Origin of the sequence: Micromonospora sp. WMMD754 (assembly GCF_049315235.1) — a bacterium.
Lineage (GTDB): Bacteria > Actinomycetota > Actinomycetes > Mycobacteriales > Micromonosporaceae > Micromonospora > Micromonospora sediminicola.
The window spans coordinates 4,650,515-4,704,114 of record NZ_CP186058.1; the positions used below are offsets into that span (position 1 = coordinate 4,650,515).

Sequence of the window (53,600 nt, forward strand, 5' to 3'; positions counted from 1 at the left end):
GATGAACGCCGGCGTCCACGGCCGCAGCGCCGTCTCGGCGAGTCGGCGGTTGCGGGTGACCAGGTCGGTGGGCAGGACCTCGTGGCGCAGCAGCCACGCGCACTCGCCGTCGAGCTGCGCGGCCAAGTCGTCGTGGCCGCGTCCCGGCCACGGGGGCAGCGGCGCGTCGTGCAGCAGCCGCGCGGCCGCGCCGGCCGCCGCCCAGGCCGCCGGCGACGCCGTCGACGGTTCGCCGAGGCGGCCGAGCGCCGTCCCGGGCAGGGCGGCGAGCGCGAGTACGGGCGGCCGGCGCCACAGGATCTCGGGGGTGGGCAGCGGCACCAGCGCCATCGCCTCGACCTCGACGTCGGTACGCGCCCGGTCGGTGTCGATCTTCAGGAACACCTCGCCGACGCGCAGGGTCGCGCGCTCCGTATGGGCGACGACGACCTCGATCTGCTCCACGGCGACATTGTCACGGCGGTGGCCCTCGCCGGTCACCGGATTTTCGCGAGCACGGCCGGTGCTGATTCTGCGATCATGTGCGCCGTGGCCGGGTTCTGCTTCAAGACGACATGGCTGGCGGTCCGCGACCGTACCGTGCAGGAGGTCGCGGACGCCCTGGACCTGCGCGAGCGGGAGACGCTCGACTGGGCCATCGGCACCGACCGCGCCTACCGGCAGGGCGTGTACGTGGCGGAGCCCGTACCCGGTTGGGTCCTCGCCCACGGCCGGCTGGACCTGCCGCCCGGCCTCGACACGACGGAGCCGGAGTTCCGCGACTGGCTGCGGGAGCTGAGCCGGACGCTCGGCGAGGTGCAGTTCTTCGTCACCGAGCGGGTCCCCGAGTACCACCTGTGGGCGCGGGCGGTGGACGGTGAACTGCTGCGCGCCTACTGCTACATCGGCGAGCGGGGGGAGGTGCCGCTCGTCGTGGGCGACCCCACCGTCGACGAGATCGAGCGGAACGTCGGCGTCCGCCGCCGGGAGCCCGGTATGGAGCACTGGTCGGACGACGAGTGGGACCGGTGGCACGAGGCCATGCCCAACGAGTTCGACGTGATGGCGATCGCCGGCCGGTGGAGCGTCGACCCGAGCCGGATCGACGACGCCACGGTGACCGGCGACGGCATCTTCGGCCGGCCGCCGACCGGCCCGAAGGGTACGTGGAGACCGTGACCGCATCCGCGCTGCCCCCACTGCTTCGACCGCGAGCCCTGCGCCCCGGAGACCTCGTCGTGATCGCGTCCCTGTCCGGGCCGCTGCACGCCACCTACGAGCCCGACCTCGACCGGGCGGTGGCCGTCCTGGAAGGGATGGGATTCCGGGTGCGTCGGGCACCGCTGCTCGAGGCGGGGCGGCGCCACTGGTGGAGCGCGGGAACCGCGGCGGAGATCGCCGAGGAGTTCAACGCGCTGCTGCGCGACCCCGAGGTGCGCGCCGTCGTCGCGCACGACGGCGGTCAGACGGCGCTCGGCTACCTCGACCTGATCGACGTCGAGGCGATCGCCGCCGACCCCAAGCCGATCCTCGGCTACAGCGACATCTCGCTGCTGCACCTCGTGCTCCACGCGCGTACGGGCCTGGTCGGGTTCCACGCCGACCTGGCCACGCCGGGGCTCGGCGGGGCGTGGCAGCGGGTGACCGAGGCGCGCCGGGCGGAACTGGAGCGCCTCTACTCGACGCTGCTCACCGGCACGGAGGCGATCGGCGAGCTGCCCACCACCCCGTCGTGGGAGTGCTGGCGCGCCGGTCGGGTGGAGGGCCGGCTCATCGGCGGCGTGCTCAACCGCGTCATGCGCACCCAGGCGACCCGGTACGCGCTGCCACTCGACTGGTTCGACGGCGCGGTGCTGTTCTGGGAGGAGATGGGCGGCTTCGCGTCGTGGGTGTGGAGCGACCTGCAGGTGCTGCGGCACTGCGGCGTCCTCGACCGGATCGCCGGCATGGTCGTGGGCGTCCCGCACGCCATCGAGGGGTTGGGGTCGCCCGACCCGACCCTGGCCGAGATCGTCCTCGACGTGCTCGGCGACCGGGACATCCCGGTGCTGGGCAACGTCGAGTTCGGACACGCCGGCCCGAACCTGCCGATGCCGGTCGGCATCCGCGTCGGCCTCGACGCGGAGCGGCGGAGGCTGTCGCTGCTCGAACCGGCGGCGTGCGCGGATCCCGGACACACGTCCGGTCAGGGTGTGGCGATGCGAAAGGCGGTGTCCCGGGGTGACCGCCGTGGTTGACGCGGACGACGTCCGGCGGGTGGCGTCGGCGCTGCCCCACGTGGTCGAGATCGACAGCGACGGCTTCGACTTCCGGGTCGCCGACAAGGGCTTCGTCTGGTCCTATCCCGAGCGCACGCCCGGCAGGCCGCGGCGTATCCGCACCGACATCGCGGTGCTCTACGTGGGTGACGAGGCGGAGAAGCAGGCGTTGCTGCTCGGCGAGCCCGACCTCTTCTTCACCACTCCCGCGTACGACGGTTTTCCGCTGGTCATGCTGCGGTTGGCGCACGTCGACGTCGAGCGCCTGACGGAACTGGTCACCGACGCGTGGCGGATGCGCGCCCCCGACTCGCTCGCCGGCGACCTCGACGCGGCGGGGAGCTGACGGGCGACGTCACATCTGTGTTCTCGCCTGCTCGATGTGCCGCACCGTGGCGTGGGCGCCGTGCGGACGGGCGATGGCGTACGCCTCGTCGAGCGTGGCGAGTGCTTCCGCCCGGCGGCCCTGAGCCGCGGCGATGTAGGCCAGCCCGACCATGTTGGACGCCACGCCCGGGAGGTTCCCGATCTCCCGGCGCAGCCGGGACGACTCCTCGAGCTGCTCACGCGCCTCGTCCCACCTGCCGGCGGCATGCGCCGCGATGCCCAGGTGCCGCAGCGCCTCGGCCCGGGTCCGGTGGTCACCGGTCTCGGCCGCCAGTCGACACGACCGTTCCAGGTGCGGTAGCGCGGCCTCGTCGTCGCGCCGGACGAACTGGTGGAGACAGCCGATCCAGAACAGCGCCTCGGCCTCGCCGCGGGTGTCGCCCAGTGCGCGGTACAACCGGAGTGCGCGCTCGAACAGCGGAAGTTCGGCGGGGTCCTCGGCGGCCGACGAGCCGGCGGCGGCCTGATACCGGGCGTGCAGGATCTTTCCGCGCGCCAACGCCACGTCGGCCTCGACCGCGTCCAAAGCTCGCTCGGCCTCGGTCAACGCGCCGGTGTCACCGCTGTACACCGCCTGTTCACAGGCTTCTCTGACTCGTTCGATCCGGTCTTCAGCGCTCATGGCCGCCCCCGCTGGCACCGCTCCGACATGCGTGTGCGGCAGTTTACCCATCCGGACCGAGCGCGGATCGCCGTCACGACCGGAGGTGTCCGCGTCGATCGGTGTGTTCAGTCGCGGCCGGGGCGAGGCTGCGGATGTACGTGTGCTGAGGGTCGGGCCCTATCTCTGTGTGCGGCTCACGGCAGACCAAGGCACGGACTGATCGGTGGGACGATTGGACGGTGGAGGATAGCCGTATTCCGGTCCGGATTCGTGGCCTTGTCGTTCCGCGGCTGCTGCTGTCGCTGGTGAGGGAAGGTCGATGGCGGCATCCCGGCACCACCGTCCTTGCCCGGACGATGCCGTGGTTCGAGGACCCGCTGGACTTCCTTACCAGCATCGAGGCGATGGCGCGAGAGTCGCGATCACTGGACTCGCTCAGTGAGGACGACGCGACGGCCCAGGTGTTCAGGCTGGCGCGGGGCAGCGAGCAGCCCGGGCCCGTCGACCTGCCGTGGCTGGACATCGACAAGGCGTTCCTCGTGGCGGTGAACGAGCGAGCCGGCGATGACGTGGTCGTCGCCCTGGACTACCGCACGGATCCCACCGACCCTCGCGTCCTCGCCAGTGACTTCTGGACCCAGCCGGGGCCGTGTTCGTGGCGCGAGGTGGCACCGACATTCTCGGCCCTCGTCGCCGCGTTCGATCTGTGACCAAGGACCGCAGGAACGTGTTGCAGCGGACTCGGCGGTCCGCCGGCTGGTCGCGTCGCGCATTCGTTGTCGGGCCCGCCCGCTAGCATCACCGCGATCGTCAATGGGAGGAGGGACGCCGTGACCGAGGGCGACGTGAGGACTTTCGAGGACAAGGACCTGCGAGGCGCGCGGTTCACCAGGTCGACGCTGGCCGGCGCGGTGATGCGCGGTGTCGACGTGCGCGGGCTCGATATCGATGCGCCCTGGCTGGCGGACGGCGCACTGCTGGTCAACGGAGTCGACGTGGCGCCGCTCGTCGAGGCCGAGCTGAACCGGCGCTTTCCCGGGCGCGAGCTGAAGAACGCCACGGATCTCGACGGCCTGCGCGCGGCGTGGGCGGCGCTCGAGAGGGCCTGGGCAGCCGCGGTGGACCGGGTCGAGTCCATGCCCGAGGGCGCCGCCGACGTCTCGATCGACGGCGAGTGGTCGTTCGCGCAGACGCTGCGCCACCTCGCGTTCGCCACCGACGCATGGCTCGGCAAGGCGATTCTGCGACTGCCGCAGCCCTTCCACCCGCTCGGGCAGCCGCACGCCGAGTACGAGACGGACGGCTACGACATGTCCATCTTCGCGGCAACGCCGCCGAGTCTCGCCGAGACACTGGACCTGCGGGCCGAACGGCAGGCCATGGTGCGGGACTTCCTCGCGAACGCCACGCCGGCCCTGCTCGCCGAGCCGCGGCCGACAGCGTGGTCACCCGATCACGAGGAGCCGGTCGTGCACTGCCTCCATGTGATCCTCGACGAAGAGTGGGAACACCTCCGTTACGCCCTGCGCGACCTCGACGCGCAGGAATAGGGCTGGGCTCGATCGAGGTCAGGCGTCGCAGGTCCAGGGTCGTCCCGGGGCCGCGCGTACCGCGCTGCGCCCGGGCGGCAGGTCAAGGACGTCGATCAGGCTGGGATCCTCGTCGACGGCATGGTGCAGGTGCCCGAGCCTGCCGTTGCTGCCGTCCGCGTCACTGGTCCCGATGAGCTGCCAGATCCCGTCGTCCGCGTCGTGACTGATCCGCAGCACGGGCTCGTGGCGTTCGAAGACCTGAGCGGTCTGGATGCAGGTGGTGCCCAGGAGCCAGTGCTGCATCCACCGGGCGCGCCGATCGTGTTCCATGACGTGGTCGGTCACCCACCACACGAACGGCAGGTCCTCGTGGGCACGTGACTGGTCCGCCGTCAGGTCCGGACCGCCCTGCGGGACCCGCTCGAAGGGATCGTCGACGAGCGAGAACGCATGGCCTTCCTCGTTGGCGAAGATGACGGCGTGGAAGGTGCCGCCGCCGGGATTGCCGGCGCCGATCCCCACGGACAGTCGAGCGACGTGCGGGTCCGAGCCGGTGACCCAGCCGAACGCGTACGACGCCAACTCGCCACCCGGGCCGACGAACTCGCCGAACGCACGCCGGTCCATGCCCGTCATGCCCGGTGTCGGCACCTCGACGAGCGTGCCCTCCAGCACCTGGATCTCCACGCCGGCAAGATATCCGATCGAGAGCCTCGCCCCGCAGGCGCACGCCCGGCGGCTGACCGTCCGACTCTCAGGGGGCGTCGAACCACGGCTTGCCGGCCGCCCAGTGCCGTATCCATCCCAGAAACCAGCACGATGCCGTGTCCCGCTTGCGCGTTGACAGCACGCGTCCTCGGAACGCACCTCCGCGGGGCCCTGGCACGCGGAGTCGGCTCGTAGGGTCTGCGCCATGGAGTGGGAGGACTTCTGGCGGATCGTGGAACGCGCCCGAGCGGAGGGGGGCGCCGACACGGAACGCGTCGCCCGGGTGCTCCGCCGCCGCCTGCGCGCGTTGACCCCGGACGAGATCGAATGGTTCGATGACCTGTGGCTGCAGGTGCAGGACAGCCTGTACCGCTGGTCGATCCGGGACGCCGCGACACTGCTTCTGGGCAGCGTGGACGACGACGACTTCTCCGCCGTGCAGGACTGGATCCTGTCGCATGGACGGCCTGTCGTCCGGCTCGTGCAGAACGACCCTGACAGCCTTGTCGAGTTGGCGTCCGACCGGCACAACGCGCGAATCGACTGGTTCTGCGGTCTTCCCCTCGATGCGCACATAGCCGCGACCGGGGCTCCGTTCGCCATCGACGGCCCGTCCGGACCCGAGACACCGGTGGGAGCGCCGGGCGACCTGACCGACGAGACCCGCACCCGGCAGCGGTTTCCCAGGCTCACGGCCTACCTCGACAGCAATCCGTGGATCGAGCGTCCGTGGGAACGCGGGACCGACTGACGGACGCGAGCCCGGCGTATCCCTGTACTCCGATCCCGTCACGCAGGGATCGGCTGACCTGATCCGACACCACTGGCTCCCGAGGACGTTCGGTATCCCTCGCGCCTGTCGGTCGACCGTCCCCGCAACTTTCTCTCGGGATGCCGTCGCACCCGGGCCCCGTCGATCGTGGAACAGGCGGAGGGTGGAGACGCCCGGCCGGATCCTGATGACAGACGTGACGGTCGGTCAGCGGGCAGATCAAGGTGACACCGCGGGTGCGCCGGAAGGTAGAGGCATGGCAAAGCTGATCTACGTGAACAACGTGTCGCTCGACGGCTACATGGAGGACGAGGGGGGAGTCTTCGCCTGGTTCCCGCCCGACGACGAGGTGTTCGCGTTCACCACCGATCTCCTGCGGTCGGCGGGCACGTTCCTCTACGGGCGGCGCCTGTACGAGATGATGGCCGTCTGGGAGACCGACGCCTCGCTGGCCGCGCAGTCCGAACTCATGGCCGAGTTCGCGCGCGTCTGGAAGGCGGCGGACAAGGTCGTCTACTCGACGACTTTCAGCGAGGTGCCGACGGCTGCCACCCGGGTGGAGCGCCACTTCGACCCCGCCGCCGTACGCCAGCTGAAGGCCGCGGCGGACAGGGACATCACCATCGGCGGTGCCGACCTGGCCGCGCAGGCCATCCGGGCCGGCCTGGTCGACGAGTGCCAGTTGCTCGTCTGGCCCACGTCCGTCGGAGGCGGCAAATCGGGACTACCCACGGGTGGACGCACCGACTACACGCTCCTCGGCGAGCGCCGGTTCGGCAACGGCGTCGTTCACCTGCGCTACCGCCCGCTCGTCCGCTGACCGGGGCACGGCCCTGTTCCCGAGGCGCCGCGGCCGGTGCGCGTTCGACGCGGGTCAGTCGTGGCGGTGACGGACGATGTGGTCGATGGAGCGGACCGTGTCCGCGCGGTCGTCCTCGCTGATCAGGTCCCACAGGTCGGCCAACCAGTAGAGCGAGCCCGACAGCATCCAGGCCCACCCGCGTACCCAGGTCGCCTCGTCGAAACCGAGCGCCTCCCGGTAGGCGGCCCGGGCGCGGGCATCGAACAGGCTCCAGCCCGGCCGAACCTCGACCGCCGGATCGCCGCGGCCGAGAGCACCGAAGTCGATGACGCCGGTGAGCCTGCCCCGGTCGACCAGCAGGTTGCCTCCGAGCAGGTCACCGTGCAGCCACGCGGGTGGTCCGGGCCACTCGTCCGCCGCCATCGCCTCGTCCCACGCGGCGGTCACCGCCCGCCGGTCGATCCGGTCGCCCAGCGCCGCGATCGACCGGCGGGTCAGCTCGTCCCGCTGCGCCAGGGGTACGCCGCGTTGAATCCCCTCCTTGACCGGCCCGTCCATCGGGTCGATCGCGATCATCGCGCGGACGAAGCCGGCGAGGTCGACGGCGAGGTCGACGAGGTCCTGCCCGGCTTGCGGGTTGTGCCCGTCCAGCCACGGGACGACCGTCCACGGCCACGGATAGTCCCCGCCCGGCCGGCCGAGGCCGATCGGCACCGGCACCGGCACCGGCAGGTGCGGCGCGAGCCGCGGCAGCCAGGTCGCGTCGGTCGCCACCTGGTCGACCGCCCACGGCGCCCGCGGCAGCCGTGCCGTCAGCGAGTCGCCGAGCCGGAACAGCGCGTTGTCGGTGCCGGTCAACGGCTGCGCGACGATCAGCAGACCCGACCACTGCGGGAACTGCTCGTCGATCAGGGCGCGAACCTGCTCGGCAGTGACGACGATCTCTCCGGGGCGGCGCACCACGCGACCGTAGGGCCACTCGATCGTCCTGTCGATCGAATTCGGACCGCCGGCATCGCGGCCCGGCGGCGAATCCGCCGGGGCCGCCGTCGGTCGGCGTCCCGCCGGAGGTACGTCTCCGTAGGCTGCTCGGGTGAACGACAGGACGGCCGTCGAGACCGTGCGTCTGTTCAAGATCAAGCGCCCGGGCGGTGTCTTCTGGTTCGACCTGCGGTGCGTCGGGCAGGACCGCGACGGCACGTGGCTGCGCGGGCCGGTCGGTTCGGCCTGGGGCGCCCCGCACGACCGCGGCACCCTGTCCGTACCGGTGGTGGTGTTGCTGGCGACCGGTAGGCCGTGGGCGGCGTGGTGGGTGGGCGATCCCGCCGACCGACGACTGGAGATCGACGTGTGCCGCCCACCGGAGGTCACCGAGGGCGGCTGGCGGTACGTCGACCTCGAACTCGATCCGGTCCGGCACGAGGTCGACGGGCGGGTCGAGATCGAGGACTGGGACGAGTACGACGACGCCTGCCGCGACGGCTGGATGAACCCGGACGACGCCGAGCTGGCCCGGGCCACGGCACAGCACTGCGCGGATCTGCTCCGCCAGGGGACGGAACCGTGGCTGCGCCGCGGCTGGCAGCTGCTCGACCAGCCGATGTGAGTCTGGATCCCCGGTCAGGGGATCGACCGGAGCCGCGGGGCCTTCGTCGTGATCCCGGGCGGTTGGAGCAGGGGCGGCGGCTCGGGGCCGGGGTCGTCGGTGACGACGACGCCGGCGCCGACGTGGTCGAAGTCGGCAGGCCACCGGGTGAGATCGCTGGCGAGAGCGCCGTCCAACCGCGCCCCGGTGAGGGTGGCGGCGCCGAGATCGGCGCCGCGCAGGTCGGCCAGACGCAGATCGGCGCGGCGGAAGACGGCGCCGGTGGCGTCGGTCTTGCGCAGGTTCGCCTCGCGGAGGTCCGCCTCGCCGAAGTCGGCGTCGCGCAGGTCTGTCTCCACCAGCCGGGCCCCGCGCAGGTCGGCCCCGACGCACCGGGCGCGGCGCAGGACGGCCGTCTTGAGGTCGGCGTGTCGCAGGTTCGTCGACACCAGGGACGACTGGGTGAGGTTGGCGTGGAAGAGGCCCGCCGACTCCATGCAGGCCCGGTCGAGATTGACCTCCGGCAGCCAGAGCCCGTCGCAGTCCGCCCGACGGAGATCCGTGTCGCTGAGGTTGACCCAGCGCTGTTCCCGGTGGTGCTGGCACAGCACACCCAGCCCGGTCAGCGCGACCTGGGCGTCGGCGACACGCGTCTCCAGCGGCGCGACGTCGTTGATGTCGACGTCCGCCGCGGGCGCTCCCGTGCCGTGCGGCGGCCAGGGCAGGTGCGTACGCAGGAAGGCGGCCTGGATCGAGATGACCGCCTCCCGGTCGCGGGGGGCGTGTTCCGCGATCCGCCACAGCGCGTGCAGGCCGCCGATGCGCACGTCCAGCTTGTCGCTGCCGAGCTGGTCGACCGCTCGACTGAAGCGGTCGGTCAGGTTGCTCTCCTGGGTGGCACGCAGGCTGTCCTGACTGACCCGGAGCTGCCGCCACGTGGCGTAGGCGCCGAAGAACAGCACGACGCCGGCGAGCGCCTGGAGCATCGTCTTGCGGACCTCGCCCACCGCGGTCAGCCGATCCGGCGCGGAGACGCTCGCTCCGGCCAGGTCGTGCCCGACCACCAGGCCCGGCAGCACCACGAACGCCGTGGCGAGAACGGCCAGTCCGATCGCCGCACCCACGACGGCCGCCACCGCGCGCCGACCTACCGGCAGATCGCGCCCGCGTCGCCGTCCGCCACCCGGCTCGTTCGGTCCCACAGGCCCGCGGTCAGTCGTCGATCGACTGGTAGACGGCCGTCCAGAGGTCGTGCCACATCGGCAGCCTCTGGTCGCCCGCGTGCGCCCGCTGCATCATGACGATTGCCGTCATGTCCTCGGCGGGGTCGTTGTACCAGGCGGTGCCGTAGAGGCCGGGCCACCCGTAGCTGCCGACCGAGGGCCCGAGGTGCGTGCGGCGGGTGCGGACCGACATCCCGAATCCCCAGCCGATGGCGTCGAAGTATCCGGGCCAGAAGCCGGACACCGCCTTCTGCTCCGGGGTCAGGTGGTCGCTGGTCATCAGTGTGACCGCCGGCCGGGAGAGCACCCGCTCGCCGTGGTGGACGCCGCCGGCGAGCAGGGCGGAGGCGAGAGCGAGAAAGTCGTCGGCGGTGGAGACGAGCCCGCCGCCGCCGGACTCGAACGCCCGGGGCCGGCTGAACCGCCCGTCGGGGCCGTCCTCGACGACCGGCTCGCCGGTGGGGGCGTCGTCCTGCGCGTACGCCGTCGCCAGCCGGTCGGTGTTTCCGGCGGCCACGCTGAACGCGGTGTCCCGCATGCCGAGCGGGTCGCAGACCCGCTCGCGGATGGCGTCGTTGAAGGACATGCCGGTGGCCCGGGCGACGAGCACGCCGGTGACGTTGGCGGCGACGTCGTACATCCAGCGCTCGCCGGGCTGGTGAACCAGCGGGAGCGCGCCGAGCTGGCGGATCCACCCGTCCGGTGACGCGTAGTCGAGCGCGTCCAGGGCGTCGGCGATCGGGACGGTGCCCGGCTCGGCGGGGACCATGCCGGTGCCGAGGGTGCCGACCAGCAGGTCCCGCAGCGTGATCGGGCGCTGCGCGGCGACGGTGGCGTCCAGGGGCCCGTGCGGGTCGGCGAGCACGGTCATGTCCGCCAGCTCGGGCAGGAGGTCGTCGACCGGGTCGTCGAGGCGGAGCGTGCCGTCCTCGACCAGCGTCATCACACACGCGGAGACGACCGGCTTCGTCATCGAACCCAGGCGGCAGATCGTGTCGGCCGCCATCGGCGTGCCCGACCCCGCGCCCTCGAACGCGAGCCGGCCCACCGCTTCGACGTGCACGTGGCCGTGGCGGGCGAGGACGGTGACCACTCCCGGGACGAAGCCCGTGTCCACGTGCCGGTTGAGCAGGTCGCGCAGCCGCACCAGCCGCTTCGACGAGAGGCCGCCACCGGTCATCGCTCTCCTCCTCGTCCCGCCCGTTCGCACGGTACCCGGCGCGCGACGATCGCACGTGCCCCCGCGCGTCAGCCGGCGACGACCTGTTCCCGGAGGATGTCCGCGTGCCCGCAGTGCTGGGCCAGCTCACGCAGCACGTGGAGGTAGACCCACCGCAGCGGGAGCGGCCCGCGCCGGTGCCCGGTGAGGACGTCGTCCAGGCCCAGCGACGACGTCGCCTGGCGGGACGCCTCGCAGGCCGCGCGGTGTGCCTGCCGGATGCCGGCGACGGTGTCCCCGTCGTCGAGCAGGAACGAGTCCTCCGACCGCTCCGGGATGCCGATCTCGGCGCGCGACCGGCCCGTGACCGCCTCGTCGAACCAGACCTTCTCCACGAAGGTCGCGTGCTTCACCAGACCCAGCAGGGTGGTTCGGGAGGCCACCAACGACCGGCGCGCCTGTTCCTCGGTCAGCCCGTCGAGGCAGCGGTCGAGCGCGTCGCGGTGCTCGTCGAGGAACGCCTCGAACTGGGCCCGGGCGGGCTGCGCGACGACCTCGGCGGCGAAGGTGGGCGGGAAGGACGGCATGGACGAAGCATTCCAGACCGGCGGCCGGCGTTAACTCGTTCGTGGCGTCGTACCCCGGCTGTTAGCGTCGCGGCATGTTCGCCACCGACCGGGTCCGGCTGCGCCCGCCCACGCCCGACGACGCGCCGAACCTGTTCCGCCTCCACGGCGACCCCGAACTGCACCTGCTCAGCGACGACGGCCCGTTCGTGCCGCACCACGTCGGCCAGGTCCGGGCCCGGCTGGAAAAGCGGATCAGCGACCCGGCCGAGGTCGACGACGGGGTGTCGCTGCTCGCCGAGACCGTGGCGGACGGCACGTTCCTCGGCGGCAGCTCGCTGTGGGGGCTCAACACTTTCAACGGATACGCCCACCTCGGCATCTCGCTGCTGCCCGAGGCGCGCGGCCAGGGGTACGGGACCGACGTGGTCCGGCTGCTCTGCCGGTACGGCTTCCGCAACCGCAACCTGCGCCGCCTGGAGCTGGAGACCCTGGCCAGCAACACCGCCATGCGGCGGACCGCGGAGAAGTGCGGCTTCACGCACGAGGGCACCCAGCGGGAGCGCGAGTACGACGGCGACGGCTTCGCCGACATGGTGATCTACGGCCTGCTCCGGCGCGACTGGACGCCTTAGCGCGACCGGCCGGCCCTTCCGCCAGCCGGTGGGCAGGTCAGCGGCTGAGCGTGATCCAGTAGCGGCGCACCCGGACCTGCCCGGTGTCGAGGATTCCCTGGAACACGCCGCCCTGGCTCTCGATGGTGCGCGCCGAGGCGAGGTTGTCCTCCAGGCAGGGAATGAGCACCCGGTGCAGACCCAGCACGGTGCGGGCCTCGCGGAGCATCTCGCCCAGGGCCCAGCTCGCCAGGCCGCGGCGGCGCGCGGAGGGACGGACGCCGTAGCCGATCTGGCCCAGGTCGTCGTCCTGCCAGTGCCGCATCGCGATCCCCCCGAGCACCTGCCCGTCCTCGACGATCCACCGGCAGGAGGCGTGCCGCTCGTCGGGGCATGGCGCTCCGGCCCCGTGGTCGAGCCGGACACGTCGCCGCACCCAGTCGGCGAAGCCGTCGGGCGAGTCCAGGTCGTCTTCGGGGCCGATGCCGAAGCCGTCCTCGTGCAGACCGGGTCCCCAGTCTTCGCGGCAGTCCTGGAAGGCGGCATACAGGCTGGTGGTGGGCGATATCAGAGTTGGCATGCGAGCCACCGTAGCCACCGTCCGGGCCTCCGGCGATCCCCGCGGATCCCCTGTGGATCATCTCCACAGGCCGTTTCTGCCGTCGGCGGGGCCGTTTGGTTTGGGGGAGTACGTGTGTGCTCGCCCGGGCGGTCTCCGGGGGTTTCAGGGTGGGTGAGTGGCTACTTGCGAGGCAGTGCACCCCGGCGCGCGAGGGCTGAGCATGAGCGAGGCGAGTGATCTGCATCACAATGTGGTTGCGGCGCCGTCGGCGGTGCCGCAACCACTGCCTCCACGCCTACTGCCGGTCGCTCTGGCCGGACCGGCGGCGCGGGACGTCACGGCCGGGCGTACCGCGGCACGTACTCCTGGCCGGACAGCTCGGCCACGGCGGCCATGACGGCGTCGGTCGCGATCCGCCGGGACCGCGCGTCGCCGGGATCGCCGCCGAGCACACGGAGGTCGACCGGCTTGCCGAACGCCACCCGGACCCGCGCCGGGCGGGGGAGTGCCCGTCCGGGCGGTAGCACCCGGTCGGTGCCGGACATGGCCACCGGGACGACCGGTGCGCCGGAGCTGAGCGCCAGCCAGGCCACCCCGGTGCGGCCCCGATGGAGGCGGCCGTCCGGGGACCGGGTGCCCTCCGGATAGATGCAGAGGATCCCGCCTTCCGTCAGCACCCGCAGGCAGGTCTCCAGGGACGCCACCGCGGCGCGCCGGTCGTCCCGGTCGACCGGGACCTGACCGCCGGCGGTCATGAACCGGGCCGTGAGTCGCCCCAGGACGGTCCGTCCGGTGAAGTACTCGGCCTTGGCCATGAAGGTCACCGGCCGGGGTACGGCGAGCGGCAGGAACGTCGAGTCCGTGACGGACAGGTGGTTGGAGGCGAGCAGGATCGGCCCGCTCAGCGGAATGTTCTCCACCCCCTCAACCCGCAACCGGACCGCCGCGCGCAGCATCGGGCCGAGGGTCGCCCGGAGGGCGGCGTGGCCGCGCCCGTGGCCGCTCATGCGCGCCCCACGATGGCCGAACGCCGGGCGAGGACCGCCGCGACGACCGCGTCCGGCGCGGTCGCCGGATCGCCGGCCCGGTAGGGCGGCTGCGGCTGGTACTCGTGGGCGAGTTGGATGCCCTGCGCGACCGTGTCACCGGCGATCCGGCCGGCCAGGGCGAAGGCGAGGTCCAGCCCGGCGGAGACGCCGGCGGCGGTGCCGTACTTGCCGTCGAAGACGACCCGCTCGGGCGACGCGACGACGCCGAGCGCGACCAGGTCGTCGCGCAGCAGCCAGTGCGTGGTGGCGCGACGGCCGGCGAGCAGGCCGGCGGCGGCGAGCAGGAGCGAGCCGCTGCAGACCGAGGTGGTCCACGTGCTGTGCGGGTCGACGGCGCGCAGCCAGCGCAGGACCGGGCCGTCGTGCATGTGCGCGTTCTGGCCGGGGCCGCCCGGAACGACGATCACCTCCGGGCGGGTCACGTCGGCGAGCGCCGCGTCGGCGTACAGGTGGAGGCTGCCGACGTCGTTGCGAACCGGGCCGGGACGTTCGGCGACGAGGGTGACCCGCGCGCCGGGCAGGTGACTGAGCACGTCGTAGGGGCCGACGACGTCCAGTGCGGTGAAACGGTCGAAGAGCAGGAACGCGATCTGCAAGGAACCCTCCCCGGGTCAGAAGCGGCGTCGGTACTCGGAGGGCGGAACGCCCAGTGCGCGGACGAAGGCGCGCCGCATGGCCTCGCTCGTGCCGTAGCCGGACCGTCCGGCGATCCGGTCGACGCCGTCGTCGCCCTCCTCCAGCAGGCGGCGCGCGGTCTCCAGGCGTACCCGGTCGACGTAGCGGCCCGGTGTCTCACCGACCTCGGTGGTGAACGCCCGGGCGAACTGCCGCGGTGACAGGTTGGCCCGTCGCGCCAGCGTCGGGACCCGCAGGTCGGCGTGCGGGTTGTCGGCGATCCACCGCTGCACCTCGCGTAGGCCGGAACGGCTGGCGACCTGGGCGGACAGCTGGGCGCTGAACTGGGTCTGGTTGCCGGGGCGGCGCAGGAACATCACCAGGTGCCGGGCGATGGCCAGCGCCACGTCGCGGCCGAGGTCCTCCTCGACCAGGGCGAGCGCGAGATCGATGCCGGCGGTCACGCCGGCCGAGGTGGCGATCGGCCCGTCCCGGACGAAGATCGGCTCCGGATCGACCAGGACGTCGGGATACCGCCGTGCCAGCGTGCCGCAGACCCGCCAGTGGGTGGTGGCCCGGCGGCCGGCCAGCAGACCGGCCTCGGCCAGGACCAACGCCCCGCTGCACACCGAGACGACGCGTCGCGCCCCCGAGGCGTGCGCCCGGAGCCACCGGACGATCGCCGGATCGGTGTCGCGGGTGCCCTCGCCGCCGGGCACGATCACCGTGTCCGGCGCCGGCACGGCCGACAGGTCCGCGTCGGGCACCAGGGTCAGGCCGCTCGACGTGCGGACCGGCCTGCCACCGGAACTGGCGGTCACCACCCGGTAGGCCGGGCCGGCGCCCGCGAAGACCTCCAACGGGCCGGTCACGTCGAGGCTCTGCACACCCGCGAACAGCAGGATCAGCACGGTACGGCCGGACATGCGACCAGCCTGCGGCCTGGTGTCAACGGCAGCAACGTCGTGGATCCCACCTTCTCTGCCACGGCGTCGCGGTCACTGTCGCTGACGCGTGCCGCCGGGACAACGACACCTGCTCAGTCGATCGGGATGCGGTAGACGAGGTCGTAGCGACCACCGGGCAACACGATGTCGGCGGTCTCCACCGGCGTGCCGCCAGCGGTGTAGGTCCGTTCGATGGTGTGCACGAAGGTACGCGCCGGCAGGTCGAGCGCGTCGACCTCCTCGGCCGTCGCCGCCCGCAAACTCACCCGCTCCACCACCTCGTCCACGCGGACACCGATGGCGTCCATGCGGGCGACGACACCCACGGCGGCGCCCTCTTCCGGCCACTCCACCGGAGTGCCGGCGGTGAGGGGGAGCGGCTCGTACGAGGTGGAGAGCTGTATCGGTTCGTCGTCCGCGAGGAAGCGGTAGGTCGTCCGCATCACCGGTGACCCCGGTTCGACAGCGAGGCGAGCCGCGATGCGTTCATCTGCTTTCGAGTGGCGGCTGTCGTGCTCCCAGGTGCCATGCTGTCCCGCGCGAGCCGCGTCGCGGGCGAACGGCGAGGTCGCGTCGTCGCCGGTGCGCAGATCCCGGGCTCCTGCGTGGCGAACCAGCCGCGCGGTTTCCCTGACGTAGACCCCGGAGCCGGCCCGACCCTCCACGATGCCCTCACCCTTGAGCACCGCGACGGCCCACTTCACGACGGTTCGGCTGACGTCGTACTGGCGCATCAGGCCCGATTCCGACGGGTGTGCGGCATGTCGGTGATCCGGGTTTCCTGGGTGTCGTGCAGGACGCACAGCATCGACACCCGGCCCGGGTCCGCGCCCTCCATGGCCGCGAGCACCATGCCGATGAGCGCCGTGCGGAACGAGTGTTCGGCAATCGACTCCGGGTGCTTCACACCGGCGAACCACCAGCCGGTCCGGGCCGCGCGCTTGAGCACTCCCGCCTCGAAGATGAAGCTCATCGCTCCGGTCACGTCATGATCGCTGTTCATCCTGACCGCCCTCCCTGGAGGTGTCCGCACGAGCGGCCGAGGCTAGCGAGTGTGCGGACCGTCGACCGCATGTCGCACCGCGCGCAGGCGGTGTACCGTCCGAAAGGCGGCATGCCGGCGCTGCTGATCAGTGCCGGATCCCAGTCATCGTCCCGGGAGGCAGGCGGACATGACCAGGAAGACCGACACCATCGGCGCCCGGATCCGATACTGGCGGATGCGCCGAGGTGGGATGAGTCAGGCCGTCCTCGCCGGACTCGCCGGGCTCAGCCAGTCCTACGTGTCGCAGGTCGAGTCCGGACGCAAGACGATCGATCGCCGCTCGACCCTGGTCGCGGTCGCCGCCGCGTTGCAGGTCACGGTCGCGGACCTGCTCGGTCAGGGCACGGAGACCGGCGATCCGGCCCGCGAGCACGCCGCCGAGTGCGTGCCGGCGATCTGGTCGGCGCTCATCGAGATCGAGGACGGGGAGCGCCGTCGGTCGACCCGTGGAGCGGCGCAACTGACCGCCGACATCGCGCGCAGCGAGCAGCTTCGGCACCGCTCGAACTTCCCCGCCATGGCCCAGATGCTGCCGGGCCTGCTGCTGGAGGCGGCCGCCGTGGGCGGGACGGCCCTCGCGCAGGTCGCCTACCAGGCCTCGGCGTGCCTGCGGCACCTCGGATACCGGCACCTGGCGTTGAACGCAGCGCGGGTGGCGGTGGCAGCCGCCGAAGCGGTGGAGGAGCCGGCGTGGCTGGGCGCGTCCCGGTTCGCGTACGCACAGAGCCTGCCCATCGAGGCGGCGCCGCTGGCGGCGCGGGCGGCCGACCGGTCCCTGGCCGAGCTGCAGTCCGCCGCGACGGACGAGCGGGTACGGCAGATGCTCGGTCAGTTGCACCTGTCCGCCGCGCTTGCCTCGACGGTCGGCGGTCGTGCGGACATCGCGCGCGATCACCTGGACGAGGCAGCCAGGGAGGCGGCGACCCTCGGCGATCCGGCGGACGGCATGGGCTTCAACGGCTGCGGTTTCGGGCCGACCAATGTGGCGCTGTGGGAGATGTCCATCGCGGGGGAGTCCGGTGAACCGGGCCGGGTCATCGAGCTGTCCCGCACGGTACGACCACAGGTTCTCGCGGCATCGATCCGGCAGATGTCCTATTGGCTCGACCTCGGGCGCGCGCTGGCCGACTCGGGCCGTCGGGACACCGAGGCGCTCGCCGCGTTCGTGCACGCCGAGCGAGCCGCTCCGGTGCCGTTCTCGCTCAACCCGCTCGCCCAGGACGCCGTCGTCGCGATGGCCCAGCGGGCCAGGCGGCGCGCCGTGCCCCACGAGCTTCGCCTGCTGGCCGGACGTCTGGGGATCAGCCTGGTGCCATAACCAGCGGTAATTCTGCCACTACCACCTGTCCCTAGTGTCCGTTTCGGACGAGGAAAGACGCCTCGTCCGTTGGTCGAGTGCAGTGTCGGCTCCCGTCCGGGCGGTCCGTCGCACTCGGAGGACGGAGGTGAACAGTGGGTGGAGGACGACGCGGTTCGGCCAGCCGCCGCACGGGGGATGAGATCCAGGCCGCCGAATGGGACGCGGCCAAGCGACGAATTCTCGCGATGGCCGAATCTGACCACTCGGGCGCCGGGTATCTCGGTCCGACCGCACAGTCGGTTACCGACGGGAAGCGACCTGCTCCGGAGGACCGGTGAACGACCGTGGCGAGCGGGCGATCCTGGCGGCGCACGTACGGGGTCTCGACGGGATGTGCGCGGGGTGTCGGCTGTGGTGGGCGCGGCTAACTCCGTACCCCTGCTGGCAGGTGACGTGGGCGATCGGCCGGCAGGCCCGCGCGAGCGTCGCCCGCTTCCTGGGAGCGGGCGGGTGAGCGCCCACGGGCCGGTGCTGCCGATCTGGACCTGCGGCGGGTGCGGTGGGCCGTGGCCGTGCGCGACCCGGCGGCGGGAGTTGAAGGCGGAGTACGAGGACGCGCCGATGTCGCTGGCCCTGTACATGGGTGCGCAGTTGGTGCGGGCGACGGCCGACCTGAGCTGGGCGCCCGCCGGGGCGTTGCACCGGCGGTTCCTGGGCTGGCTGCGGTGAGCGTGCTGCGGGCCGGGGACGAGAAGTTCCACTACAGCGACGGGTCGCACCGGTGGATCGCGCCGGGGCCGGACGACGACCAGGCGGTGTGGGACGAGCAGGTCCGCCAGCACAAGCTGGGTCACCTGCGCAACGAGCGACCGAGGGTACGCATCCGTAAGGTGGTGTGACGTCAGGCGCCGGCGGAGGTGTCCGAGCCGTACGCGGCGTCGTACATCGTCCCCGCGGTCCCGCCGCCGCCCTGGCCCCGGATCGTGCCCCTACGGGAGCGCCGGCGCCGGCGGTCCATCTCGGCCATGGCCCGCCGGGCGTCCCGCAGCACGGCATCGCCCGCCGCCGCGCGGGCCGCCCGGCGTCGGCGGACGACGAACGCCACAACAAGAAGAAGCAGCGGTACGCCGCACAGGACGATCCAGAGCCAGGTTGCCACGGTCCACCCCCACCGGCCGTTGCCCGAGTCACCCCAGCATGACCGACCGGCGCCAGGCACCGGCGACCCGCCGGCGGGGATTCCGATCGCGGCGGCGGCGCGGTCGTGCGATCGTTGCCGCATGCCTCAGCCGATCTTGCGTACCGACCGCCTGCTGCTGGTTCCCCTGGCCGACCGGCACCTGGAGCTGGAGGTCCAGCTCGACTCCGACGCCGAGGTGCTCCGCTACCTCTACTCCCGCCCCCGCACCCGCGACGAGGTGGTCGCCTCCCACGCGCGGCGGCGGGGCCTGGCCACCAAGGTGGACGGCCTGGGCTTCTGGATGGCGTTCGGCTCCGACGGCGGCGCGCGCGGTTCGACGGCCCCAGCGGGGGAGAGCGACGGCGAGTTCGTCGGGCTCATGATGCTGCCCCCGGCGAACGGCCCCGACCAGCCCGACGACCCCACCGTCGCGGAACTGGGCTACCGGCTGGTGCGCCGGTACTGGCGCCGGGGCCTGGCCAGCGAGGCGTCGCGCGTCCTGCTGCGGCACGCCTTCGACACGGTCGGGCAGCGCCGCGTGATCGCCCAGACGATGACCGTGAACGCCGGCTCCCGAGGGGTCATGGAGGCGGTCGGCATGCGCTACGTGCGCACGTACTTCCCGACCTTCGACGAGCCGGTGCCGGGAGCGGACCAGGGTGAGGTCGAGTACGAGATGACCCGCGAGATGTGGGAGCACGTTCCGGCAGCGCCGCCGCCGGCCACCTCATAGGATCAGGCGGTCGTGCCGCCCAGGTGGGAGACCGCGTGAGTAGTCCGGAAACCTCCGACCTGGCCCCTCGGCTCAGACACGAGCTCTATCACCGGCTGCGGCCGATGACCGGCCGTGACCCCGGCGAGCGGGACCGGTCGACCACGCCGCTGGAGCTGCTCTACGACCTGACCTACGTGGTCGCGTTCGGGGCCGCCGCCGACGAACTCGCGCACCAGATCGGCGAGGGCCACGTCGGCGCGGCCCTGGGCGCGTACGCGTTCGCGATCTTCGCGGTGACGTGGGCGTGGATCAACTTCACCTGGTTCTCCTCCGCGTACGACAACGACGACGCGCTGTTCCGCGGCGCCACGCTCGTGCAGATGCTCGGCGTCGTCGTCCTGATCTTCGGGCTGCCGGTCAGCTTCGAGGCCACGGCGGACGGGGGCAGCCCGAACAACCTGCTCCTGGTCGTCGGCTACGTCATCATGCGCGTACCCATCATCGGGCTGTGGCTGCGCGCCGCCCGGCAGGACCCGGCGCACCGGCGGATCACCGTCGCCTACGCGGTCACCATCGCCGTGGCGCAGGTCGGCTGGCTGCTGACCGCGATCCTTCCGCTGCCGCTCACCGTGGTCGTCGCCGCGCTGGTGCTGCTGGCGCTCGGCGAGATGGCCCTGCCCGTGGTGCTGGAACGACGGCGGGGCAGCCCACCCTGGAACGCCGGCCACCTCGCCGAACGGTTCAGCCTGCTCACCCTCATCACGCTCGGTGAGGTGGTGGCCGCCACCACCGCCGCCGTGACCGCGCTCATCCACGCGCAGGGGTGGAGCCTCGCCGCCGTGGTGATCATCGCGTCCGGCCTGATGCTCGCCGCGACGCTGTGGTGGGCGTACTTCCTCATCCCCTCCCGGCCCATCCTGGAGCGGTGGCCGGGCCGCACGTTCGCCTGGCGGTACGCCCACCTGCCGATCTTCGGCGCGATCGCCGCCGTGGGCGCCGGGCTCCGGGTCGCCACCGCCGCCGTGGAGGAGGAGAAGATCTCCGTGCTCCAGGTGGCGCTGTCGCTCGCCGTGCCGATGGCGGCCCTGCTCGTCATGATCTTCGTGACCTGGAGCGTGCTGATGCGCTCCTACGACCTGACGCACGTGCCGCTGCTGGTGCTGTCGCTCGTCCCGCTCGCGGCCGCCGTCGCCGTGCCGTCGCTGCTGGGCGCCACCGGGCCGATCCACCCGGACGACGGGACGAGCCTGACCGCCCTGGTCGCCGCCATCGCCCTGGTCGCGCTGGCGGGGATCGTCGAGGTGGTCGGGCACGAGACGGTCGGATTCCGGCACACGATGCGCGCCCTGGACCGGCGCTGACCCTCTATTGTCGCCGGGTGACGACCACGGATCAGGTCCGCGAGGCGTACGCGTCCGTCGCGGACCTCTACATCGAACTGTTCGGCACCAGCGGGCAGGTGCACGCCGACGACCTCGCCTTCATCCGCGCGCATCTGGCCGGGCGGCCCGGTCCGGTGCTCGACGTGGGCTGCGGGCCCGGTCACCTCACCGACCACCTCCGCTCGGCCGGGGCCGACGCCACCGGCCTCGACGTCGTCGGCGAGTTCATCGCCCACGCCCGGGCCACCTACCCGGACGGCAGCTACCTGCTCGGCTCCATGACGGATCTGCCGATCGCCGACCACCGCCTCGCCGGCGTCCTGTCCTGGGGCTCGGTCATCCACCTGCCACCGGACGACCTCGACGACGTGCTCGCCGAGTTCCGGCGGGTCACCGCCCCGGGGGCGACGCTGGTGTTCGGCATCTTCGTCGGCGACGAGGTGGCCGCGTTCGACCACAAGGTCGTCACCGCCTTTCGCTGGCCGGTGGACGCGTTCGCCGACCGGCTGGCCCGGGCCGGCTTCGCCGAGGTGGCCCGCCTGCACCGGCCCGCCGACGGCGTCAGCCGCCCGCACGCGGCCGTCGCGGCGGTCAGGGCGTGACCGGAGGCCGGGCCTTCTGCGGGTGGGGCGTCTCGTGGCGGGCCAGCATGGCCACGAACTCGCCGATCTTGCGCTCGCGGGTCTCCGCCCGCTTGACCGCGTTGAGGCGGTGGATGAGCGCGAACCGGTTGGCCTTGGTGAGCACGTCGAACATGGCCTGGGCGGCGGGCACCGCGGCGATCGCGGCCAACAGGTCGGCCGGCACCTCCGCCTCCGACGGCGGGGCATAGGCGGCGTCCCAGCGCCCGTCCGCCTTCGCGGCCTCCACCGCGGCGCGGCCCGCGGGCGTCATCCGGCCCGCCGCCTCCAACCGGGCCACGTGCGAGACGTTGCGTTGCGACCAGATGCTGCGGGGCCGGCGCGGGGTGAACCGGATCCAGGAGGTCTCCTCGTCCCGCTTGCGGGCCTGCCCGTCGATCCAGCCGAAACACAGCGCCTCGTCGACCGCCTGCTGCCAGGTCAACGTCGTGACGGTGCCGCCCTTGCGGGTCAGCGCGAGCCAGACACCCGGGGACGTGGCGTGGTGGGCCGACAACCACGCCCGCAGCGCGTCCGCGTCCGCCACGACCAACTCGTCCAGCTCCGCTCCCGCCATGACGGCAGGGTAGCCGCCACCTCCGACGAGATCAGGTGAGGAAGCGGTGCAGCGCCTCGGTCAGGTCGTCCGGGTTCTCCTCGGCGACGTGGTGCCCGGACTCGATCGGGTGACCGCGCAGGTCGGCGGCCCAGGGATGCCAGACGGCCAGCGGATCCCCGTAGAGACGTTCCATGTCGTCGCGGGTCGACCACAGGAACAGGGTCGGACAGCGTACGGCGCGGCCGGCCCGCCGGTCGGCCTCCTCGTGCTCCCGGTCCACACCCAGCCCGGCACGGTAGTCCTCCAGCATCGCCCGGACCGTCGCCGGATCGCGGACGGCCTGGAGGAACTCCCGGTGGTTCTCCGCGCCCATGCTCTCGGGACGCGCCTTGGCCGCGTACCAGGCGTCCGGATCGGCGGTGATGACCCGCTCCGGGATGTCCGGCTGGGCGAAGAAGAACCAGTGGAACCACTCGCGGGCGAACGTCGCGTCGCACCTCGCCAGCGCCTCGCTGATCGGCACGCCGTCGATGACCACCAGGCGGTCGACCGCGTCCGGGTGGTCCAGTGCCAGGCGCAGCGCCACGTAGGCCCCGCGGTCGTGCCCGACCGTGGCGAACCTCGGGTGGCCGAGGAGGTCCATCAGCCGCCGCAGGTCCGCCGCCACCGCCCGCTTGGACTGCTGGGAGTGGTCCGGGCGCAGGTCCGCCTTCCCGGACCGCCCGTAGCCGCGCATGTCCGGGCAGACGACGGCGAACCCCCGCTCCACCAGCCGCGGGGCCACCCGGTGCCAGGTCGCCCCGGTGCGGGGATGGCCGTGGACGAGGAGGACGGGCGGGCCCTGCCCCGCGTGGCGGACCCGCAGCTCCACCTCCCCGACGTCGATCCGCTCGTCGGTGAAGTCGTCGAACATGCACCACAGGTGTCCGGGCGGGCCGGTCGGCAAACGTCCGCGCGGGCGATACTGGCGGGGTGGGGACGATCTTCGACCGGGCCGCGGCGGAGGCGGCGCAGGAGCGCGGCGACTGGACCACGGCGATCGCCCTGGTCGAGGCGTACGCCGAGTGCTACAGCCGCGACCCCGACCGGCACGACGCCCACCTGTGGCACCTGGACCTGCTGGTCCGCGCCGGTCGGCTGGGCGAGTTGGCCGGGCTCGCCGGGACCGACGTCCACGCCCGACGCCGGCTGGACCGGGCCCGGCGCGAGCGCGACACGCCGGCCTGACCGGTCGCCCGGACACCTGTGGCAGCGCACCGTGCGGCGTCGTCGGCCGTCTATCCTTGTCGTGCCAGTTGCCATCTGACGGAGTGGTCGATGCTGAACGGTCTGGCCGCGGAGCGACCCGCGACGGGGGACAGCCACCGGCGTCACCTCGCCGCGCTGCTCCGCCGTGTCCACCTGGGTGGCCCGGTCTCCCGCGTCCGGCTGGCCGAGGAGCTGGCCGTCAACCGCAGCACGGTGCTGGCGCTGATCGGCGAACTCGCGGCGGCGGGACTGGTCCGCGAGGAGTCCGCCCCGGCCACCGGGCGGACCGGCCGACCGTCCCTGCTGGTCCGGCCGGCGTCCGACGCCGTGCACGTCCTCGCCTTCGACATCGCGGTGGACCGGCTCGTCGCCGCCCGCGTCGGTCTGGGCGGGGTGGTGTCCGGCCGTCTGGAGGCGACCAGGCCGAGGGCCGGGGCCGACCTCGACTTCGTGGTCAGCGTGCTCGCCGACCTCGGACGGGCGTTGCAGCACGGCGCGCCAGCCGGATCGGTGTGCGTGGGGGTCGGGGCGTCCTACTGCGGGATGATCCGGCCGGGCGACGGACTGGTGCGGTACGGGCCGGACCTCGGGTGGGTGGACCAGGCGTTCGGTGTCGAACTGGCCCGGCGGTTGGACCTGGGCCTGCCGGTGCTCGTCGGCAACGAGGCCCACCTCGGCGCGGTCGCCGAACACCAGCGGGGCGCCGGGGTCGGGGTGCGCAACCTGGTCTACCTGCACGGCGACGTCGGTGTCGGCGGAGGGATCATCGTCGGTGGCGAGCTGCTCGGCGGGGACGGCGGCTACGGCTCCGAGGTCGGTCACATGCTGGTGAACCCCCACCACGGTCGGCCCTGCCTCTGCGGTTCCCACGGCTGCCTGGAGGCCGAGGTCGGGGAGCGGGCGCTGCTCGACGCGGCCGGCCGTCCCGCCGACAGCATCGGGCGGGACGCGGTGCGGGCCGTGGTCGCCGACGCGGCCCGGGGCGACCCGGCCGCCCGGGAGGCGCTGCGGCACGTCGGCGACTGGCTGGGCATCGGGGTGGCGAACGTGATCAACCTGTTCAACCCTGGGGTGGTGATCTTCGGCGGAACGCTCCGCGAGGTGTTCCAGGGCTCGGCCCCGCACGTGCGTGACCGGATCAGGGCCAACGTGCTGCCCGTCTCGCGGGACAAGGCCCAGTTGCGGGTGTCGGCGTTGGGCGACGACACCACCCTGATCGGCGCCGCCGAGCTGGGCTTCGCGCCGCTGCTCGCCGATCCGCTCGGCGCGCCGGTGCCCGCTCGGAGCCGTTGATAAGCGAACGGTCGAAGTCCGACATCCAGACCGAGACTGATGATGATCAATCAACGTAGGGAGTCCGCCCCGTCCACGCGATGCCGAAAACCCGCGGTCGCGACGTGGCGGCGGGAGGTGTGGCCGGCGGGAAAACCGTAGCGGCGCAGCGCGACGCGTGGATCTGCTGCGAGGACGAGGCCGGTCAGACGCTGCGCCCACCGAAGGTCCGCACCTGGGGTCGACGCGGTGAAACACCGCAGATCCCGGTGTCGGGCAAGGGATCCGGACGAGTCTCGATCGCTGGCCTGGCCTGCTACAAACCCGGCCAGCGTCCTCGGCTGATCTACCGCACGATCACCCATCGCGGCCGCAAGAACGAACGACGCAGCTTCGGCGAACGGGACTGCATCAGCCTGCTCGACGCCACCCACCAGCAACTGCACGGACCGATCGTGCTCGTCTGGGACAACCTCAACACCCACATAAGCGCCGCCATGCGGCAGATGATCGCCGCCCGAGATTGGCTGACCGTGATCCGCCTGCCCGCCTACGCCCCCGACCTCAACCCCACCGAGCAGGTGTGGTCCCACCTCAAACGCAGCATCGGCATCCTCGCCGTCCGCGGCGTCGACCACCTCCTGGCGATCATCCGCAACCGACTCAAACGCATCCAATACCGACCTGATTTACTCGACGGCTTCCTCACCCACACCGGCCTGACCCTCTTGTCGCACTGGCCCTAGCTTGAACGGCCTACCGACTCGCCATTGCCAGCATCAAGCCAAGCGTCGGCCGCCGCCTGCAGCCCGTCGTCTCGCACACCGGGCAGCACCTGAAAGAACTTCCAGACATACCCGTATGGGTCCTCGACCTCGACGTACCGCTCGCCCCACGCAGCATCCAGCGGGCCAGCCCCGATCACGCAGCCCGCGATGCGGCAACTCCGGGCCATCTCATCAACGTCTGCTACCTCGATGCCGATGACCATGCCCAGACCGCGCGGCCCTGCCAACGTCTGACGCTCCCGCGCACTGTCGGGAAACGGCATGCCCACTAACGCATCGACCAGCAGCTGCAATGGGCCCCGGCGCAGGATAGCCATCAGCACCTTGCCATCCCGACCCGGCACGGTTCCGACCGGTACGAAACCGAAGCCTTCGTAAAACGTCGCAGCCGCGCCCACGTCCTCGACCCGCAACCCGACCCGCACCGGAGGCTCACCACTCACAGTAGTGACCCTACCGAAACGCCCCGACCGCGCGGAATCCAACCTGACCTTTCAAGATCTGTAGCCGCCCGCGGCGTTGTGCTCCGCGACCAGGTCCGGAAGCTCGGCCAGCGAGCCGATGCGGAACAGGCACCGCTCCGCCACGTCGGGCAGGTCGAGGATGTGTCCCCACGGGCCGCGCCGGATCAGGCACGCCGGCATGCCGGCCGCCATGGCCGGGCGGGCGTCGTTGTCGGGCCGGTCGCCGACGTACAGGATGGACGACGCGTCGCCGCCGCCCGCTTCGACGACCCGGGTGAAGAACGCCGGCGCCGGCTTGTCCACACCCCACCCGTGCGACGTGCCGATGACGTCCACCGGGAGGCCGAGGGCGCGCAGGCTGGCCTCGGCGTGGGCCGGCTGGTTGCCGGCCAGCCCCAGGTGCAGGCCCTGCGCCGCCAGAGCGGTCAGGCACGCGCGCGCGTCGGGATAGAGGTCCTCCTCGTCGAACGTCTCCGGCACGCCGGCAGCCACCCGGCGGTCGAGTTCGGCGGCGAGGTCGAAGTCGGGCCGGAACACCCGGAACACCTCCTGGTAGCCCAGGCCCCGGGCGATCACCGCGCCGAACACCGCCGAGAAGGTGTGCCGGGGCACGCCCAGCCAGTCCGCCCAGTCGGCGAACTCGCGGGACTCGTCCAGGATCGTCCCGCCGACATCGAAGAAGACCGACTTGATCATTTCGTTCCCCCGTCACGGTCGCACCGTGCGTGGATCATAGGCGCGGATCGACGCGACCGTCCGGGGCCGGCTCCGCGAACTGTCGTCCATCGGTCTCCGGGTGGCCGGGAAATTCCGGCACACTGCCTCCATGAGTCGCCCGACCTTCCTCCCCGACCCGCCGCCGGGTCCGGCGGTCGCCGCCGCCTACGACGAGGACGTCGCCTCCGACGGCTACGTCAACAACCTCACCCGCGTCTGGTGCTGGCGTCCGGATGTGCTGGCGTCGTTCCAGGCCGTCCGCGCCGAGCTGCTGGGCGACTCGGGGCTGTCGGCGCGGGAGGTGGCCGTGCTGGTCGCCGCCACCGCCGCCGCCCGGGGTGACGCCTACTGCGCCCTGGCCTGGGGCGCCCGGCTGGCCGACCTCAGCGACGAGGCGACCGCCGCGGACGTGCTGGGCGGTGCCGACGGCGAGCTGTCCGGCCGGGAGGCCGCCCTGGCCGGATGGGCCCGTCAGGTCGTGCGGGACCCCAACGCCACCACCGAGGACGACGTGCGGAGCCTGCGCGACGCCGGCCTCAGCGACCGGGAGATCTTCGAGGCGACCACCCTGATCGCCTTCCGGTTGGCGTTCTCCACGGTCAACGACGCCCTCGGCGCCCGGCCGGACCAGCAGCTCGCGGAGCGGGTGCCCCCGCTCGTGCGGGACGCCGTCACCTTCGGCCGCCCGGTCTAGGGCCGTTCCTCCACGAGGGACGTGCCGGCTCAGGCGCGGAGCGAGGCGAGCGCGACGTCGACCGCGTCGAGCAACTCCTCCTGGCGGTCGAAGTCGTCGGCGTGGTCCGGGTTGACACCGCACTCCCGTTGCCGGGCCCGCAGCAGGTCGTGGTGGGAGTACGCCGAGACGTGCACCGGGAAGGCGAACGGGTCGAGACCGCCCTCGACGAGCACGTCGACGGGGTCACGGTCGTCGGGCCCGACGTGCAGCCAGGTGTCGTACGGCGAGCGCGCGTAGACCCCCGCCGCGAACCCGTCGGTCCACGCGGAGACCAGCGCCGCCAGGCTGGTGGCGGCGCGGACCGGGTTCCGGTCGTCCACCTCGATCTGTTGACATCCTCTCCGTCCTAGAGGACGGAGATTCCCTCCACGCTGCGCGTGGAACACGCGGCGTCTGGGTGGGTTACCGCTTCACCGCGCGGTGCCGGGACGAGTCCCGGTCTTACCTGCGCTCCACGGTCGTTTGAGTTGTCCGCCTGCCCGGCGGCCAACACGTTCTTGGCGGCGTTGACGTCTCGGTCGTGGTGACTACCGCACGGGCAGTCCCACGTTCGAACGTTGAGTGCCATCTTCTCGGTGATCCGTCCACACGCCGAGCACATACGGGTGGACGGGAAAAACCGGTCCACTCGGCCGAAGGTACGCCCGTACCGGGTGGCCTTGTACTCCAGCATGGCGGTAAAGCCGGCCCACCCGGCGTCGTGCACGGACTTCGCCAGCCTGGTCCGGCCGAGACCGGTCACGCACAGGTCCTCGACGTACACCGCTTGGTTGTCGCGGATGATCGCCGTGGACAGTTTGTGCTGCCAGTCCCGCCGGATGTCGGCCACCCGGGCGTGTGCCCTGGCGACCTTGACGACGGCCTTCTTCCGGTTGGCCGAGCCCTTCTGCGTGCGTCCAAGGGCCTGCTGCAACCGCTTGAGCCTGCGGGCGGCCCGGCGCAGGAACTTCGGCGCGGCGATCTTCGTGCCGTCGGACATGACCGCGAAGTGGGTCAGCCCGAGATCGATGCCGACCTCGGAGCCGACCGGCGGCAGTGTCTCGTCCTGCGTGGTCTGCACGACGAACGAGGCGTAGTAACGACCGGCCGCATCCTTGACGATCGCCACGGACGACGGCTCCGACGGCAGGCTCCGCGACCAGCGGACCACGAGATCGCCGATCTTCGGCAACCTGAGCCGGCCGTTCTCGAGGACCTTGAACCGGGAGTTCTTCGTGAAGCGGATGGCCTGCCGGTTGTCCTTACGGGACCGGAACCTCGGCGGGGCCAGCTTGCGGCCCTTGCGCTTGCCGGTGACCGAGGCGAAGAAGTTGCGGTACGCGGTGTTCAGATCCGCCAGGGCCTGCTGCAACACCACCGCCGACACCTCGCCCAGCCACGCCCGCTCGGGTGTCAGCTTCGCCTCGGTGATCAGGCGGCGGGACAGCGCCCCGTCGGAGATGTACTTCTCGCCCGCCTCCCATGCCTGCTGGCGCAGCCTGAGTCCGTCGTTGAACACCACCCGCGCGCACCCGAACGCCCGAGCCAGCTCGATCTGTTGCCCGGGCGTCGGATACACACGGAAGGTGTACCGGAGCTGCACAAGACGCACCGTACATGTTGGTATATGGCTGAACTTCAAGGCATCCGCACTGGCAGACACTGCGTGTTCGTGATGCATATCCACTTGGTTTTCGTGACGAAGTTCCGGCACAGGGTGTTCAACGACCGGCAACCTGACCCGCATGGAGGCGATCATGCGAGACGTATGCCGCGACTTCGAGGCCGATCTGGTCGAGTTCACTGGCGCAAACAACCACGTCCACCTACTCGTGAACTACCCGCCCAAGAGGGCCGTGACCCGGCTGGTCAACATCCTTAACGGCGTGTCCTCGCGCCGCCTGCGCCAGGAATTCCCCGATGTCATAGGGCACTACTACCGAACCAACAAGCTGTGGTCGGGCTCGTACTTCGCAGGCTCCGTCGCCGACGCACCGCCGAGCATCGTCAAGCAGTACATCGCGCAGCAAAACCTCCCAGGTTGAGGCACCGCTCAGGCCACGACGGCCCTCCCAACGCGGGCCTTCACCCCCGACCTGAAAGCCGGAGCACTGGCCCACATCCCGGTAGCCGAGGATGTTGTCGGCGCTGTCCCAGAGCAGCGGATGACCACCCTCGGGCAGGACCTGCGCGTACGGCAGGCCCTCGTGGTGGAACCAGATCGCCTGCTCCGCGACGCGGTCGACGTCGAAGACGCGGCAGAGCGCCTCGACGCCGAGCGCGTCGGCCGGCTCGTCGGTGTCCCAGGGGACACCGGCGGCGGTCGCCGCCCTCCGGTAGCGTTCCACCGCGCCACGCAGCACCCGCATGTCGTCGAGCACGACCGACCTCCCCGCACAGTCGCGGCCGACGTTAGCGCGGCGCACCGACAGCTCGCTGCCCCTCGGGTGCGGCGTCGGCCTCCCGCCGGCGCCCCGCTTCCGCTCGGGGCAGCAGGAGCGGGGTGGCGAGCAGCAGGACACCGGAGACGGTGATCGCGGCGAGCGGACCCACGCGCGTCGCCAGGACGCCCCCGGCCAGCATCAGGACGGCCTGCGTGAGCCGGCTGCTCACACTCCACGCGGTGAGCACCTGCGCGGCGTGGTCCGGGGGAGTGCGGCGCAGCCGTTCGGTGGCGTGGATCGGGTTGAACACGCCCATGCACGTGATCAGCAGAGCCTCGACGACGATCACGGTGAGCAGCCCGGAGACGCCAGGACCGACGAACGTGAGCCCGAGCGGGAAGACCGCACGCAGCCAGCCGGACACGATCATCACCCGGTGCCGGCCGTGCCGCCGGACCAGGGGCGCGGAGAGACGGGCGCCCACCAGACCGCCGAGCGCCGGGACGCCGAAGGCCAGCCCGTACTGCCAGGCCGGGAGGTGGTAGTCGCCGAGCAGCAGGACGGCCAGCAGCGGCGCGGTCGCCATGATCAGACCGCCGACCAGCACCGAGTTGAGGAACAGGCGCCGCAGGACGCGGTCGTGGCGGATGAACCGCCAGCCCCGGACCAGGTCGGCTCCGGTCAGCCGGGCGCCCGCGGCGCGGGGCGCGGCCACGTCGTCCCCCCGGATCCGGCGGACCGCGAACGCGGACAGCAGGTAGCTCAGCGCGTCGGCCGCGACGGTGACGACCGGGCCGAGCAGCCCGACGAGCGCGCCGCCCACCGGCGGGCCGACCGCGGTCGCCACCCAGCTCGTACCCTCGAACCGCGCGTTCGCCACGAGCAGGCGCTCGCCCGGGACGAGGTGCTTCAGGTACGCCCCGGACGCCGCGCCGAACGCGATGCCCGCCGCGCCGCAGACGACCGCGACGACCAGCAGCTGACCGTAGGTCAACACCCCGAGCAGGTACGCCACCGGCACGCTCGCCGTCGCGACGAATCGGGACAGGTCGGTGGCGACCATCACCGGCCGCTTGGGCCGGTGCGCCACCCACGGCCCGAGCGGGATCGCCACGACCGCCGCGACGGCGAGCCCGGCCGCCTCCAGCAGCGACACCGCGAACGCCGACGAGTGCAGCACCCGCACCGCGAGCAGCGGAAACGCCCCGAACGCGGTCCACGTGCCGTACGTGCTGACCGCGTACGCCGTCCACAGCCAGCCGAAGCCCGATCCGAGTTTCACCGGCGCATCACACCGGCCGGGTGGGCGGTGGATCAAACAACCGGCGGTCGGCGAGCCACAACCATCGGTGGGGCGGCCCTAGGGTGGGCCGGTGGACACCGAGGCAGTGCGATCGTTCGTCCGGGCGGCCGAACTCGGGCAGCTGCGCCACGCCGCCGACGAGCTGGGCGTCACCCCGCAGGCGGTCTCCAAGCGCGTCGCCGCCCTGGAACGCGACCTGAAAGTCCGCCTGTTCACCCGTACCGCCCGGGGGGTCGAGCTGACACTCGACGGCCGGGCGTTCCTCCCGTACGCCCGGGGCCTGGTGGTGAGCGCGGATCGCGCGGTCGCCGCGGTCCGGCCGGCGTCGCGGGCCCCGCGCGTGGACGTCCTCGGGCTGCGCAGCGCGCAGGCCGTGGTCCTGCACGACTACTGGCGGTCACATCCCGGCACCGACGTCGACGTGGTGACCCTCCGCGTCGACGACCCGCGCCAGGTCGCCGCCGCCGTGCAGGCCGGCGACATCGACGCCGCGTTCCGCACCGTCACCGACCCGGGCGCCCTGCCGCCCGACGTCCGGATGGTCCACGCGTTCGACTCCCCGCTGCAACTCCTCGTCGGCCCCCGGCACCCGCTCGCGTCCGCCCGGTCGGTGACCCCGTCGCAACTGCGCGGACACCTCATCCGGGTGCCCGGCATCGTGCCGCGCAGCGAGTGGTCGGAGTTCTACGACCAGCTCGTCACTGCGTTCGACCTGCGCGTCGACGCGACCGGCCCGAACTTCGGCGACGAGGTCCTCCTCGACGCCATCGCCGGCTCCGCCGACGTGGCCACGCTGGTCGGCGCACGCGACCGCTACGTCTGGCCGGCGCGCCACGACCTGCGTCGCATCCCGATCGTGGACCCGACGCCGGCGTACCCGATCTCGCTCCTGCTGCCCCGGACCAACCCGCACCCGGGGCTGCGGGCGATCCTCGACCACGTCGCGGCGCTGCCGCCGGTGCCCGAGCCGGCGTGGCGACCCGCCTGGCCCCGGCTCAGCCCGGCGGCGGGTCGGCGGTGATCCGCTCCAGCGTGCGCCGGCCCGTCCGGCTCATCACCGGGTTGGACTCCCGGTAGTACCAGACCAGCCCCATGGCCTGCTGGAACGCCCACGCCCGGCCGCGTTCCCACTCCAGGTCGTCGCAGCCGAGTCGCCGCCGCAGCGCCCGGCGCGGCCCGGCCTCCAGCAGGTGCCAGGCGCCGACCAGGTCGAGCGCCGGATCGGCCGGCCCCAGCCCGCCCACGTCGAGCACCCCGGCCAGCCGTCCGTCGGCGACCAGGACGTTGCCGGGGATCAGGTCGCCGTGGGTCATCCGGTCCGGCGTGTCACCCCGGGACAGCTCCCGCATCGCCGCCCAGAACCGCCGCAGCAGCGGCACGTCCAGCAACGATGCGCTCTGCCGGAAGCAGGTCTCCATCCACTCGTCGTGCGCGGGCAGGTCACCGCCCCGGCCCGGGCCGTCGAACGTGCGCCCCCGGGTGTCGATGGCCCGGACGCCGTCGACGAACTCGGCCAGGTCGTCGGCGAAGGCGTACGAGTCACCCGGGTCCCGGTCGGTTGCCACGACGCCGGGCAACCAGGTCTGGACCGACCAGGGCAGCGGATAGCCGGCGCCGGGCGCGCCGAGCGCGACCGGCTCCGGGGTGGGGAAGCGGGTACGCCCCAGCAGTTCCTGGGCGGCGTCCGCCTCGCGTTCCAGCCAGCGCCGCGTGACCTCGGGCTCCTGCGGTTGCAGCGGGAGCCGGACGGTGAGGCGATCACCCAGGCGGAAGACGGCGTTGACCGTGCCCTCCGAGGCCAGCGGACGGACGGGCAGGTCCCGCCACGCGGGGAACTGCGCGTCGACCAGCCCACGCACGGTGGCAGGGGTGACGGTGAGCTGTCCCTCGTGCATCGGCATGCCGGGCAGCCTCGCCGTCGCGGCGAACGCCCGCAACAGGATTGTCCGTCGCACCCGCTCTCTATGATCGTCGACCGTGACCCGCACCACGCCGCCGCGACCTGTCGACGTCGCGGCGCTCTTCCCCGAACTGGCCGCCCACTCGACCACGGCCACCCGGCTGCACCCCCGTCCGGGCCGCCCGACGGTCGCCGACAGTTCGGTCGGCGGGCCGCTGCTCTGGCCGGCGCACGAGGCGTGGCCGGTCTGCGACGACGGCGAGGCGCACTACGTCTTCCGGCTCCGGACCCCGGCGTCGGTGCACCGTGACCGGGCGATCCTCGCCACCGACGAGGTGACCGACGACCAGCGGGCGCAGCTGTCGCCCCCGGGCTTCTCCGAGCCCCACCACCTGGTCGACCGACCGATACCGATGGTCCCGGTGGCCCAACTGCACCGCCGGGACGTCCCCGACTTCGTCGGGCCCGACGGCACCGACGTGATGCAGGTCCTGTGGTGCCCGCTGGACCACCCCGAGCTGGGCCACAACCCGAGGGTACGGCTGTACTGGCGGCGCGCCGACGACGTGACCGAGCCCCTGGCGGCCGCCCCCGAACCACCAGTGGTCAGCGCCTCCTACCTGCCCACGCCCTGCGTGCTGCATCCGGAGCGGATCCGCGAGTACCAGTACGGCGGGCTGCTACCCGAGGACCTGGACGCCCGGATCAGGGACTGGGAGGACGAGGACGAGGACACCTACCAGACGGACCTGTCGCTGGCCCCGGGCTGGAAGGTCGGCGGCTTCGCGAACTGGTCCCTGACCGACCCCCACCCGGTGGACTGCGCCGAGTGCGGCACCCCGATGACGCTGCTGTTCACCGCCGACTCCTCCGAGTGGTACGGGACGGACGGCAGTTGGCGGCCGGTGGAGGACCTGCCCGGAGCGTCGGCCCGACCCACGGAGGTGACGATCGGGCGGGGCTACGCCCTCTACGTCTTCCGCTGCCCGACGTCCTTCGACCACCCGCCCGCCACCGCCATGCAGTGACCGTCCGCCGGGACGGGTCAGGACGCGGCGTCCGGCCGCCGGCGGGCGAGGTGGACGGTGACGTCGGTGGTGACCTCGACCGTGTCGGGCAGCACCTCCCGGATCCGCCGGAAGACCTGCTCCCGCCGGTCCGCCGGCAGTTCGAGGTAGGCCGAGACGGTCGACAGCACACCGACGTAGTCGTCCGCGCTCATCGTGACCCGGCGCGCGATCTCGGACTGCCGGACGTCGGTGAACCACTCGTGGCGTCGCAGCTCGGTGCCCGGCCACCGCATGGCGTGCGTCTCCGGCGTCCCGTCCGGGGAGGGGATCTCGTCGCTGTCGAGGAACGGCGCCCGGGCCCGCCGCACCGACTCCGCCACCGCCGGGTCGCCCAGGCGCAGCGGCCCACCGAACGAGGCGAACACGCCGCCGGGCGTCAGGAGCGCGGCCACCCGGTCCCACCGGCCCTCGGGGCGCGTCCAGTGCAGCGCCGCCGCCGCGTAGACCAGGTCGTAGGTCTCGTCCGTCGGCAGCTCCTCGAACGCGGCCCGCACGGTCCGCACCTCGGCCGGCACGTGTGCGCGCAGCTCGGCCAGCATGGCGGCGTCCGGGTCGGTCGCGGTGACCGTGAGGCCCGCCCGGGCGAACAGCCGCGTCGCCTTGCCCGTCCCGGCCCCGATCTCCAGCGCCGTCCGCAGCGGTCGGTCCGCGTACGCCAGCACCAGGTCGGCGAGGGCCGGCGGATATCCGGGGCGGAACCGCTCGTACGCCCGCGCCGCCGCCCCGAAGCTCAGTGCGCGCTCGGACATGCCGAGCATCCTCACACGAGCCCGGTCTATCGTGTGCCGACATGGGCGCTGCCAGCTGGATCGACGACACCCGCACCTCCTACGACACGGTGGCGACCAGCTACGCCGACCTGCTGCGCGACGCCCTCGCCGGGGAACCGTTCCAGCGCGGAATCCTCGGGCTGTTCGCCGAACTGGTGCGCGCGCAGGGGAGCGGGCCGGTCGCCGACATGGGCTGCGGACCGGGCCGGATCACCGCCCACCTGCACGGCCTCGGCCTGGACGCGTTCGGCGTCGACCTGTCACCCGCGATGATCGAGGTCGCCCGGCGGGACCACCCGAATCTGCGCTTCGAGGTGGGCTCGATGACCCGACTCGACCTCGCCGACGCGTCGCTGACCGGTCTGCTCGCCTGGTTCTCGCTGATCCACGTGCCGGACGAGGACGTGCCCGGGGTGCTCGCCGGGTTCCACCGGGCGCTGCGGCCCGGCGGGGTCGTCCTGCTCGGCTTCTTCGCCGGCGAGGGCAGCCGGCTCAAGACCCAGGGGTACGGCGGACACCCGATGCGCGTCCACGTGCACCGCCGCCCGCCGCAGCGGATCGCGGCCTGGCTGGACGCCGCCGGTTTCACCGTCGACGCCGAGATGACCCACCGTCCCGCCCCGGATGTCGAGGGCGGGTTCGTGTTCGCGCACCGGTGAGGGCGGTAGCGTGCCGTGGTGCTCGACTACTACCAGCTCCTGGCTCCGGCTGACGGCGTACCGCTCGGACTGCTGGTCGAGGAGTTCGAGCTGGCCGGCGACCTGTCCGCGACGCGGCTGCGCAGCGCCGGCTGGACGCCGTCCGACGGCGGCTGGTGGAGTTCCCGCGCCTTCGCCCGCGCGCTGCGCGTCCGGCCGGACGTCCGCGCCCGGGTCCGCGCGGTGACCCGCTCCGACGCCGAGGACACGTACGCCCGGCTCGGCGGCGGGGCGCTGCCGGACGAGGACACGCTGCGCGACCGGTTCCACGACGACCTCCCGCTGGCGGTCGCGGAGCCGTTGCGGCTGGGCGCCGGCCCGGCCGTGCACCGGGTGCTGTTCGCCGGCGACCTCGACTCCGGACGGCTGGCCGGCCTGGTGGCGTCGCTCCCGGCCGACGGGAGCGCCGAGCCCGGGCCGGCCGGGCCCGGCGTGGTCGCCACCGGGCGGGCAGCCGACGCCGCCCGTTGGGAGGTGCGGCGCGTCGGCGGCGGGGTGGCGTGGTGCGTCGACGTGACGGCCGGCCGGGGGAGCGGCGCGCACCTGCGGACGCTGCTGGGGGCGGTCACCACCGTGGGACGCCGGCACGGCCTGATCCCGACGACGATCGAGCGCCTCGGCTGAGCGTCCCGTCCGCGCGGTGCAGCGCGGGTCTCGCCCGAACCACACGTCGCCGCGGCGTTCCTGACCGCCGGTCAGCCGCCGAAGTCCACGCCGGCGAGCGACACCGACCGGTGGGCCGCCAGGCGTTCGGCCTGCTCGACGACGGCGCGGCGCCGGCTCTCGGACAGCTTCTGCCAGGGCTCGACGGACACCCGGAACGTGCGGCCGGACTTGCGGGGACGCCAGGTGCCGACCAGCTCGCCGTCGACCAGGACGGCGCCGGGGCGGCCCAGCACCGGCCACAACTCCTTGGCCCGCGCCGCGTCCGGCGCCACTGTCGCCCGGTCCTTGGCCTGGAGGAACAGGTCGAACGGCCCGAGCAGGCGGGTCGCGGTCACGTCGGCCGAGGTCAGCGCCGCCTCGTCGGCGGCCAGGAGCCACCGCTTCTCACCGTCGACGGTCACCTCGACCGCGTCCTGCGGCCAGCGTGCCTTCACGTCCTTGACCGGGGCGTCGAGGTAGTCGGCAACGTGCTTGGGCGTGGCCGGCCCCAGCAACCGAAGGTAGGCGCGGACGAGGTCGAACCGCCCGCCCGGGTCGCGGGGTGTGAGGTCGGGGATGCGTTGCAGGACCGGCGGCGACGTGTCCAGCCGCAGCTCCAGCCCGGCCCGGACGGCGGCCAACCGGAACGGCATCTCATAGAGGTGCGTCGTGTCGCACGGGCGGCAGAACCGCAGGTAGGGCTCGGGCAGCAGCTCGGCCAGCCGGCCGGAGACCTCGCCCTTGACGGTCGGCGCGGTGACGACCTCCCGCATCCGCGCGGCCACCTCGTCGAGCGCGGCCAGGTTGCCGATGCCGGCCGCCTTCAGCGGCTTGGACGCGTCGTAGATGCGCTTGCCCGCGTCGGCGTCCGAGAACGGCTCGACCGCCGTCGCCACCGCGCCGACGTCGGCACGGCGGTAGAGGTGGGGAGCACCGCGCACGGTCCAGAGAAGGACCAGATCGTCGGCTGACAGGGCGGTCACGTCGACCCCGCGCAGGGCCAGCGCCCACCGGCCGCCGTCGGGGCCGGTGTCCTGTACGCCGAGGTCGAGCACGGCGGTGTCGGCGAGCGCGCCCCGCTCCCGCTCGAGCTGCTGGGCACGGACGCGGAAACTCATCACCTGACGCCGGTCGACCACCGGTCCAGCCTAGGCGGCGACACCGACACTTTCCGCGCGTCGCGGCCGGTGCGCTGCCGCCGTCAGCGCGCGTCGCGCGGCACGGATGCCGGGCGGGCCGCCCGGCCGCCGTCACCCGACCGCTTGAGCAGGAACACCCCGCCCGCGAGGAACACGGCGCTGAGCACGATGCCGACGAGGTTGCCGTCGGCGAGGCTGGAGAAGGCGCCGAGGATGCCCAGGATGACGGCCACCCCACCGACGAGCCGCATGACGTAACGGCCGACCGAACGACCCCGCGAATCCACCATGGACGTTCGCCTACCCGTCGCTTCACCACCGTAAACGCCGTCACCGGGCGCGTCGCAGCACCGTCAGCACGGTCGGGCCGACCGGCTCGACCAGCGTGAACCGGAAGTCGCCGGGGGTGCCGGTGGCGAACAGCCGCTCGCCCGCCCCGGCGACGGTCGGGAAGGTGATGAGCCGGTACTCGTCCACCAGGTTGGCCCGGGCCAGTGCGTGCACCAGGCTCAGGCTGCCGATCACCACGACGTCCCGCCGCGTGCGCTCCTCGCCGGCCCAGGCCACCGCGTCGCCGGTGATCGCCGCCGAGTTCGACCACGCGGTCACGTCGACGCCGGCCCGGGTCGCCACCCGCTTGGGCGTCGCGTTCATCAGCCGGGCCCAGTCGCCGTCGCGGCCCGGCCAGAGGCGCGCGAAGTGCTCCCAGGTCCGCCGCCCGTAGAGCTGGACCCCGTGGTCCATCCGCTCCCCGAGACGGAACTTGTCGTCGCTGACCGGGCCCGGCCCGTAGCGGAACGCCCAGCCGCCGTGGTCGGTCCCCGCGCGCCCGTCGGGGTCGGAGACCACGCCGTCCAGCGTGGCGAACTGAATGACGATCACGTCGCCCATGGTGGGCTCCCTCCGGAGGTGGCGGCGCCGGTTCGGCCGCCCTCACCCCCCACATACCGGTGCGGCGGGCAGAACTCATCGCGGCCCGCGCGTACCCTCGCCCGGGTGGTCGGGGAGACGACGCAGGACCGCAACCGGTACGAGGCCTTTCGCGGCGACCTGCTGGCGCACTGCTACCGGATGCTCGGCTCGGTCGAGGAGGCCGAAGACCTGGTGCAGGAGACGCTGCTCCGGGCCTGGCGGGCGGCCGACCGGTACGACCCGCAGCGGGCATCCGTGCGTACCTGGCTGCACCGGATCGCCACCAACGCGTGTCTGAGCGCGCTCGACGGCCGGTCCCGGCGGCCCTTGCCGAGCGGTCTGGGCCTGCCCGGGGACGACCCGCAGGCCCCGCTGACGCCGAGCCGGCACGTGTCCTGGCTGCAACCGTTCCCGGACATCCGGCTCGGTGACCCGGCGGACGCCGCCGAGCAGCGGGCCGGCCTGCGGCTGGCGCTGGTCGCCGCGCTCCAACTCCTGCCGGCCCGGCAACGTGCGGTGCTGCTGCTGCGCGAGGTGCTGCAACTGCCCGCCGCAGAGGTGGCGCGGGCCCTGGGCAGCAGCGTCGCCGCGGTGAACAGCAGCCTGCAACGGGCCCGGGCGGGCATCCGGGCGGCCGGGCCGGTGCTGGAGGACCTGCGCGAGCCGACCGACCCCGACGAGCAGGCCGTGGTCGAGCGCTACCTGGCCGCGTTCGAGGCGGCCGACGTGCCCGGCCTGACCCGGCTGCTCGCCGACGACGTGGTGCTGGAGATGCCCCCGGTCGCGCTCTGGCTGCGCGGGCGGGCGCACTACCGGGCGTTCATGGAGCGGGTCTTCGCCATGCGCGGCACAGGCTGGCGGCTGCGGCCCGTCCAGGCCAACGGAAGCCCGGCCCTGGCGGCGTATGCCCCGCACGCCGACGGGCTGCGGGCGCACTCGCTCCAGGTGCTCGACGCGCGGGGCGGCCGGGTCCGACACTGCGTGACGTTCGCCGACCCGGCCGTGTTCGACCTGTTCGGCCTCCCACGCATGCTGGAGCCGGCCGCCGGCTCATGACAATTGTCGAGGCCGACCGCGTATCGCCGGCCCTGCCCGCGCTGCGGCCGCCGCCTGGCGTCGGCGTGCCGAGCGCCGTCTGCCGCCGGGGTGGTACGCCACCGGCGGTGCTCGGGCAGGATGGTGGCGTGGACGCCTGGGAGACGATCGACGAGCACATCGTGCAGCAGCGGATCATTCTCGCCGTGCGGGCGATCCGGGAGGCCGAGCACTGCGGTATCCCGCAGGCTCTCGACCTCTACCACGAGCGGTACGCCCACCTACGCCGGACCAGAGCGAACGACTTCACGGTGCCGGAGGAACGGTACTGGGACGGCGTGTACACCTGACCGCCGTTCGCGGGGAGCGCGCCGGGTCAGCCGTCGGTGAGGAGTTGGTCGCGGACCTCGCGGCGCAGGATCTTGCCGATCTGCGAGCGGGGCAGGTCCTCCACCACCACGACCCGGCGGGGCACCTTGTAGCCGGCCAGGTGGGTGCGGCAGGCGGTCCGGATCGCCTCCGGAGTGCCACCCACGGAGGCGTCGAGCACCACCGCCGCGACGACCTCCTCGCCGTCGGCGGTGGGCAGGCCCACGGCGGCGGCCTCGCGGACGCCGGGGATGCGGCGCAACGCCTCCTCCACCTCGGACGGGTAGACGTTGAAGCCGCCGGTGATGATCAATTCCTTGATCCGGTCGACCACGGTGACGAAGCCGTCGGCGTCCATGGTGACGATGTCGCCGGTGCGCAACCACCCGCCGGGCAGCAGCACCTTCGCCGTCTCCTCGGGCCGGTTCCAGTAGCCGGCGAACACCTGCGGACCCCGGACCAGCAGCTCCCCGGCCTCGCCGGGGGCGCGGTCGCGGGCCGGGTCCTCGGGGTCGACGATGCGGACGTCGGTGGAGGGGAACGGCACCCCGACCGTGCCCGGCCGACGGGTCGGCGCGACCGGGTTGCCGAGCGTGATCGGGGAGGTCTCGGTCATCCCGTATCCCTCGACCAGCAGGCCGCCGGTCACCTGCTCCCACAGGTCCACAGTGGCCGGTGGCAGCGCCATCGCGCCGGAGATGGCGTACCGGATCGAGGTGAGGTCGACGCCACGCTCGCGGGCGGCGGTGGCCAGCCGCGCGTAGACCGGCGGCACGGCGGGCAGGAACGTCGGCGGGCGTCGGCGGGCCGCGTCGAGCACCTGGTCGGCGTCGAAGCGGGGGAACAGCACGAGTGTCGCCCCGATGCCGACGGCGAAGGTGAGGCAGAGCGTCAGGCCGTAGGCGTGGAACAGCGGCAGCACCGCGTAGACGGTCTCCGCGCCGTCGCGCAGGCCGGGCACCCAGGCCCGCCCCTGGGCGGCGTTGGCGCGCAGGTTGCGGTGGGTCAGCACGGCGCCCTTGGGCACGCCGGTGGTTCCGCCGGTGTACTGGAGCAGCGCCACGTCGCCGGCCTCCGGGCCGGGGTGCGCGGGCGGCAGCGGCCCGGCGGCGGCGACCAGCTCCGACCAGGCCGCCGCGCCGGGCGCGGGGGCGGTCATCGCCGCGCGGGCGGCGCGGACCTTGGGCAGCGGCAGCCGCAGCGCCCACCGCTTGAGCCGGGGCAGCGCCGAGGTCAGGTCGACCGCGACGACGGTACGCACGGCACCCCGTCCCGCCACCAGCGGCGCGACCTTGTCCCAGACGACGGCCACCCGGGCGCCGTGGTCGGTGAGTTGCCGGTCCAGCTCGTCGGCGGTGTAGAGCGGGTTGTGCTCGACGACCACCGCGCCCAGGCGCAGCACCGCGTAGAAGGCGACCACGTGCTGCGGGCAGTTCGGCAGCACCAGGGCGACCCGGTCACCGGGGCCGACGCCGAGCCGGCGCAGCGCCTCGGCGGCGCGGGCGACCTGGTCGGCCAGTTCGGTGAAGGTGGTGGTGGCGCCGTAGAAGTCCAGCGCCACCCGGGGCCCGAAGCGACGGGCCGCGTCGGTGAGCAGGTCGACCAGCGAGCCGTCCGGCTCCGGGACCTCGGCCGGCACGCCCGGCGCGTAGCTGCGGGTCCAGGGTCGCCGGTCGGTCGCGTCCATCGCCGTCTCTCCTCGCTGCGCGGATGACCGGCCCAGCCTAACTTAACCAGCCGGTAACCTACGCTGACGTAGGTTGCCGGGTTGGTCACACCGGCCTCAACGGCGGCTCGTCGAGTGGTGACTCACCACCCGCCGGGTCTTCACGATCGCGAAGATGATGACCGCGGCGAGCGCGATCACGCCGATGATGACGAGCCACCGGACCGCCTCCAGCAGCAGCCCGAGCAGGATGAGCACACCGGCGACCACGCCGACCACCCAGAGCAACGCGCGCATGTTCCAGCCTCCCGTCGTACGGTGGGCCGTGCGCTTTCCCGCTGCGCGGGCGGCCATGCCGCCGCGCCCGGGATCACCGCCGGGCGACGTAGACGGTGTTCGCCGCCTCCCGGCCCTGCAACGGGTTGGGGAACCGGACGACGTGCGCCACCGAGGTCGGGAACACCTCGGTCAGGGTGCGCTGGAACGCCGGGTCGGGCGGGTCGTTCGACCAGAGCGCGAAGACGCCCTCCGGGTGCAGCAGCGCGGCCAGCCGGCGCAGCCCCTCGGTCGTGTAGAACGGCGCGTGGCTGGGGTGCAGCACCTGGCGGGGGGAGTGGTCCACGTCCAGCAGCACGGCGTGGAAGCGCCGCCCGGGCTCGTCCGGGTCGAGGCCGCCGCCGGCGACCGCGGCGAAGAAGTCCGCCCGGACGAACCGGGTACGCGGGTCCGCGGCCAGACCGGCGGCGAACGGCAGCAGGTCCCGGCGGTGCCAGTCGATCACGTCCTCGATCGCCTCGACCACCAGCATCGAGCGCACCCGCGGGTCCTCCAGCGCGGTACGCGCGGTGTAGCCGAGGCCGAGCCCGCCGACCACCACGTCGAGCGCCTCGCCGGTGAGCGGGGCCAGCCCCAGCCGGGCCAGCTCGATCTCGGCGACCGGGAACGCGCTGGACATGAGGTACTCGTCGTCGAGCTTGACCTCGTACACCTCGGCGTCCAGCGCCGGGTCACGGCGCCGGCGCAGACTGATCGCCCCGATCGGCGTCTCCCGCCAGGCCAGTTCCTCGAAGCGCGCGCCCACCCGGTGTCCTCTCCGCCGTTCCGTCACCGGATGTTACCGGTCGACCCGGGCCCGGCCCGCGGGAACGACCGCTGCGGCGCCTCAGTCGGCGGGACGGGTCGCCACCACCACGGTGTCCAACGCGTCCACGCTGCCGCCGTCGCTGGTCGGCACCGGCCGACGGGCCGTCTCGGCGCGCTGGATGCGCAGCCCGGCCAGCCCGTCGACCACCGCCTCCGGGGTGAGCAGCACGCTCGCGTCCTGGGGGCCACCGGTGCCGCCGGAGAGGTTGGCCAGGTCGTGGCCGACCACCACGAGCGTGCCGCCGGGGCGCAGCGCCGACCGCGCGGCGCCGAGCACGCGCGCGAAGTCGGCGGCGGGCAGGTGCAGGTAGCTGATCAGCACCAGGTCGTAGCTGTTCGGCACCGGCCGGTACGCGGTCACGTCGGCGACCCGCCAGTCGACCGAGACGCCCCGCGCGGCGGCCAGCTCGCGCCCGCGGTCGATGGCCACGGTCGAGAAGTCCACCGCGTTGACCCGCCAGCCCTGACCGGCCAGCCAGACCGCGTTGCGCCCCTCGCCGGCGGCGACGTCCAGCGCCGCGCCGGGTGTCAGACCGGCGACCGCCTCGACCACGAACCGGTTGGGCTCAGCGCTCCACACCAGTCCGGACGCGTTGGCGTAGCGGTCGTCCCAGGCGCTGCTGTCCACTGTGTCCCCTCCTTCGGCGGCCCCACACCACCACGGTGACCGTACCGGCAGCGGCAAGCGCTCCCGCCGCGAGTCCCCACGCCGGGGGAAGCTGCTGCGCCAGGACGAAGACGCCCATCACCACGACGAACCAGCCGAACGACTTGCGCAGCACGTCGGCCGGGATCCGGCCGGCGAGCCGTCCACCGAGAAGGCTGCCGACGATCGCGGCGGCGGTGACGGCGGCGGCCAGACCCCAGTCGATCTGCACACTGGAGAGGTAGCCGGCCAGGCCGGCGAAGGACTTCATCGCGATGACCACCAGCGACGTGCCGACCGCGACCGGCATCGGCAGGCCGCCGAGCAGGGCCAGGGCGGGCACCACCAGGAAGCCGCCGCCGGCGCCGACCAGGCCGGTGACCAGACCGACCACCACACCGTCGAGGACCACCCGCAGCACCGGCAGCTCGTGCGGCGTCGGCCGCCCCTCGGCGGAGCGCCGACCGCGGATCATCGCCGCCGCCGTGGCGAGCATCATCAGCGCGAACGCGGTGAGCAGGACGCTCGCCGGGATGAACTCGGCCAGCCGACCGCCGGCGTACGCGCCGGTCATGCCGGCCAGACCGAAGATCAGCCCGGTGCGCCAGCGCACCCGGTGGGCGCGGGCGTGCGGCAGCACACCGACCGCGCTGGTTGCCCCCACGACGAGCAGCGAGGTGGCGATGGCCTCCTTGGGCGGCAGGTCGGCGACGTAGACCAGCAGCGGCACGGCGAGGATCGACCCGCCGCCGCCGAGGAGACCGAGGCTCACCCCGATCAGCACCGCGCCCGCCACGGTCAGCACCAGCGCGGCGCTCACGACCGCCGCCCGGCGTCGCTCAGCTGACCGACGACGCTGTCCAGGTCGCAGCTGGCGCCCCGGTTGTACGGCAGCTTGCTGAGCAGCATGCCCATCGCGCAGGTGTTCGAGACGGCCGCGAAGGTCAGGCCCGCGCCGATGAAGCCGGCGACCCACTTGAGGCCCGGTACGAAGACCGAGGCGACGACGCTGGCCAGCACGATCGAACCGGCGACGAGGCGGACCTGGCGCTCCAGGTCCCAGCGCGGCCGGCCCTGGTTGACCGGGGCGTTCGCGGCCTGCCAGGCCAGCATGCCGCCGTCGAGGACCTTGAGGTTGGGCAGGCCGACGGTGGCGAGCGCCTGTTCCGCCTGGGTGGCGCGGGCGCCGGACCGGCAGATCAGCACCACGTCCTCGTCCAGGTGGTTGCGCAGTTCCTCGCGGTGCTCCTTGAGCAGGTCCAACGGCACGTTGTAGGCGCCGGGGACGTGCGCGGCCTCGAATTCGCCGGGGGTGCGGACGTCCAGCAGCCGGGGCGCGCGCCCGGCGGCGATCAGCTCGCGCAGGGTGACCGCGTCGACGGTCGAGGGGGTCGTGGTGGTCATGTTCTTCTCCTTCGTGGGCAGGGGTCATCGCCGGCCGACGCGAGCGCGCCGGCCGGGTGCGGGTGGGGAGGGTCAGGTGGTGGGCGCCATCCGGACGCCGGCCGCCTCGGCCTGGCCGAACATGTCGTCGATCAGCACGACGTCGCGGCCGGAGTTGGCCAGCAGGGAGGCGGCGGCGGTGGCCCGGTAGCCGGAGCCGCAGTGCACCCAGACCGTGCCGGCGGGCACGTCGGCGAGCCGCGTCGGCAGGTCGGGCAGCGGGACGTGCACCGCCCCGTCGACGTGCCCGGCCTTCCACTCGTTGGTCATCCGGACGTCGAGGACGACCTGCGGGGCGGGCAGGCCGGCCGGGGCGTTCCCGGCCTGCGCGGCGGCCAGCGCGCCGAAGTCGGCCACGGCCAGCTCGCGCAGCTCCGACCGGTCGGTGGCCCACCGCTCGGGCTCGCCGGTGGCCTGCGCGGCCGGCCGGTCGATGCCGATGCGGACCAGCTCCCGCTGGGCGTCGGCGACCTGGTCCGGCGTCTCGGCCAGGAGAGTGATCGGCACGCCCCAGTCGATCAGCCAGCCGAGCCAGGTCGACATCGGCCCGTCCAGGCCGAGGCTGACGGTGCCGGCCAGGTGCGAGGCCGCGTACGCCTTGCGGTGTCGCAGGTCGACCACCCACTCGCCGGCGGCGATCCGGCGGCGCAGCTCGTCGGCGTCGGCGCGGGCGACCGGGGTGAGGTCGACCGGCGCCGGCCCGGCGGCGTTGGCCACGCCCATGTGGGCGTAGTACGCCGGGTAGGCGTCCAGGCCGGCGAGCGTCTCGGTGACGAACCGGTCGGCGGCCAGCCGCAGCACCGGGTTGGCCTCCTTCTCCCGGCCGATGGTCGACTCCGGGGCGTCGGCCTGGCTGGCCGAGCAGAAGCTGCCGAAGCCGTGCGTCGGCCACACCTGCGCACCGTCGGGCAGCAGGTCGGCCAGCTTGCGGGCGGAGGCGTGCTGGTGGTGGGCCAGCTCGTGCGCGTGCTGCTGGCCGAGCAGGTCGGTACGCCCGGTGGTGCCGAACAGCAGCGACCCGCCGGTGAACACGCCGACCGGGGTCCAGCCGCCGTCGCCGGCCTCGTCGAGCGCGTACGAGAGGTGGTGGAAGGTGTGGCCGGGCGTGCCGACCACCCGCAGCCGCAGGGCGTCGGACACCGGCACCTCGTCGCCGTCGGCCACCGGCATCCGGTCGAAGCCGACCTCGTCGGCGGCGGCCACCAGGTAGTGGGCGCCGGTGATCCGGGCCAGCTCCAACCCGCCGGACACGTAGTCGTTGTGGATGTGGGTCTCCACCACGTGGGTGATCCGCACCCCCTTGGCTCCGGCCAGGTGCAGGACGCGGTCGATGTCCCGCTGCGGGTCGACCACGATCGCCACCCGGCCGTCCGAGGCCAGGTAGCTGCGGTCGCCGAGCGAGGACGTGGCGATGACGGACACCTCGACAGTCACGTGCCGTTCTCCTCTCGTTGTCACCCATACCCCCGGGGGTATGCGTGGGGCAGACTCCGGCCCGGGTCTCCGGGCACGGGGTTACCCGCCCGGGCCGCGATCACGCGGCCCGGTGCGGGCGTCTTTCGGCGCTAGGCCAGGGAGAGGAAGAGCTTCTCCAGCTCCTCCTCGGTCATCTCCGGCTCCTCGCCCGCCTGGCGGGCGGTGCCGCAGTGGCGCATGCCGGAAGCGATGATCTTGAAGCCGGCGCGGTCGATCGCCTTGGACACCGCGGCGAGCTGGGTCAGCGCCGCGCGGCAGTCCTCGCCGTTCTCCATCATCTCGATCACGGCGTTGAGCTGCCCCCGGGCCCGCTTGAGTCGGGTCAGCGCGTCGCCGGTCATCTCGGGTCGAAGCTTCACGTCACCACCTCCTGTCCTCGACTATACCCCAGGGGGTACCAGGGCTGCCACCTTCCCGCGCCACGCGACCCCCGTCTGCTGCGTCGCGCCGCTGTTGATCGTGTGGCCACCACCCGTCACTCGGCCACCGGGACACCGTGGGCGCCTCACGCCGCAGGAGGCGCCCGCCACGTTCCGCCCGCCGCCCGCCGCCCGTGTGGCGCCCCGCGCCGCTCCCGTTCCCGCGCCGCGTCGATCTTGGAGTTGTGGCGCCTGTTTTGTAACGATTCACGTGGTCTGTCGGGTGCCACAACTCCAAGATCGACGGAACGGGTGCGGCAAGGTCGCGGTGTCGGGGCTGCGCCTGGACGACGCGGATGGGGAAGGGGGTTTCGCCCGGCGGGCCCCACCCCGTGAGGGGAACACCATGGGTGTCTCGCGGCCCGGGAAACACCCACCATGTTCCACTCGTCGGCCTTCAACCTCGTCGGTGGAACATCATGGGTGTGTCCGGGTCTCCGCCGAGCACGCCGGCAGACAACTCAGTCAATGGCACCGGGGGCGCTCACACCGCGCGCCCGCCCACCCGGCCCGCCGTTCGGGCCCACCTTCAGCGCTGTCCCGGGCCGCCGCACTCCAGTGGCTGGGTCCGGGTGGGCCCGATCCCGCCACTTCGGCGAGGTTGCGCCGGCCAGCCGGGCCAGCCGGGCCAGCCGGGCCAGCCGGGCCAGCCGGGCCAGCCGGGCCAGCCGGGCCAGCCGGGCCGGCCGGACCAAGCCGGGCCGGCCGGGCGGCGCGCGGCGGCTGGGGGACACGCAGGGTCGCCGGGGGATCGACGCAGCGCTTATCCTGTGCGCCGACGATCCCGGCGGAGGGGAATCGATGGCGTCGCGGCAGGACCAGCTGCACTCGTACCAGTTCGCCGTCCAGCGGGCGGTCGCCGCGCTGGTCATGCGGGAGACCGACCCGGCGCGGTCGCCGTTTCGCCGGTTGGCCGGCGCCGGGCTGGCCAGTGTGCTGGTGGCGGCGATCGCGCTCGGCGGGGTGGCGCTCTACGGCCTGTTCACCGGCGGGGGCAGCGCCTGGCGGGACACCGCGGCGGTGATCGTGGAGAAGGAGTCCGGCGCCCGGTTCGTCTACCGGGAGGAGAAGCTGCACCCGGTCCTCAACTACGCCTCGGCCCTGCTGATCATCGGGGCGGAGCGGCCGAAGACCGTGCTGGTCACCCGCCGGGCCATCGAGGGGGTGCCGCGCGGCCTGCCGCTCGGCATCGCCGACGCCCCGGACTCGCTGCCCGCCGCCGGCCGGCTGGTCCGTGACGGCTGGACGCTCTGCTCGTCGGTGACCGTCGAGGCGGGGCGGGCCGAGGCCCGCTCGACGTTGCTGATCGGCCGGGACGCCCCCGGTGGGCGGCCGCTCGGCGACCAGGGTCTGCTCGTCCGCCACCCGGACGGCGGCCTGCACCTGATCTGGCACGACCGGCGCTACCTGCTGCGGGACACCGACCGGGTGCTGGCCGCGCTGGCCGCCACGCGGGAACGGGCCGTTCCGGTCGCGGCGCCGCTGCTCAACACCGTACCGGCCGGCGCCGACCTGGTCCCGCCCCCGGTGGGCGACCTGGGCGCCCCGTCCGAGGGGGTCGACGGCGCCGAGGTGGGCGACGTCTACCTGGTCCGCAACTCCGGCGGCGGCCGGCAGTACGCGGTGGCCGGGCGCGGCGGACTGGCCGGCATCACCGAGTTGCAGGCCGCGCTGCTGCTGGCCCGCACCGGCCAGGGCGAGCCGGAGCCGATCACGTTGGGCCGGTTCGCCGCGCTGCCCAAACTGCCCGACCTGGTGCCCACCGGTCCGGCCGCGCCGCCCGCCGTGCCGCCCCGGCTGGCCATGTCCGAGGGCGGCGCGCTCTGCGCCCGGGCCGGCGACGACACCGGCGTACGCGAGATGCGCCTCGGCGCCACCGCGCCGGACCCGGCCGCCGCCGCGCGGACCGCCGGTGGCCGCAACGGGCTCGCCGACCAGGTCGTGGTGGAACCGGGACGCGGCGCGCTGGTGGAGGCGGCGGCCGCGCCGGGCGCGACCGGCGGCACGGTCTGCGTGGTGACCGACCTGGGCCGGCGGTACGCGCTGACCGGCGCCGACGTGCCGGGCATGCTCGGCTATGCCGGGGTGCGCCCGGTGCGGCTGCCGGCGAGCCTGGTCGACCTGCTGCCGGCGGGCAGCCCGCTGGACCCGGAGGCGGCCCGCGCGGTGGCCACGCCGGCGTGACCGGTCCCGCGACTCAGGCGGGGCGGCGCAACACGGTCACCGCGAACTCGGCGTCGTCGCGCCAGGGACGCAGGTCCCAGGTGGCGAAGCGGTGTTCCAGGCGCAGCCCGGCGGCCACCGCGTCGGCGTCCAGGTCGGCGACCGGGTAACCCCGGTCGGTGCCGAACCCGACCACCACCACGCCGTCCGGGCGCACGTGGGCGGCGATCCGGGCCAGCACGGCGGGCTCGGTGCCGGGGGCGACGAACGTCATCACGTTGCCGGCGACCACGGCCGCGTCGAACGGCTCGGGTTCGCCCTGCCCGGGCAGGTCCAGCTCGGCCAGGTCGGCGACCAGGAAGCGGGGGCCGGGGTGGTCGGCGCGGGCCGCCTCGACCAGCGTCGGGTCGGCGTCCACCCCGACGAGGGTGTGTCCCCGGGCGGCCAGCGCGGCGGCGACCCGGCCGGTGCCGCAGCCGGCGTCGAGGATCCGCGACCCCGGCGGCACGAGCGCGTCCACCATCCGGGCCTCACCGGCCAGGTCCGCCCCCTCGGCGGCGAGGCGGCGGAACCGGTCGACGTACCACTGCGAGTGGCCGGGCTTGGTGTCGGTCACCCAGCGGGTCGGCTTGGCCATGACCTCACGGTAACTGATCTTGTTCAGGTCAGCGCGAGGAACACCCCGGCGGCCAGTGGCGCGCCGAGCGCGGTGCCGGCCAGGACCTGCGGCCAGGTGTGGTCGCGCAGCCGCACCCGGGACCAGCCGACGGCCGCCACCAGTGGCCAGCCGAGCTGCGCCACCGGCCCGAACAGCAGCGCCAGCACGGCCACCGTGGCGCCGGCCACCGCGGCGTGGATGCTCAGCTTCCACCAGTGGTTGACCAGCGTGCACGCCGCGCCGACCACGAAGATGACCACGATCACCGCGAAGAGTTCGGCCGGCGCGCGCAGCGCCGCCAGCAGGAGCAGCCCGACCGCCACCGAGGCCAGGCCGAGGGACAGCGGACGGGCCCGCTGCCGGTGGTCGCCGACGTGCCGATCGGTGAGCCGGCCCCGGCGGACGCCGTGCAGGATCACGCCGACCGGGACGACCGCGCAGAACAGCAGCGCGGTGCCGCCCCAGAGCAGCAGGTGCGCGGGGGAGCGGCTGACCCGGGCGGCGGCGACCAGCGGCAGCGCGGTGACCAGGACGCCCGGTGCGAGCACCTCGGTGAGCAGCCGGGCCAGCCGCGCGCCGGCCGGACGCTCCCGTGGTGATCGCACCGGGTCATCCTGGCATGCCGCGGTCAGCCCTTCTCCGCCCCGCTGGTGAGTCCCTCGGTGAGCAGCCGCTCGCCGGCGAAGAACAGCACCACGATCGGCAGGGTGAGGATGACCGAGCCGGCCATCAGTACGGTCTTGGGCACCTCGACGCCGTCGGCGAGCAGGGACAGCCCGAGCGAGACGGTCCACCGGTCCGGCCGGTCGACCAGGAACAGCAGCGCGAACAGGAACTCGTTCCAGGCGATCATGAAGTCGTACAGGGCGACCGCCATCACCGACGGCGCGGCGAGCGGCAAGCTGACCCGGCGGATGATGCCGAGCCGGCCGGCGCCGTCGATCGCCGCGGACTCCTCCAGGCTGACCGGGATGGTCTCGAAGTAGTTCTTGAGCATGTAGACCGACACCGGCAGGGTCTGTGAGATGTAGACCAGCACCAGCCCGAACAGCGATCCGCGCAGCCCGGCCCGACTGAAGACCACGAACAGCGGGATCGCGATGACGATGGACGGGAACAGGTAGACCGCCAGGAACAGCGCGCTGACCTGCCGCCGGCCGAAGAACCGCAGCCGGGAGACCGCGTACGCGCCGGGGATGGCCACGATCAGGGTGAGCGCGGTGGCGGCCAGCGCCACCAGCCCGCTGTTGCGGATGAAGGTGAGGAACCCCTGGCCGCCGCTCTCGACGGACCGCAGCACCTCCGCGTATGTGGCGACGGTCAGCTCGCCGAACGGCACCCAGAGCGAGCCGGGGTCGAGCAGCAGGCGTTCGATCGGGCGTACCGAGAGCACGAGCATGTACCAGAACGGCAGCAGGGTGACCACCAGGAAGCCGGCGATCACCAGCCGGCGCAGCCAGCGCAGGCTGATCGTCTCGATCCGGTCGCGATCCATCACGCCTCCCGTTTCGCGCCGAAGAAGCGCAGGTAGATGGCCACGAAAACGAGCAGCACCACGGCCAGCACGACCGCCTGGGCGGCGGCCGCGCCGATGTCGGTGCGGGCGGTGAGGAACTGGTAGACCCGGACGCTGACCACCTCGGTGCCGGCCGAGCCGCCGGTGAGCAGGTAGACGTCGTCGAACTTGTTGAACGTCATGATGAACCGCAGCACGCCGATCAGCGCGATCACCGGCATCAGCTGCGGCAGCAGGATGTGCCGGAACCGCTGGGTCGGTGTCGCCCCGTCGACCCGGGCGGCCTCCTCCAGCTCGCCCGGTACGGCCTGGAGCCGGGCCAGCAGGAACAGGAACGCGAACGGGAAGTAGCGCCACGCTTCGAACGCGATCACGGTCCACAGCGCGGTGGACTCCTGGGACAGGAACGGCACCGGCTGGTCCCAGCCGAGGAACCGCCGGCCCCAGTCGTTGACGATGCCGAGCTGCGGGTCGAGCATCACCTGCCAGACGAACGTCATGGCGACCACCGGCGCCACGTACGGCAGCAGCATCGACGCACGCACCAGCGTGCGACCGCGGAACGGCCCGCGGACGGCCAGCGCCGCCACCAGGCCGACCACGATCGACCCGACGGTGCCGCCGACGCTGTAGAGCACCGTGGTCCAGAGCGTGTCGGCGAATCCGGGCGTGTGCAGCACCCGGTCGATGTTGTCCAGCGTGAACTCGCCGAAGAGACCGGTCTTGCGCAGCGTCGCCAGGCGTACCCGTTGGAAGGCCAGCACCACGGTCCAGACGATCGGGATGCCGATCACCGCGAGGACGACGAGCAGTGTCGGCGCGACCAGCGCGAGCCCGGCGCGGGACTCGCGGCGGCGCAGGGTCAGCGGCCGGCGGCCGGGTCGGCGAGGCCGCTCCGGGGTGGGGGAGCGGCCGGCCTCCGGCGCGGTCGTGGTCAATTGACACCCTTGGCGATGGCGTCCACGTCCTTCTTGGCCCGGTCCGCCGCGCCCCGGGCGTCGGACTTGCCGCCGACCACGTCGGCGAGCGCCTTGGGCACCGGCAGCTCACCGAGGATGGCGCCGACCAGCTTGCCCTGGCCCTGGGTCAGGCCCCAGCGCTGGAACTCCTCCGTGCTCTCCCGCAGGGTGGCGAGCACGTCGTCGCTGTAGATGTCGGAGAGCGGCTTCTTGGTGTCCACGCCGGCCGGGCTGGTGTTCCAGGCGGTGCGGAACTTCTGCTTGTCCTCCTGGGTGCCGGTCCGCACCGGGAAGCGCCCCTCCGGGGACATGCCGAACCAGCGCGGGTAGCCGTCGGAGAGCATGTACTCCACGAAGGACTTCGCCGGGTCGGCGGCGCCGTCGAGCACCGCCCAGGAGCTGACCTCGCCGTACTGGGCCGGTTCGGTGCCGTTCGGGCCCTTGATCGCGGTGACGAATCCGCTGTTCTTCGCCAGCCAGGCCGGGTCGGACTGGCACTGCGGGCAGGTGGGCCGGGCGTCGTTGCGCAGGCCGGCCAGCTCGTCCAGGATGAACGGCGACCAGATCAGCATGGCCGCCTTGCCGGCGAAGTAGGTGGCCCGGGTGGTGTCGACGTCCTGGGCGCCCTTGACCGAGTTGTTCCGCATCAGGTCGCCGTAGAAGCGGAACGCCTCCACGCACTCCGGCGAGTCCAGCGTGACCTTCCCGGCGTCGTCGGTGAGCTGGCAGCCGTTGGCCAGCGCGAGGTGCTCGAAGGTCTGCTGGGTGAACACGTCGCCGGGGGCGGTGGCCGCGGTGATGCCGGCGACGCCGCCGGTGTTCAGCTTCGCCGCCGCGGCGGCGATCTTCTCGTACGTGTCGGGGGCCGGCAGGCCGGCGGCGTCGAACAGGTCCTTGCGGTAGACCAGCAGCTGACCCCACCCGTCGCTGGGCACGGCGAGCTGCCGGCCGTCGTCGCTGGTCAGTTCCAGCGCGCGGGGGGAGAAGGTGTCCCGGCCGAGGGCGTCGACGACGGCGCCGTTGGCGTCGGGCTCCAGCAGCTCGTTGCCGGCGAGGGTCCGTACGCCGGCGAGCGAGACCGAGCCGACCACGTCGGGCAGGTCGCCGGCGGCGGCGCTGGACGCGATCAGGGACGGGAACTGGTCCTCGTTGACGGTGACAAGGTTGACCTTGACGCCGGTCTTGGCGGTGTAGTCGGCGATGATCGCCTTGGTGGCGTTGACCCGGTCCGCCACGTCCTCCAGGCTCCACACGGTGATCTGGGAACTGTCGGATTTCTGCCCGTCGTCGCTGCAGGCGGTCGCGCCGGTCCCGGCCAGTGCCAGGATCAGGCTCGAAGCGAGCAGCCGTGTTGAGGGTGATGACATCGGTGGCACTCCTCTCGAAAGAGCACGGCGTGGCATCAATACCCACCGATTCATCGATCTAATCACATATGCCCATTTTTTCGGTTAGAATCGAGGCCGGCACTTCCCTCGGAGCGACGCCATGGGCAACTGGGTTGTCTCTCTGGCCGGGCCCCGGCGCGTACGCCTGGAGCCCTGCCCCCCGGACCGGCTCGGCCCGGGCCAGGTCCGCGTCCGCACCTGCTACTCCGGCATCTCGGCCGGCACCGAGCTGACCCTCTACCGGGGCAGCAACCCCCGTCTCCGCAAGGACTGGGACGCCACCGTCCGGATGTTCGTGCCCCGACAGGCCACGCCCGCGTACCCGGTCGTGGGCTTCGGTTACGAGGAGGTCGGCGAGATCGTCGAGGTCGCCCCCGACGTCGCCGACCGCCGGGTCGGCCAACTCGTCTGGGGCATCTGGGGACACCGCGCCGAAGCGGTGCTCCCCGCCGCCGCGGCGCACCCGCTCGCCCCCGGCCTCGACCCGCTCACCGCCGTCTTCGCCCGCCCCGGCGCCATCGCGCTGACCGC

General features: G+C 73.0%; 66 protein-coding genes and 2 pseudogenes (2 of these 68 running past the window's edge). 28 read left to right on the top strand and 40 right to left on the bottom strand.

Annotated elements, in window-relative coordinates; translation table 11 throughout:
- Positions 1-444: the 5' portion of a phosphotransferase family protein gene (locus ACN27B_RS22360; RefSeq protein ID WP_422741443.1), read on the bottom strand. The gene continues 297 nt to the left of window position 1, outside the view; only the first 444 of its 741 coding nucleotides appear in the window; its start codon is at positions 442-444; its stop codon lies beyond the left edge, outside the window.
- Between the two features lie 75 nt (positions 445-519).
- On the opposite strand from ACN27B_RS22360, the gene ACN27B_RS22365 reads away from it, so the two are divergent.
- The 3 genes from ACN27B_RS22365 to ACN27B_RS22375 are packed head-to-tail and all read left to right on the top strand — an operon-like array spanning position 520 to position 2,583.
- Positions 520-1,158, top strand: a complete 639-nt coding sequence (locus ACN27B_RS22365) for a hypothetical protein (protein ID WP_422741444.1) — start codon at positions 520-522, stop codon at positions 1,156-1,158.
- Between the two features lie 59 nt (positions 1,159-1,217).
- Positions 1,218-2,216 (top strand): S66 peptidase family protein, encoded by a 999-nt coding sequence (locus ACN27B_RS22370; protein ID WP_422741445.1) that lies wholly within the window; start codon positions 1,218-1,220, stop codon positions 2,214-2,216.
- A complete protein-coding gene (locus ACN27B_RS22375) occupies positions 2,209-2,583 on the top strand; it encodes an MmcQ/YjbR family DNA-binding protein (protein ID WP_281594045.1) in 375 nt (124 codons plus the stop codon). Before ACN27B_RS22370 ends, ACN27B_RS22375 begins: the two co-directional genes overlap by 8 nt.
- A gap of 9 nt (positions 2,584-2,592) precedes the next feature.
- Here ACN27B_RS22375 and ACN27B_RS22380 read toward each other — a convergent pair whose 3' ends face one another.
- Entirely contained in the window at positions 2,593-3,246 is a 654-nt protein-coding gene (locus ACN27B_RS22380) for a tetratricopeptide repeat protein (protein WP_422741446.1), read from the bottom strand.
- 221 nt (positions 3,247-3,467) lie between these two features.
- Between ACN27B_RS22380 and ACN27B_RS22385 the strand changes: the two genes are divergently transcribed.
- Positions 3,468-3,938 (top strand): hypothetical protein, encoded by a 471-nt coding sequence (locus ACN27B_RS22385; RefSeq protein ID WP_422741447.1) that lies wholly within the window; start codon positions 3,468-3,470, stop codon positions 3,936-3,938.
- 120 nt (positions 3,939-4,058) lie between these two features.
- The gene (locus tag ACN27B_RS22390; protein ID WP_422741448.1) at positions 4,059-4,778 is read left to right on the top strand and encodes a DinB family protein; all 720 of its coding nucleotides are present in this window, start codon (positions 4,059-4,061) and stop codon (positions 4,776-4,778) included.
- Between the two features lie 18 nt (positions 4,779-4,796).
- On the opposite strand, the gene ACN27B_RS22395 is transcribed toward ACN27B_RS22390, so the two are convergent.
- Positions 4,797-5,447: a hypothetical protein gene (locus ACN27B_RS22395; protein WP_099161382.1), complete on the bottom strand. Its 651-nt coding sequence runs from the start codon at positions 5,445-5,447 to the stop codon at positions 4,797-4,799.
- Positions 5,448-5,673: 226 nt separating this feature from the next.
- Here ACN27B_RS22395 and ACN27B_RS22400 point away from each other — a divergent pair, with 226 nt between their 5' ends.
- Together ACN27B_RS22400 and ACN27B_RS22405 are read left to right on the top strand one after the other, a co-directional pair.
- On the top strand, positions 5,674-6,219 hold the full coding sequence (locus ACN27B_RS22400) for a DUF4240 domain-containing protein (RefSeq protein ID WP_099161381.1): 546 nt from the start codon (positions 5,674-5,676) through the stop codon (positions 6,217-6,219).
- 277 nt (positions 6,220-6,496) lie between these two features.
- Positions 6,497-7,060, top strand: a complete 564-nt coding sequence (locus tag ACN27B_RS22405) for a dihydrofolate reductase family protein (protein WP_422741449.1) — start codon at positions 6,497-6,499, stop codon at positions 7,058-7,060.
- 54 nt (positions 7,061-7,114) lie between these two features.
- On the opposite strand, the gene ACN27B_RS22410 is transcribed toward ACN27B_RS22405, so the two are convergent.
- Positions 7,115-8,002 carry an aminoglycoside phosphotransferase family protein gene (locus tag ACN27B_RS22410; protein ID WP_422741450.1) on the bottom strand — a complete coding sequence of 296 codons (888 nt, stop codon included), beginning with the start codon at positions 8,000-8,002 and terminating at the stop codon, positions 7,115-7,117.
- A gap of 133 nt (positions 8,003-8,135) precedes the next feature.
- On the opposite strand from ACN27B_RS22410, the gene ACN27B_RS22415 reads away from it, so the two are divergent.
- On the top strand, positions 8,136-8,648 hold the full coding sequence (locus ACN27B_RS22415) for a DUF402 domain-containing protein (RefSeq protein WP_099164626.1): 513 nt from the start codon (positions 8,136-8,138) through the stop codon (positions 8,646-8,648).
- Positions 8,649-8,662: 14 nt separating this feature from the next.
- On the opposite strand, the gene ACN27B_RS22420 is transcribed toward ACN27B_RS22415, so the two are convergent.
- The 3 genes from ACN27B_RS22420 to ACN27B_RS22430 all read right to left on the bottom strand — a co-directional run bounded on the left by ACN27B_RS22420 (position 8,663) and on the right by ACN27B_RS22430 (position 11,596).
- Entirely contained in the window at positions 8,663-9,763 is a 1,101-nt protein-coding gene (locus ACN27B_RS22420; protein ID WP_422741451.1) for a pentapeptide repeat-containing protein, read from the bottom strand.
- Between the two features lie 76 nt (positions 9,764-9,839).
- Positions 9,840-11,030, bottom strand: coding sequence for a serine hydrolase domain-containing protein (locus ACN27B_RS22425; protein WP_099161378.1), 1,191 nt, complete (start codon positions 11,028-11,030; stop codon positions 9,840-9,842).
- Between the two features lie 68 nt (positions 11,031-11,098).
- The gene (locus tag ACN27B_RS22430; RefSeq protein ID WP_099161377.1) at positions 11,099-11,596 is read right to left on the bottom strand and encodes a DinB family protein; all 498 of its coding nucleotides are present in this window, start codon (positions 11,594-11,596) and stop codon (positions 11,099-11,101) included.
- Positions 11,597-11,670: 74 nt separating this feature from the next.
- Between ACN27B_RS22430 and ACN27B_RS22435 the strand changes: the two genes are divergently transcribed.
- A complete protein-coding gene (locus tag ACN27B_RS22435; RefSeq protein WP_099161376.1) occupies positions 11,671-12,210 on the top strand; it encodes a GNAT family N-acetyltransferase in 540 nt (179 codons plus the stop codon).
- A 37-nt stretch (positions 12,211-12,247) separates the two neighbouring features.
- On the opposite strand, the gene ACN27B_RS22440 is transcribed toward ACN27B_RS22435, so the two are convergent.
- From ACN27B_RS22440 to ACN27B_RS22465, 6 genes and pseudogenes are all read right to left on the bottom strand, one after another.
- A complete protein-coding gene (locus ACN27B_RS22440) occupies positions 12,248-12,769 on the bottom strand; it encodes a GNAT family N-acetyltransferase (RefSeq protein WP_099161375.1) in 522 nt (173 codons plus the stop codon).
- A gap of 317 nt (positions 12,770-13,086) precedes the next feature.
- Positions 13,087-13,758, bottom strand: coding sequence for a lysophospholipid acyltransferase family protein (locus ACN27B_RS22445; protein WP_422741452.1), 672 nt, complete (start codon positions 13,756-13,758; stop codon positions 13,087-13,089).
- The gene (locus tag ACN27B_RS22450; RefSeq protein WP_422741453.1) at positions 13,755-14,396 is read right to left on the bottom strand and encodes a DJ-1/PfpI family protein; all 642 of its coding nucleotides are present in this window, start codon (positions 14,394-14,396) and stop codon (positions 13,755-13,757) included. Before ACN27B_RS22450 ends, ACN27B_RS22445 begins: the two co-directional genes overlap by 4 nt.
- A gap of 15 nt (positions 14,397-14,411) precedes the next feature.
- Positions 14,412-15,341: a GlxA family transcriptional regulator gene (locus ACN27B_RS22455; protein WP_422741454.1), complete on the bottom strand. Its 930-nt coding sequence runs from the start codon at positions 15,339-15,341 to the stop codon at positions 14,412-14,414.
- Positions 15,342-15,454: 113 nt separating this feature from the next.
- Positions 15,455-16,096 carry a GntR family transcriptional regulator gene (locus ACN27B_RS22460; protein WP_422741455.1) on the bottom strand — a complete coding sequence of 214 codons (642 nt, stop codon included), beginning with the start codon at positions 16,094-16,096 and terminating at the stop codon, positions 15,455-15,457.
- 20 nt (positions 16,097-16,116) lie between these two features.
- Positions 16,117-16,365: pseudogene (locus ACN27B_RS22465) on the bottom strand (HD domain-containing protein); the annotation flags it as partial.
- 169 nt (positions 16,366-16,534) lie between these two features.
- Between ACN27B_RS22465 and ACN27B_RS22470 the strand changes: the two are divergent.
- From ACN27B_RS22470 to ACN27B_RS22480, 3 genes are all read left to right on the top strand, one after another.
- Entirely contained in the window at positions 16,535-17,725 is a 1,191-nt protein-coding gene (locus tag ACN27B_RS22470) for a helix-turn-helix domain-containing protein (RefSeq protein ID WP_422741456.1), read from the top strand.
- Positions 17,726-18,217: 492 nt separating this feature from the next.
- Positions 18,218-18,436, top strand: coding sequence for a hypothetical protein (locus tag ACN27B_RS22475; protein WP_281591903.1), 219 nt, complete (start codon positions 18,218-18,220; stop codon positions 18,434-18,436).
- Positions 18,433-18,606, top strand: a complete 174-nt coding sequence (locus ACN27B_RS22480) for a hypothetical protein (protein ID WP_422741457.1) — start codon at positions 18,433-18,435, stop codon at positions 18,604-18,606. The genes ACN27B_RS22475 and ACN27B_RS22480 overlap by 4 nt, the downstream gene beginning before the upstream one ends.
- Positions 18,607-18,608: 2 nt before the next feature.
- Here the strand turns inward: ACN27B_RS22480 and ACN27B_RS22485 are convergent, their stop codons facing one another.
- A complete protein-coding gene (locus ACN27B_RS22485) occupies positions 18,609-18,866 on the bottom strand; it encodes a hypothetical protein (RefSeq protein WP_422741458.1) in 258 nt (85 codons plus the stop codon).
- 121 nt (positions 18,867-18,987) lie between these two features.
- On the opposite strand from ACN27B_RS22485, the gene ACN27B_RS22490 reads away from it, so the two are divergent.
- The 3 genes from ACN27B_RS22490 (at position 18,988) to ACN27B_RS22500 (ending at position 21,586) form a co-directional block, all read left to right on the top strand.
- Entirely contained in the window at positions 18,988-19,620 is a 633-nt protein-coding gene (locus ACN27B_RS22490) for a GNAT family N-acetyltransferase (RefSeq protein WP_422741459.1), read from the top strand.
- 104 nt (positions 19,621-19,724) lie between these two features.
- Complete coding sequence (locus tag ACN27B_RS22495; RefSeq protein ID WP_422741460.1) at positions 19,725-20,963, top strand: low temperature requirement protein A; 1,239 nt, start codon at positions 19,725-19,727, stop codon at positions 20,961-20,963.
- Between the two features lie 17 nt (positions 20,964-20,980).
- Positions 20,981-21,586 carry a class I SAM-dependent DNA methyltransferase gene (locus ACN27B_RS22500; RefSeq protein WP_099161366.1) on the top strand — a complete coding sequence of 202 codons (606 nt, stop codon included), beginning with the start codon at positions 20,981-20,983 and terminating at the stop codon, positions 21,584-21,586.
- Here the strand turns inward: ACN27B_RS22500 and ACN27B_RS22505 are convergent.
- A complete protein-coding gene (locus ACN27B_RS22505; RefSeq protein ID WP_099161365.1) occupies positions 21,576-22,181 on the bottom strand; it encodes a YdeI/OmpD-associated family protein in 606 nt (201 codons plus the stop codon). The two genes, ACN27B_RS22500 and ACN27B_RS22505, sit on opposite strands and share 11 nt — an antisense overlap.
- 31 nt (positions 22,182-22,212) lie before the next feature.
- A complete protein-coding gene (locus ACN27B_RS22510; RefSeq protein WP_422741461.1) occupies positions 22,213-23,076 on the bottom strand; it encodes an alpha/beta fold hydrolase in 864 nt (287 codons plus the stop codon).
- A 59-nt stretch (positions 23,077-23,135) separates the two neighbouring features.
- Between ACN27B_RS22510 and ACN27B_RS22515 the strand changes: the two genes are divergently transcribed.
- From ACN27B_RS22515 to ACN27B_RS22525, 3 genes are all read left to right on the top strand, one after another.
- On the top strand, positions 23,136-23,390 hold the full coding sequence (locus tag ACN27B_RS22515) for a hypothetical protein (protein WP_422741462.1): 255 nt from the start codon (positions 23,136-23,138) through the stop codon (positions 23,388-23,390).
- A gap of 90 nt (positions 23,391-23,480) precedes the next feature.
- Positions 23,481-24,704, top strand: a complete 1,224-nt coding sequence (locus ACN27B_RS22520; RefSeq protein ID WP_422741463.1) for an ROK family protein — start codon at positions 23,481-23,483, stop codon at positions 24,702-24,704.
- A gap of 80 nt (positions 24,705-24,784) precedes the next feature.
- The gene (locus tag ACN27B_RS22525) at positions 24,785-25,429 is read left to right on the top strand and encodes a transposase (RefSeq protein WP_422741464.1); all 645 of its coding nucleotides are present in this window, start codon (positions 24,785-24,787) and stop codon (positions 25,427-25,429) included.
- Here the strand turns inward: ACN27B_RS22525 and ACN27B_RS22530 are convergent.
- A complete protein-coding gene (locus tag ACN27B_RS22530; protein WP_422741465.1) occupies positions 25,426-25,914 on the bottom strand; it encodes a VOC family protein in 489 nt (162 codons plus the stop codon). The genes ACN27B_RS22525 and ACN27B_RS22530 overlap by 4 nt on opposite strands.
- A gap of 51 nt (positions 25,915-25,965) precedes the next feature.
- Positions 25,966-26,631 (bottom strand): HAD family hydrolase, encoded by a 666-nt coding sequence (locus ACN27B_RS22535; RefSeq protein ID WP_422741466.1) that lies wholly within the window; start codon positions 26,629-26,631, stop codon positions 25,966-25,968.
- A 130-nt stretch (positions 26,632-26,761) separates the two neighbouring features.
- Here ACN27B_RS22535 and ACN27B_RS22540 point away from each other — a divergent pair, with 130 nt between their 5' ends.
- On the top strand, positions 26,762-27,346 hold the full coding sequence (locus tag ACN27B_RS22540; protein ID WP_422741467.1) for a carboxymuconolactone decarboxylase family protein: 585 nt from the start codon (positions 26,762-26,764) through the stop codon (positions 27,344-27,346).
- A gap of 29 nt (positions 27,347-27,375) precedes the next feature.
- On the opposite strand, the gene ACN27B_RS22545 is transcribed toward ACN27B_RS22540, so the two are convergent.
- Both ACN27B_RS22545 and ACN27B_RS22550 read right to left on the bottom strand, forming a co-directional pair.
- Complete coding sequence (locus ACN27B_RS22545; protein WP_422741468.1) at positions 27,376-27,708, bottom strand: hypothetical protein; 333 nt, start codon at positions 27,706-27,708, stop codon at positions 27,376-27,378.
- A 26-nt stretch (positions 27,709-27,734) separates the two neighbouring features.
- Positions 27,735-28,970 carry an RNA-guided endonuclease InsQ/TnpB family protein gene (locus tag ACN27B_RS22550; RefSeq protein WP_422741469.1) on the bottom strand — a complete coding sequence of 412 codons (1,236 nt, stop codon included), beginning with the start codon at positions 28,968-28,970 and terminating at the stop codon, positions 27,735-27,737.
- Positions 28,971-28,994: 24 nt separating this feature from the next.
- Here ACN27B_RS22550 and tnpA point away from each other — a divergent pair.
- Positions 28,995-29,412, top strand: a pseudogene (tnpA, locus tag ACN27B_RS22555) (IS200/IS605 family transposase).
- A 367-nt stretch (positions 29,413-29,779) separates the two neighbouring features.
- Here tnpA and ACN27B_RS22560 read toward each other — a convergent pair.
- Positions 29,780-31,033 carry an MFS transporter gene (locus tag ACN27B_RS22560; protein WP_422741470.1) on the bottom strand — a complete coding sequence of 418 codons (1,254 nt, stop codon included), beginning with the start codon at positions 31,031-31,033 and terminating at the stop codon, positions 29,780-29,782.
- Between the two features lie 91 nt (positions 31,034-31,124).
- Here ACN27B_RS22560 and ACN27B_RS22565 point away from each other — a divergent pair, with 91 nt between their 5' ends.
- Entirely contained in the window at positions 31,125-32,075 is a 951-nt protein-coding gene (locus tag ACN27B_RS22565) for a LysR family transcriptional regulator (RefSeq protein ID WP_422741471.1), read from the top strand.
- Here ACN27B_RS22565 and ACN27B_RS22570 read toward each other — a convergent pair.
- Complete coding sequence (locus tag ACN27B_RS22570) at positions 32,050-33,009, bottom strand: aminoglycoside phosphotransferase family protein (RefSeq protein ID WP_422741472.1); 960 nt, start codon at positions 33,007-33,009, stop codon at positions 32,050-32,052. The two genes, ACN27B_RS22565 and ACN27B_RS22570, sit on opposite strands and share 26 nt — an antisense overlap.
- Positions 33,010-33,031: 22 nt before the next feature.
- On the opposite strand from ACN27B_RS22570, the gene ACN27B_RS22575 reads away from it, so the two are divergent.
- Positions 33,032-33,982: a hypothetical protein gene (locus tag ACN27B_RS22575; protein WP_422741473.1), complete on the top strand. Its 951-nt coding sequence runs from the start codon at positions 33,032-33,034 to the stop codon at positions 33,980-33,982.
- Positions 33,983-33,999: 17 nt separating this feature from the next.
- Here the strand turns inward: ACN27B_RS22575 and ACN27B_RS22580 are convergent, their stop codons facing one another.
- The gene (locus tag ACN27B_RS22580) at positions 34,000-34,773 is read right to left on the bottom strand and encodes a class I SAM-dependent methyltransferase (protein ID WP_422741474.1); all 774 of its coding nucleotides are present in this window, start codon (positions 34,771-34,773) and stop codon (positions 34,000-34,002) included.
- A gap of 41 nt (positions 34,774-34,814) precedes the next feature.
- On the opposite strand from ACN27B_RS22580, the gene ACN27B_RS22585 reads away from it, so the two are divergent.
- Both ACN27B_RS22585 and ACN27B_RS22590 read left to right on the top strand, forming a co-directional pair.
- Positions 34,815-35,453: a class I SAM-dependent DNA methyltransferase gene (locus ACN27B_RS22585; RefSeq protein ID WP_099161357.1), complete on the top strand. Its 639-nt coding sequence runs from the start codon at positions 34,815-34,817 to the stop codon at positions 35,451-35,453.
- Between the two features lie 18 nt (positions 35,454-35,471).
- Positions 35,472-36,116 carry a hypothetical protein gene (locus tag ACN27B_RS22590; RefSeq protein ID WP_422741475.1) on the top strand — a complete coding sequence of 215 codons (645 nt, stop codon included), beginning with the start codon at positions 35,472-35,474 and terminating at the stop codon, positions 36,114-36,116.
- Between the two features lie 71 nt (positions 36,117-36,187).
- Here the strand turns inward: ACN27B_RS22590 and ACN27B_RS22595 are convergent, their stop codons facing one another.
- The 3 genes from ACN27B_RS22595 to ACN27B_RS22605 form a co-directional block, all read right to left on the bottom strand.
- The gene (locus ACN27B_RS22595; protein ID WP_422741476.1) at positions 36,188-37,276 is read right to left on the bottom strand and encodes a winged helix DNA-binding domain-containing protein; all 1,089 of its coding nucleotides are present in this window, start codon (positions 37,274-37,276) and stop codon (positions 36,188-36,190) included.
- Between the two features lie 62 nt (positions 37,277-37,338).
- Positions 37,339-37,527: a hypothetical protein gene (locus tag ACN27B_RS22600; RefSeq protein ID WP_091576398.1), complete on the bottom strand. Its 189-nt coding sequence runs from the start codon at positions 37,525-37,527 to the stop codon at positions 37,339-37,341.
- A gap of 79 nt (positions 37,528-37,606) precedes the next feature.
- Positions 37,607-38,167: a dihydrofolate reductase family protein gene (locus tag ACN27B_RS22605; protein WP_422741477.1), complete on the bottom strand. Its 561-nt coding sequence runs from the start codon at positions 38,165-38,167 to the stop codon at positions 37,607-37,609.
- Between the two features lie 105 nt (positions 38,168-38,272).
- On the opposite strand from ACN27B_RS22605, the gene ACN27B_RS22610 reads away from it, so the two are divergent.
- Both ACN27B_RS22610 and ACN27B_RS22615 read left to right on the top strand, forming a co-directional pair.
- Positions 38,273-39,244, top strand: a complete 972-nt coding sequence (locus ACN27B_RS22610) for an RNA polymerase subunit sigma-70 (protein ID WP_099161353.1) — start codon at positions 38,273-38,275, stop codon at positions 39,242-39,244.
- 128 nt (positions 39,245-39,372) lie between these two features.
- Entirely contained in the window at positions 39,373-39,573 is a 201-nt protein-coding gene (locus ACN27B_RS22615; RefSeq protein WP_099164619.1) for a hypothetical protein, read from the top strand.
- A gap of 26 nt (positions 39,574-39,599) precedes the next feature.
- Here the strand turns inward: ACN27B_RS22615 and ACN27B_RS22620 are convergent, their stop codons facing one another.
- The 9 genes from ACN27B_RS22620 to ACN27B_RS22660 all read right to left on the bottom strand — a co-directional run bounded on the left by ACN27B_RS22620 (position 39,600) and on the right by ACN27B_RS22660 (position 47,119).
- Positions 39,600-41,279: a long-chain-fatty-acid--CoA ligase gene (locus tag ACN27B_RS22620; RefSeq protein ID WP_099161352.1), complete on the bottom strand. Its 1,680-nt coding sequence runs from the start codon at positions 41,277-41,279 to the stop codon at positions 39,600-39,602.
- Between the two features lie 96 nt (positions 41,280-41,375).
- Positions 41,376-41,555 carry a hypothetical protein gene (locus ACN27B_RS22625; protein WP_099161351.1) on the bottom strand — a complete coding sequence of 60 codons (180 nt, stop codon included), beginning with the start codon at positions 41,553-41,555 and terminating at the stop codon, positions 41,376-41,378.
- Positions 41,556-41,628: 73 nt separating this feature from the next.
- On the bottom strand, positions 41,629-42,339 hold the full coding sequence (locus ACN27B_RS22630; RefSeq protein WP_099161350.1) for a spermidine synthase: 711 nt from the start codon (positions 42,337-42,339) through the stop codon (positions 41,629-41,631).
- A gap of 81 nt (positions 42,340-42,420) precedes the next feature.
- On the bottom strand, positions 42,421-43,029 hold the full coding sequence (locus tag ACN27B_RS22635; protein WP_099161349.1) for a class I SAM-dependent methyltransferase: 609 nt from the start codon (positions 43,027-43,029) through the stop codon (positions 42,421-42,423).
- On the bottom strand, positions 42,968-43,867 hold the full coding sequence (locus ACN27B_RS22640) for a sulfite exporter TauE/SafE family protein (RefSeq protein ID WP_099161348.1): 900 nt from the start codon (positions 43,865-43,867) through the stop codon (positions 42,968-42,970). Before ACN27B_RS22640 ends, ACN27B_RS22635 begins: the two co-directional genes overlap by 62 nt.
- Positions 43,864-44,451, bottom strand: coding sequence for a rhodanese-like domain-containing protein (locus ACN27B_RS22645; RefSeq protein WP_099161347.1), 588 nt, complete (start codon positions 44,449-44,451; stop codon positions 43,864-43,866). The genes ACN27B_RS22640 and ACN27B_RS22645 overlap by 4 nt, the downstream gene beginning before the upstream one ends.
- Before the next feature lie 72 nt (positions 44,452-44,523).
- Complete coding sequence (locus tag ACN27B_RS22650; RefSeq protein WP_099161346.1) at positions 44,524-45,924, bottom strand: MBL fold metallo-hydrolase; 1,401 nt, start codon at positions 45,922-45,924, stop codon at positions 44,524-44,526.
- A 131-nt stretch (positions 45,925-46,055) separates the two neighbouring features.
- Entirely contained in the window at positions 46,056-46,325 is a 270-nt protein-coding gene (locus ACN27B_RS22655; RefSeq protein ID WP_091064957.1) for a metal-sensitive transcriptional regulator, read from the bottom strand.
- 521 nt (positions 46,326-46,846) lie between these two features.
- Positions 46,847-47,119 carry a hypothetical protein gene (locus tag ACN27B_RS22660; RefSeq protein WP_422741478.1) on the bottom strand — a complete coding sequence of 91 codons (273 nt, stop codon included), beginning with the start codon at positions 47,117-47,119 and terminating at the stop codon, positions 46,847-46,849.
- Positions 47,120-47,186: 67 nt separating this feature from the next.
- Here ACN27B_RS22660 and eccB point away from each other — a divergent pair, with 67 nt between their 5' ends.
- Positions 47,187-48,569: a type VII secretion protein EccB gene (gene eccB, locus ACN27B_RS22665; protein ID WP_099161345.1), complete on the top strand. Its 1,383-nt coding sequence runs from the start codon at positions 47,187-47,189 to the stop codon at positions 48,567-48,569.
- 13 nt (positions 48,570-48,582) lie between these two features.
- Here eccB and ACN27B_RS22670 read toward each other — a convergent pair whose 3' ends face one another.
- The 5 genes from ACN27B_RS22670 to ACN27B_RS22690 are packed head-to-tail and all read right to left on the bottom strand — an operon-like array spanning position 48,583 to position 53,048.
- Entirely contained in the window at positions 48,583-49,185 is a 603-nt protein-coding gene (locus tag ACN27B_RS22670; RefSeq protein ID WP_422741479.1) for a class I SAM-dependent methyltransferase, read from the bottom strand.
- A 23-nt stretch (positions 49,186-49,208) separates the two neighbouring features.
- Complete coding sequence (locus ACN27B_RS22675) at positions 49,209-49,811, bottom strand: phosphatase PAP2 family protein (RefSeq protein WP_355524710.1); 603 nt, start codon at positions 49,809-49,811, stop codon at positions 49,209-49,211.
- Between the two features lie 23 nt (positions 49,812-49,834).
- Positions 49,835-50,701 carry a carbohydrate ABC transporter permease gene (locus ACN27B_RS22680; protein ID WP_099161342.1) on the bottom strand — a complete coding sequence of 289 codons (867 nt, stop codon included), beginning with the start codon at positions 50,699-50,701 and terminating at the stop codon, positions 49,835-49,837.
- Entirely contained in the window at positions 50,701-51,660 is a 960-nt protein-coding gene (locus ACN27B_RS22685) for a carbohydrate ABC transporter permease (RefSeq protein ID WP_099161341.1), read from the bottom strand. The genes ACN27B_RS22680 and ACN27B_RS22685 overlap by 1 nt, the downstream gene beginning before the upstream one ends.
- Positions 51,657-53,048 carry an ABC transporter substrate-binding protein gene (locus tag ACN27B_RS22690; protein ID WP_422741480.1) on the bottom strand — a complete coding sequence of 464 codons (1,392 nt, stop codon included), beginning with the start codon at positions 53,046-53,048 and terminating at the stop codon, positions 51,657-51,659. Before ACN27B_RS22690 ends, ACN27B_RS22685 begins: the two co-directional genes overlap by 4 nt.
- A gap of 121 nt (positions 53,049-53,169) precedes the next feature.
- Here ACN27B_RS22690 and ACN27B_RS22695 point away from each other — a divergent pair, with 121 nt between their 5' ends.
- On the top strand, positions 53,170-53,600 hold the 5' portion of the coding sequence (locus ACN27B_RS22695) for a zinc-binding dehydrogenase (RefSeq protein WP_422741481.1). The gene runs 607 nt beyond the window's last position; only the first 431 of its 1,038 coding nucleotides appear in the window; its start codon is at positions 53,170-53,172; its stop codon lies off the right edge, out of view.

What these genes read in the sequence shown, in the direction of transcription:
- ACN27B_RS22365 (WP_422741444.1), top strand. Translation starts at nt 520, where the DNA reads ATGTGCGCCGTGGCCGGGTTCTGCTTCAAGACGACATGGCTGGCGGTC.
- ACN27B_RS22380 (WP_422741446.1), bottom strand. Translation starts at nt 3,246, where the DNA reads ATGAGCGCTGAAGACCGGATCGAACGAGTCAGAGAAGCCTGTGAACAG.
- ACN27B_RS22400 (WP_099161381.1), top strand. Translation starts at nt 5,674, where the DNA reads ATGGAGTGGGAGGACTTCTGGCGGATCGTGGAACGCGCCCGAGCGGAG.
- ACN27B_RS22405 (WP_422741449.1), top strand. Translation starts at nt 6,497, where the DNA reads ATGGCAAAGCTGATCTACGTGAACAACGTGTCGCTCGACGGCTACATG.
- ACN27B_RS22425 (WP_099161378.1), bottom strand. Translation starts at nt 11,030, where the DNA reads ATGACCGGTGGCGGCCTCTCGTCGAAGCGGCTGGTGCGGCTGCGCGAC.
- ACN27B_RS22430 (WP_099161377.1), bottom strand. Translation starts at nt 11,596, where the DNA reads ATGCCGTCCTTCCCGCCCACCTTCGCCGCCGAGGTCGTCGCGCAGCCC.
- ACN27B_RS22435 (WP_099161376.1), top strand. Translation starts at nt 11,671, where the DNA reads ATGTTCGCCACCGACCGGGTCCGGCTGCGCCCGCCCACGCCCGACGAC.
- ACN27B_RS22440 (WP_099161375.1), bottom strand. Translation starts at nt 12,769, where the DNA reads ATGCCAACTCTGATATCGCCCACCACCAGCCTGTATGCCGCCTTCCAG.
- ACN27B_RS22445 (WP_422741452.1), bottom strand. Translation starts at nt 13,758, where the DNA reads ATGAGCGGCCACGGGCGCGGCCACGCCGCCCTCCGGGCGACCCTCGGC.
- ACN27B_RS22455 (WP_422741454.1), bottom strand. Translation starts at nt 15,341, where the DNA reads ATGTCCGGCCGTACCGTGCTGATCCTGCTGTTCGCGGGTGTGCAGAGC.
- ACN27B_RS22460 (WP_422741455.1), bottom strand. Translation starts at nt 16,096, where the DNA reads ATGCGCCAGTACGACGTCAGCCGAACCGTCGTGAAGTGGGCCGTCGCG.
- ACN27B_RS22470 (WP_422741456.1), top strand. Translation starts at nt 16,535, where the DNA reads ATGACCAGGAAGACCGACACCATCGGCGCCCGGATCCGATACTGGCGG.
- ACN27B_RS22490 (WP_422741459.1), top strand. Translation starts at nt 18,988, where the DNA reads ATGCCTCAGCCGATCTTGCGTACCGACCGCCTGCTGCTGGTTCCCCTG.
- ACN27B_RS22495 (WP_422741460.1), top strand. Translation starts at nt 19,725, where the DNA reads ATGACCGGCCGTGACCCCGGCGAGCGGGACCGGTCGACCACGCCGCTG.
- ACN27B_RS22505 (WP_099161365.1), bottom strand. Translation starts at nt 22,181, where the DNA reads ATGGCGGGAGCGGAGCTGGACGAGTTGGTCGTGGCGGACGCGGACGCG.
- ACN27B_RS22510 (WP_422741461.1), bottom strand. Translation starts at nt 23,076, where the DNA reads ATGTTCGACGACTTCACCGACGAGCGGATCGACGTCGGGGAGGTGGAG.
- ACN27B_RS22520 (WP_422741463.1), top strand. Translation starts at nt 23,481, where the DNA reads ATGCTGAACGGTCTGGCCGCGGAGCGACCCGCGACGGGGGACAGCCAC.
- ACN27B_RS22525 (WP_422741464.1), top strand. Translation starts at nt 24,785, where the DNA reads ATGCCGAAAACCCGCGGTCGCGACGTGGCGGCGGGAGGTGTGGCCGGC.
- ACN27B_RS22535 (WP_422741466.1), bottom strand. Translation starts at nt 26,631, where the DNA reads ATGATCAAGTCGGTCTTCTTCGATGTCGGCGGGACGATCCTGGACGAG.
- ACN27B_RS22540 (WP_422741467.1), top strand. Translation starts at nt 26,762, where the DNA reads ATGAGTCGCCCGACCTTCCTCCCCGACCCGCCGCCGGGTCCGGCGGTC.
- ACN27B_RS22580 (WP_422741474.1), bottom strand. Translation starts at nt 34,773, where the DNA reads ATGTCCGAGCGCGCACTGAGCTTCGGGGCGGCGGCGCGGGCGTACGAG.
- ACN27B_RS22585 (WP_099161357.1), top strand. Translation starts at nt 34,815, where the DNA reads ATGGGCGCTGCCAGCTGGATCGACGACACCCGCACCTCCTACGACACG.
- ACN27B_RS22600 (WP_091576398.1), bottom strand. Translation starts at nt 37,527, where the DNA reads ATGCGGCTCGTCGGTGGGGTGGCCGTCATCCTGGGCATCCTCGGCGCC.
- ACN27B_RS22605 (WP_422741477.1), bottom strand. Translation starts at nt 38,167, where the DNA reads ATGGGCGACGTGATCGTCATTCAGTTCGCCACGCTGGACGGCGTGGTC.
- ACN27B_RS22620 (WP_099161352.1), bottom strand. Translation starts at nt 41,279, where the DNA reads ATGGACGCGACCGACCGGCGACCCTGGACCCGCAGCTACGCGCCGGGC.
- ACN27B_RS22625 (WP_099161351.1), bottom strand. Translation starts at nt 41,555, where the DNA reads ATGCGCGCGTTGCTCTGGGTGGTCGGCGTGGTCGCCGGTGTGCTCATC.
- ACN27B_RS22645 (WP_099161347.1), bottom strand. Translation starts at nt 44,451, where the DNA reads ATGACCACCACGACCCCCTCGACCGTCGACGCGGTCACCCTGCGCGAG.
- eccB (WP_099161345.1), top strand. Translation starts at nt 47,187, where the DNA reads ATGGCGTCGCGGCAGGACCAGCTGCACTCGTACCAGTTCGCCGTCCAG.
- ACN27B_RS22670 (WP_422741479.1), bottom strand. Translation starts at nt 49,185, where the DNA reads ATGGCCAAGCCGACCCGCTGGGTGACCGACACCAAGCCCGGCCACTCG.
- ACN27B_RS22680 (WP_099161342.1), bottom strand. Translation starts at nt 50,701, where the DNA reads ATGGATCGCGACCGGATCGAGACGATCAGCCTGCGCTGGCTGCGCCGG.
- ACN27B_RS22690 (WP_422741480.1), bottom strand. Translation starts at nt 53,048, where the DNA reads ATGTCATCACCCTCAACACGGCTGCTCGCTTCGAGCCTGATCCTGGCA.